Source organism: Roseimarinus sediminis, assembly GCF_050433125.1.
In the GTDB taxonomy this organism is placed as follows: domain Bacteria; phylum Bacteroidota; class Bacteroidia; order Bacteroidales; family Prolixibacteraceae; genus Roseimarinus; species Roseimarinus sediminis.
In genome coordinates, this window is record NZ_JBNPXV010000001.1 from 519,043 (window position 1) to 576,713 (window position 57,671).

At 45.7% G+C, this 57,671-nt stretch carries 38 protein-coding genes (2 of these 38 only partly in view); 20 read left to right on the forward strand and 18 right to left on the reverse strand.

Annotation, left to right across the window (positions count from 1 at the left end; translation table 11 throughout):
- A protein-coding gene (locus FHS86_RS02070) for an ATP-binding protein (protein WP_429410611.1) crosses the window boundary here: on the reverse strand, positions 1-653 show its 5' portion. 223 nt of this gene lie to the left of the window's left edge; 653 of the gene's 876 nt are visible here — the first part of the coding sequence; it begins with the start codon at positions 651-653; the stop codon falls past the left edge of the window.
- Positions 654-744: 91 nt separating this feature from the next.
- Between FHS86_RS02070 and FHS86_RS02075 the strand changes: the two genes are divergently transcribed.
- From FHS86_RS02075 to recO, 4 genes are read left to right on the forward strand one after another with little or no spacing between them, the layout of a single operon-like run.
- On the forward strand, positions 745-1,407 hold the full coding sequence (locus tag FHS86_RS02075) for a Crp/Fnr family transcriptional regulator (RefSeq protein ID WP_429410993.1): 663 nt from the start codon (positions 745-747) through the stop codon (positions 1,405-1,407).
- Positions 1,408-1,433: 26 nt separating this feature from the next.
- Positions 1,434-2,024, forward strand: a complete 591-nt coding sequence (locus FHS86_RS02080; RefSeq protein WP_429410613.1) for a non-canonical purine NTP diphosphatase — start codon at positions 1,434-1,436, stop codon at positions 2,022-2,024.
- A 51-nt stretch (positions 2,025-2,075) separates the two neighbouring features.
- Positions 2,076-4,397: a type IX secretion system anionic LPS delivery protein PorZ gene (gene porZ, locus FHS86_RS02085; protein WP_429410616.1), complete on the forward strand. Its 2,322-nt coding sequence runs from the start codon at positions 2,076-2,078 to the stop codon at positions 4,395-4,397.
- Positions 4,394-5,119 carry a DNA repair protein RecO gene (gene recO, locus FHS86_RS02090; protein ID WP_429410618.1) on the forward strand — a complete coding sequence of 242 codons (726 nt, stop codon included), beginning with the start codon at positions 4,394-4,396 and terminating at the stop codon, positions 5,117-5,119. Before porZ ends, recO begins: the two co-directional genes overlap by 4 nt.
- A 39-nt stretch (positions 5,120-5,158) precedes the next feature.
- Here recO and FHS86_RS02095 read toward each other — a convergent pair whose 3' ends face one another.
- Both FHS86_RS02095 and FHS86_RS02100 read right to left on the reverse strand, forming a co-directional pair.
- Positions 5,159-6,526, reverse strand: coding sequence for a hypothetical protein (locus FHS86_RS02095; RefSeq protein WP_429410620.1), 1,368 nt, complete (start codon positions 6,524-6,526; stop codon positions 5,159-5,161).
- A 5-nt stretch (positions 6,527-6,531) separates the two neighbouring features.
- On the reverse strand, positions 6,532-7,515 hold the full coding sequence (locus tag FHS86_RS02100; RefSeq protein ID WP_429410622.1) for an outer membrane beta-barrel protein: 984 nt from the start codon (positions 7,513-7,515) through the stop codon (positions 6,532-6,534).
- Positions 7,516-8,094: 579 nt separating this feature from the next.
- Between FHS86_RS02100 and FHS86_RS02105 the strand changes: the two genes are divergently transcribed.
- The 5 genes from FHS86_RS02105 to FHS86_RS02125 all read left to right on the forward strand — a co-directional run bounded on the left by FHS86_RS02105 (position 8,095) and on the right by FHS86_RS02125 (position 15,706).
- Positions 8,095-10,839 (forward strand): TonB-dependent receptor, encoded by a 2,745-nt coding sequence (locus FHS86_RS02105; RefSeq protein WP_429410624.1) that lies wholly within the window; start codon positions 8,095-8,097, stop codon positions 10,837-10,839.
- Between the two features lie 51 nt (positions 10,840-10,890).
- Complete coding sequence (locus FHS86_RS02110) at positions 10,891-12,816, forward strand: hypothetical protein (RefSeq protein WP_429410626.1); 1,926 nt, start codon at positions 10,891-10,893, stop codon at positions 12,814-12,816.
- 350 nt (positions 12,817-13,166) lie between these two features.
- Positions 13,167-13,628: a toxin-antitoxin system YwqK family antitoxin gene (locus FHS86_RS02115; RefSeq protein WP_429410628.1), complete on the forward strand. Its 462-nt coding sequence runs from the start codon at positions 13,167-13,169 to the stop codon at positions 13,626-13,628.
- Positions 13,629-13,790: 162 nt separating this feature from the next.
- Positions 13,791-14,699 (forward strand): ATP-binding cassette domain-containing protein, encoded by a 909-nt coding sequence (locus FHS86_RS02120; protein WP_429410630.1) that lies wholly within the window; start codon positions 13,791-13,793, stop codon positions 14,697-14,699.
- The gene (locus tag FHS86_RS02125; RefSeq protein WP_429410632.1) at positions 14,699-15,706 is read left to right on the forward strand and encodes a glycosyltransferase family 2 protein; all 1,008 of its coding nucleotides are present in this window, start codon (positions 14,699-14,701) and stop codon (positions 15,704-15,706) included. The genes FHS86_RS02120 and FHS86_RS02125 overlap by 1 nt, the downstream gene beginning before the upstream one ends.
- Here the strand turns inward: FHS86_RS02125 and FHS86_RS02130 are convergent.
- The 6 genes from FHS86_RS02130 to FHS86_RS02155 all read right to left on the reverse strand — a co-directional run bounded on the left by FHS86_RS02130 (position 15,696) and on the right by FHS86_RS02155 (position 23,463).
- On the reverse strand, positions 15,696-18,089 hold the full coding sequence (locus FHS86_RS02130; protein ID WP_429410634.1) for a GH36-type glycosyl hydrolase domain-containing protein: 2,394 nt from the start codon (positions 18,087-18,089) through the stop codon (positions 15,696-15,698). The two genes, FHS86_RS02125 and FHS86_RS02130, sit on opposite strands and share 11 nt — an antisense overlap.
- A gap of 93 nt (positions 18,090-18,182) precedes the next feature.
- Complete coding sequence (locus tag FHS86_RS02135; protein WP_429410636.1) at positions 18,183-19,175, reverse strand: glycoside hydrolase family 130 protein; 993 nt, start codon at positions 19,173-19,175, stop codon at positions 18,183-18,185.
- 32 nt (positions 19,176-19,207) lie between these two features.
- A complete protein-coding gene (locus FHS86_RS02140) occupies positions 19,208-20,608 on the reverse strand; it encodes an MFS transporter (protein ID WP_429410638.1) in 1,401 nt (466 codons plus the stop codon).
- Positions 20,609-20,858: 250 nt separating this feature from the next.
- Positions 20,859-21,092, reverse strand: coding sequence for a hypothetical protein (locus FHS86_RS02145; RefSeq protein ID WP_429410640.1), 234 nt, complete (start codon positions 21,090-21,092; stop codon positions 20,859-20,861).
- Positions 21,093-21,304: 212 nt separating this feature from the next.
- Positions 21,305-23,074, reverse strand: coding sequence for a M56 family metallopeptidase (locus tag FHS86_RS02150; RefSeq protein ID WP_429410642.1), 1,770 nt, complete (start codon positions 23,072-23,074; stop codon positions 21,305-21,307).
- Between the two features lie 11 nt (positions 23,075-23,085).
- Positions 23,086-23,463 (reverse strand): BlaI/MecI/CopY family transcriptional regulator, encoded by a 378-nt coding sequence (locus FHS86_RS02155; RefSeq protein WP_429410644.1) that lies wholly within the window; start codon positions 23,461-23,463, stop codon positions 23,086-23,088.
- 528 nt (positions 23,464-23,991) lie between these two features.
- On the opposite strand from FHS86_RS02155, the gene FHS86_RS02160 reads away from it, so the two are divergent.
- Positions 23,992-25,185: an ATP-binding protein gene (locus FHS86_RS02160; RefSeq protein WP_429410646.1), complete on the forward strand. Its 1,194-nt coding sequence runs from the start codon at positions 23,992-23,994 to the stop codon at positions 25,183-25,185.
- Between the two features lie 375 nt (positions 25,186-25,560).
- Positions 25,561-27,111, forward strand: coding sequence for a glycine--tRNA ligase (locus FHS86_RS02165; protein WP_429410648.1), 1,551 nt, complete (start codon positions 25,561-25,563; stop codon positions 27,109-27,111).
- A gap of 184 nt (positions 27,112-27,295) precedes the next feature.
- Here FHS86_RS02165 and sucD read toward each other — a convergent pair whose 3' ends face one another.
- The 3 genes from sucD to FHS86_RS02180 all read right to left on the reverse strand — a co-directional run bounded on the left by sucD (position 27,296) and on the right by FHS86_RS02180 (position 30,349).
- A complete protein-coding gene (sucD, locus tag FHS86_RS02170; protein ID WP_429410650.1) occupies positions 27,296-28,213 on the reverse strand; it encodes a succinate--CoA ligase subunit alpha in 918 nt (305 codons plus the stop codon).
- 9 nt (positions 28,214-28,222) lie between these two features.
- Entirely contained in the window at positions 28,223-29,383 is a 1,161-nt protein-coding gene (gene sucC, locus FHS86_RS02175; RefSeq protein ID WP_429410652.1) for an ADP-forming succinate--CoA ligase subunit beta, read from the reverse strand.
- A gap of 168 nt (positions 29,384-29,551) precedes the next feature.
- Positions 29,552-30,349, reverse strand: coding sequence for a M48 family metallopeptidase (locus FHS86_RS02180; RefSeq protein ID WP_429410654.1), 798 nt, complete (start codon positions 30,347-30,349; stop codon positions 29,552-29,554).
- A gap of 286 nt (positions 30,350-30,635) precedes the next feature.
- Here FHS86_RS02180 and FHS86_RS02185 point away from each other — a divergent pair, with 286 nt between their 5' ends.
- Positions 30,636-32,093, forward strand: a complete 1,458-nt coding sequence (locus FHS86_RS02185) for a glycoside hydrolase family 28 protein (RefSeq protein ID WP_429410656.1) — start codon at positions 30,636-30,638, stop codon at positions 32,091-32,093.
- Between the two features lie 55 nt (positions 32,094-32,148).
- On the opposite strand, the gene FHS86_RS02190 is transcribed toward FHS86_RS02185, so the two are convergent.
- Entirely contained in the window at positions 32,149-33,324 is a 1,176-nt protein-coding gene (locus tag FHS86_RS02190; RefSeq protein WP_429410658.1) for a DUF116 domain-containing protein, read from the reverse strand.
- Positions 33,325-33,574: 250 nt separating this feature from the next.
- Here FHS86_RS02190 and FHS86_RS02195 point away from each other — a divergent pair, with 250 nt between their 5' ends.
- The 3 genes from FHS86_RS02195 to corA are packed head-to-tail and all read left to right on the forward strand — an operon-like array spanning position 33,575 to position 38,493.
- Positions 33,575-35,101, forward strand: a complete 1,527-nt coding sequence (locus FHS86_RS02195) for a carbon-nitrogen hydrolase family protein (protein ID WP_429410660.1) — start codon at positions 33,575-33,577, stop codon at positions 35,099-35,101.
- 40 nt (positions 35,102-35,141) lie between these two features.
- Positions 35,142-37,382, forward strand: a complete 2,241-nt coding sequence (locus FHS86_RS02200) for an amino acid permease (protein WP_429410662.1) — start codon at positions 35,142-35,144, stop codon at positions 37,380-37,382.
- A 46-nt stretch (positions 37,383-37,428) separates the two neighbouring features.
- The gene (gene corA, locus FHS86_RS02205; RefSeq protein WP_429410664.1) at positions 37,429-38,493 is read left to right on the forward strand and encodes a magnesium/cobalt transporter CorA; all 1,065 of its coding nucleotides are present in this window, start codon (positions 37,429-37,431) and stop codon (positions 38,491-38,493) included.
- A gap of 88 nt (positions 38,494-38,581) precedes the next feature.
- On the opposite strand, the gene cobA is transcribed toward corA, so the two are convergent.
- From cobA to FHS86_RS02230, 5 genes are all read right to left on the reverse strand, one after another.
- Positions 38,582-39,391 (reverse strand): uroporphyrinogen-III C-methyltransferase, encoded by an 810-nt coding sequence (cobA, locus tag FHS86_RS02210; RefSeq protein ID WP_429410667.1) that lies wholly within the window; start codon positions 39,389-39,391, stop codon positions 38,582-38,584.
- Between the two features lie 120 nt (positions 39,392-39,511).
- Positions 39,512-40,351: an NAD(P)-binding domain-containing protein gene (locus FHS86_RS02215; protein ID WP_429410669.1), complete on the reverse strand. Its 840-nt coding sequence runs from the start codon at positions 40,349-40,351 to the stop codon at positions 39,512-39,514.
- 27 nt (positions 40,352-40,378) lie between these two features.
- Positions 40,379-42,076 carry an assimilatory sulfite reductase (NADPH) hemoprotein subunit gene (gene cysI, locus FHS86_RS02220; protein ID WP_429410671.1) on the reverse strand — a complete coding sequence of 566 codons (1,698 nt, stop codon included), beginning with the start codon at positions 42,074-42,076 and terminating at the stop codon, positions 40,379-40,381.
- A gap of 38 nt (positions 42,077-42,114) precedes the next feature.
- Positions 42,115-43,899: an assimilatory sulfite reductase (NADPH) flavoprotein subunit gene (locus FHS86_RS02225; RefSeq protein WP_429410673.1), complete on the reverse strand. Its 1,785-nt coding sequence runs from the start codon at positions 43,897-43,899 to the stop codon at positions 42,115-42,117.
- Positions 43,899-44,363, reverse strand: a complete 465-nt coding sequence (locus FHS86_RS02230; RefSeq protein ID WP_429410675.1) for a precorrin-2 dehydrogenase/sirohydrochlorin ferrochelatase family protein — start codon at positions 44,361-44,363, stop codon at positions 43,899-43,901. The genes FHS86_RS02225 and FHS86_RS02230 overlap by 1 nt, the downstream gene beginning before the upstream one ends.
- 482 nt (positions 44,364-44,845) lie before the next feature.
- On the opposite strand from FHS86_RS02230, the gene FHS86_RS02235 reads away from it, so the two are divergent.
- The 5 genes from FHS86_RS02235 to FHS86_RS02255 form a co-directional block, all read left to right on the forward strand.
- Entirely contained in the window at positions 44,846-48,964 is a 4,119-nt protein-coding gene (locus tag FHS86_RS02235; RefSeq protein WP_429410678.1) for a hybrid sensor histidine kinase/response regulator transcription factor, read from the forward strand.
- Positions 48,965-49,336: 372 nt separating this feature from the next.
- Complete coding sequence (locus tag FHS86_RS02240) at positions 49,337-52,165, forward strand: TIM-barrel domain-containing protein (protein WP_429410680.1); 2,829 nt, start codon at positions 49,337-49,339, stop codon at positions 52,163-52,165.
- Between the two features lie 42 nt (positions 52,166-52,207).
- Complete coding sequence (locus FHS86_RS02245; RefSeq protein WP_429410682.1) at positions 52,208-55,411, forward strand: SusC/RagA family TonB-linked outer membrane protein; 3,204 nt, start codon at positions 52,208-52,210, stop codon at positions 55,409-55,411.
- Between the two features lie 20 nt (positions 55,412-55,431).
- The gene (locus FHS86_RS02250; RefSeq protein WP_429410684.1) at positions 55,432-57,066 is read left to right on the forward strand and encodes a RagB/SusD family nutrient uptake outer membrane protein; all 1,635 of its coding nucleotides are present in this window, start codon (positions 55,432-55,434) and stop codon (positions 57,064-57,066) included.
- 18 nt (positions 57,067-57,084) lie between these two features.
- Positions 57,085-57,671, forward strand: the start of a protein-coding gene (locus tag FHS86_RS02255; RefSeq protein WP_429410686.1) for a hypothetical protein. It continues 1,330 nt past the right edge of the window; only the first 587 of its 1,917 coding nucleotides appear in the window; it begins with the start codon at positions 57,085-57,087; its stop codon lies beyond the right edge, outside the window.

Genomic DNA, 57,671 nt, shown 5'->3' on the forward strand with positions numbered 1-57,671 from the left:
CAGGCAATGACGAGGCTTTTGTCTTTGAGCCATTCCTGGTGGAAAGAGCCCATTGAAAATGCGGTACAATCGGCTGCAATCAGCAGGTCGCTTTTTTGGAAATAAGGTGCCATCGGGTTAATCAGGTGCAGTTGTACCGGCCATTGACGCAGTTGCGAAGGCTGGGCCTGCATGCCACCGGCCAGTTGCAGGTCGCTGGCTGCAAAGCTTACGGTTTTCGATCCGGGACATCCGCCGGTAGCACATTCAGCGGCCGCTTCGGGTTTGTTGTTGTGCACCTGATCGATTACCTCATTCAGATCAAAGCCAAGATGCTTTTCGTTGGCCTTCAAATAGGTCATTCCCTCTTTCAGAAATCCTGTTTCATTGTGATCTTTCAGATGTTTCAGATGAGCAATTACCGTATTTTTTCCTTTTCCTATCATCTCCTTCATTACCTCGGTTTCGTTGTACGCTTGTGCTTCGCGTTCTTCAATGGTAATGGCTCCTTCGGGGCAGTGACCCAGGCAGGCACCGAGCCCGTCGCACATCAGATCGCTGATCAGTCGTGCTTTTCCATCGATGATTTGCAGGGCGCCTTCGTGGCAGTTGGGGACACATAATCCGCAACCATTACATAATTCCTCGTCTATCTTAACAATCTCTCTGATCATGATTTCAATTTTATTTTCTGCCACAAAACTAAGTCCGCATCCATCAAAAAGTTGTCACAATTGTTACATTTGAAAAAAATATTTACCCGTGATGATCAATTTATCGTCGATCCCATTATTTAACGGTGTTGAAGCGCACGAAATCGATCAGCTATTTCAGCAAATCGTTTATCAGCGTAAAAGTTATCCGCGTGATGCCCTGGTGGTAAGCCAGGGAGAAATATGCAACCGGCTGATGATGCTTGTAGAAGGAAGTGTGAAAGGCGAAATGACCGGTCCCTCGGGTAAGAGCCTTAAGATTGAAGACATGGAAGCTCCTACGGTACTGGCACCTGCTTTTATTTTTGGACGTCGGAATTTTTTTCCGGTAAACATTATTGCTACCAGTGAAGTGGCTTTTATCATTGTTCCGGTACCTGAGCTGCTTCGCTTGTTTCATTTCGACGATCGGGTACTTCAGAATTTTTTGTCGATGATTTCGTCCAGAGCGCAGTTTCTTTCCGAAAAGCTTCGCTTTCATTCATTCAAGGCCCTGAAATCGAAAGTTGCTTTTTATCTGATGAATGAAGCGGCCGGGAACCAGCGTTTTAAGCTGAAGCATTCACAAAACGAGCTGGCCGAATTGTTTGGTGTTGCCCGCCCTTCGGTAGGCCGTGCTTTTCTTCAGTTACAAGAGGAAAACATTGTAGATATTCGGTACAAGCAGGTCGAAATAATCGATTTCAAGCGACTTGCCAATGCCTGTAATGAATAATATTGCCTTTAAAATTTAGTGAATAGATGATGAAACTTGTTTTTGCCACCAATAATCAACACAAGCTCGAAGAAGTACAAAAAATACTGGGTACGCATTTCGAGTTACTTAGTCTGGCCGACATTGGCTGTAATGAAGACATTCCTGAAACAGCGCCTACGCTCGAGGGAAATGCTTCTCAGAAGTCGCGCTATGTTTTTGAAAAATACGGCTTCGACTGCTTTGCCGATGATACCGGGCTTGAAGTGGAGGCACTGAACGGACAGCCGGGTGTTTACTCGGCCCGATACGCGGGTCCGCAACGCAGTTCGGCCGACAACATGAAATTACTGCTTTCGGAGATGGACAAAATAAAACAGCGCAATGCACGTTTTAGAACTGTTGTTTCACTGATAATAAGCGGTAAAGAAATTCTTTTTGAAGGAATAGTAAACGGACAAATACTAAGCACTCCGCAGGGAGATGAAGGATTTGGCTACGACCCGGTTTTTCAGCCCGATGGTTACGATGTTTCGTTTGCCCAAATGGCGATGGACCAGAAAAACAGCATCAGTCACCGTGGAAGAGCCATTGAAAAACTTACTGCCTACCTGAAACAGCAAGAACAGCAGCAGTAAATAAAAATGTGACATACAACTAAGGCGCCTGGCCAATTAAACTAATAATCAATGAAGCAGCTTTCCCTGACCCTGATTCTGATTCTGCTTTCAGCTTCACAATTAATTTTTGGAGCCGATCGTAAGTGGAACTTTCATTTGTCGAATGTGAAAACCTACGATGTTGTTAAGGGCGACAACAAGGTTTACTTTTTGTCCGACGGAGGCGTTTACTATTACAATGAAGAGGACAACAGTGTTACCACCATCACCAAAAAGGATCAACTTTCGGGTGCCAATTTTGGCGGGATCGAATACAGTATTGTTACCAATAAGCTGGTAATTTATTACGAAAACTCGGTGGTGGATGTTTGGGCCGATGATGAAGTGTACACTTTTAACGATATCAGCCGAAAAAGCATTTCGGGTAACAAGCTGATATACGGAGCTACCTGCTATGAAGATCTTTGTTATTTGGCTTGTGGTTTTGGCATTGTGGTATTAGACCTCGCCAATATGGAAATCAAGGACTCCTTCATCATTGGCGACCAGGGCGACTATCAGCCGGTGTACGATGTGGCCATTGCGCATAATAACATTTACGCCAGCACTCCCGAAGGAATTAAATTTGCCTCACTCGATGCTCCTAACCTGCTCGACTATACCTATTGGAGCTATGTCGATCATCCGCTGGTTGCAGGTCAGAGTTTTGAAGTGCTCGAAAGCGGGAATAATAAAGTGTGGGCGCTCAACAAGGGAGACGCTTCAGAAAGCAGTATGATTTATGTCGGTGGAAGCCCGGATGATTGGACACAGGCATTCGATCATCTGAAAAATGTGCGCAATATTCGGGTCAATAATGATAAAGTTGCCGTTTGTATTTATGGTACTTATGTATATAACGATGCCGGACAGCGCCTGCTTGCTGCCAATGATTATCCCTTCAAGACTGAAACCGTGGGTGTAAATGCCCATGCAGCGCTGCTTGATGATGAAGGTGCTCTTTGGATTGCCGATATGAACTTTGGTGGTATCAGAGTGAAAGAAGGGCAGTACGATTTGCTTACCCCTCAGGGGCCCTATAACAACAGTGCCTTTTCACTTGCCTACTCCAACAACAAGCTTTGGGTAGCGGGTGGCGGCTATGATGGCGCCTGGTCGAACCTGTGGCACGATGCCCTGGTGATGTCTTATGGCGGAGGAAAATGGACGCATTTTAACAAAGTTACTCACGAGGATTTAAGTCCCATTCGCGATGTGGTGCAGGTGCTTCCGTTTCCCGGCGATCCCAATCATGTTTTTATCGCCAGCTGGGGCGGCGGAATTATTGAAATGAATCAGGGGGAAATCATAAATATTTATAATGAAAGCAATTCAAGCTTAAAACAAATCTACGATGGCTATTCTACCCGGGTGGGAGGAATGGATTTTGACAAGGAAGGAAATCTGTGGCTTACCAACAGTGAGGTTGAAAATGTGCTGCATAAGAAAAAACCCGATAACAGCTGGACGGCCTACAGTTTGCCCGAGATTGCCAACAACTATAAAATTGGGGCACCCTTGATTACATCGCACGATCAGATTTGGATTACCGTACCCCGGGACGCCACCAGGGGCATTTATGTAATGAGCCTCGATGGTTCAAAGAAGAAACACCTCGATGTAACCAGTTATTTCTACAACGGAATTGATGAGGTGTTTACGAAAATGAACGACGTTTACGATATTGCTGAAGACCGCAACGGAGAAATTTGGGTGGGAACATCGAAGGGTTTGATTGTTTACAGCGACCCACAGAATGTATTTGATGAAAATCCGTATTATGCCAAACAACCCGGGCTAAATCAAAACGATGGTCTCTATCACCCGGTTTTGCGGAAGGAAATGGTTTCGGCCCTTGCCATCGATGGTGGAAACCGAAAATGGTGCGGCACGCTTAGCTCGGGTATTTACCTGATCTCGGCAGACGGAACGGAAGAGCTGGCGCATTTTACTGCTGAAAATTCGGAGCTGATTTCGAACGTCATCCTTGATCTGGAATACAATGGCGATAACGGTGAACTTTATATTGCCACCGATCTGGGGCTGATTTCATATGGTACCGAATCGAAAAATTCATTCAGGCAGTTTACCGATGTTTATGCCTATCCCAACCCGGTTCACAGCGGCTATGAAGGGAACATATACATCACCGGAATGATGGAAAACACCAATGTGAAGATTACCAACATCAGTGGCAGGCTGGTTTACGAAACCACTTCACTGGGCGGGCAGGCCATCTGGGACGGCCGTGATCTGGCAGGTAATCGTGTTCATACAGGAGTTTATCTGGTATTTTGCGCTTCAGAAGAGGGAGCGGAATCAACCGTAACTAAAATTGCTTTCATCCGATGATCCGAAAAACCAGCGCCATTGTTTTGCACCTGGTTAACTATTCCGAAAGCAGTGTGATTGCTACTTTATATACGGCTGCTTTTGGCCGTCAGGCATACATGATCAACGGGATCAGAAGTTCGCGCTCGAAACAGAAAAGCGCTTTATTGCAACCCCTTTCACTGCTCGATATCGAAGCCGATCACAAACCCGGCCGTGATATTCAAAGGATGAAAGAGTTCAGATTGAGCGAAGTATACCACAGCATTCCTTTCGATGTAGTGAAAAGTACCGTAGCGCTGTTTTTGGCTGAATTGCTTTCGAAAACCCTGCGTAGTGAGGAGCCTGACGAAGATTTGTTCGACTTTATTTTCAATGGTCTGCATTATTTTGACAGCCTGGAAAAGGGAAGTGCCAATTTTCATCTTTGGTTCATCATGAAACTTTTATCGTATCTGGGTTTTGGATTGCACAATAATCGCGATGCCATTAGCCCGTGGTTCGATATGAAAAGCGGCAGTTTTGTAGGTTTCCGACCGGTTTATCCCAATGCTCCCGATCGTGACGAGTCGGCCATGCTGGCTCAGCTCATCGATCTGCCAATCGAAAACATACAGCAACTTTCGATCAGCGGAGAGCGACGTACCCGCCTGCTCGAAGTGCTGCTTGAATATTATCATCTTCACATCGACAGCCTTGGGAGCATTAATTCGCTAAAGGTTTTGCAGGATATTTTTCACTGAGGCGGTAAAATGATTTGGATATTTTCAATTCTTCACTGCTTACCAGATCAATCCTTCCTGGTGCGAGAGCGTCCATTCGCCAACCCAGTTGTAATCGTCGAAAGCACCCCTGTAAGCCGCTTCTTCAAAAAAATCGTCGTTGGGCAGGGGAGCATACGATGAGCTCACCGCCTGCAAATCAGGGATGGGCGAGATGCCGCCATCATTTCTTTCAAAACCCGGATTCGCAATCAGGTTGTGTGCATCGAAAAAGTACTGATCGATTAATTGTTCCTCTTCACTTACCTCTTCGTCGTTTATGGGTACAATTGTTAACATCGAAGCTTCCTCATTATTATTGACATTGTGAAAAAGGCAGTATTCGATCTTAAGGCGTTCGTCCTGCCATTGGGTGAAACTGTTGTTACGCACCTGGCTGAATTCAATTTCAATTCCACTTCTCTGGTCAGTAAAAATCGAATTGGCTATTATCCCGGCGGCATTGTCGTTGAATGAAATAAGGCTGTTGTAGATGCCTGCTCCCCGACCGATCGCGGTAATGTTATACAGGATGGGTTCGGTATAAGGCTGGTTGGTTTTAAGTTCCTCGGCACCATCAATTTCAAGCAATTTGTCGCCATGTTCCTTGCTTTGAAGCAGGCACCAGAACTGTCCTTTTCCGCGATAGCCCAGGTCAATGTCGATGGCATCGTCGGAACAGTTGCTCACCACAATGCGTTTCAAATGAACGGTTCCTCCGAATATCTCGATACCATCGTCGGCATTGGCAATCACTTCGATGTTTTCGATGGTGGTGCCTGAGCCAACCCCTCCGAGTGTGAGTCCGTTGATTTCGTTGTCCTGTCCCAGATCGGTGCCTCCATGGCGGATCGATACGTAGCGCAGGATGCCCGAATTGTCTTCATCGTTACTGCCACCAAAAATTGCTCTTGGTTCGCTTGTTGAAATGCCCTCAACATGGGCTTCTCTATTGGGTGTATTAATGGTGGCATTGCCCAGAATGATGAGTCCGCCCCACAGGCCGCGCTCATCCAATGCTATTGAACCTTCCAGGTCGTCGCCTTCGCAGGTGAAAATAATGGGATCAACTGCACTTCCTTCAGCAATAATTTTCCCGCCACGCGCTACAATGAGTGCCGAGGCTGCTGAGCCTGTTCCTCTGCGTGCCCTGATTACCGTGCCGGGCTCGATGGTCAGTACCTGTCCGTCGTTTACAAATACCTTTCCTTCGATGAGGTATTCCTTATCGCTGGTCCAGGTCACGGTGCCGGTGCCCATGCCGTTGTCGTTGATCACCCGGTCGCGTTCTTCAATGATGTACTCACTTTTACGGCATCCGGCGACAACAATCAGCATGAGTAAGGCGATCGTTATCAGTTGTCTCAATTGGTCTTTCTTTGCGTACATGCCTGCTACAGTTTGAATTCAACATTTAAATAAACATAGGCCGAGTTTTCCAGATTGGCAGCTGTGGGATACCAGTCCTGATAGTTAAGCGACAATTTCAGTTGTTTGTTCACTTGTTTTTCAATTCCGGCAATCAGCGCAGTGCCATCTTTGGCAAGGTTCCAGGGAGTCGACTCCCCTTCGGACAGGTTCGACTTTAACAGGTCGTAACGGGCAAAAGCTTTCCAACTTTCCTTCAACTTATAGGTTGAATAAAAAGAAAAGCCATACTGGTTCCGGTTTTCGATGTAGCGGTAATTGTTCAGCAAGTTGTATTCGCCACCCAGTGAGAGTTTGGGAGACAGATGGTAGCCCAGAAAAGCAGCATATACCATCTTGGCTTTGTTTTCCGAAGGACCGAAGTTGGCAAATACACGCCCGGTCAGTTTCTCCGGGAGTTGAAAGGTAAGCCCCGCGGTGTATTCAAACTGGTTGTCCTGCTGCAGCTGACTGTAGCCTTCACCGTTTACAATGGCCGCATCGGCACTGAACAGGTCGTTGATTTTGTAGGAGGCAGCAATTCCAAGGTCGACCGACTGACCAAATTTGTACTGGTCGGCAAATGATTTTTTCAGATAACGATATCCCCAGAACGATTCCTGTACTTTAAAGTGGTTCATTCCTATAATACCAAAACTAAAGCTGAAGTCTCCCTGCTTATAGTTAATGTAGGCATTGCGGAAATAAGCATAGCGTTTTACCATGGCATAAACCGATTCATCGCCGGGACTGCCAATATCAACAACAACAGCGGCAGAGAGTGAAGAACTCATTTGGTAAGAGTAGCCTAATAAAGCCCTGTCGATTTCGAAAACTGAATTGTTATCGGCAGCTGTAAGTCCCGAATGGAAGTTCCCGAAAATTCGTGCCACCGGCTTACCCGAAGGCTCAAAGGCAAACACACTTCCGCAAAGCAAAGTCGCGGCAAGTAGCAGAAAACTTTTTTTCATCATAAAACTGTTAAATGGCAAGCATTTTCACTATGAAACGCATATTAATAAAAAACCTGCAACAAGAAGTTATCCGGTGAAGAATAATTACCAGTTATTTTCTCAGACATACTACTGTCGCACTTTTTTATAATCAAAAAATCGGGGCAAAAGTAAGCGGTATCGGGGTGGCTGGTTTTAAGTGAACGTTACGAAAGTTAAGCCGATGTTATGATATCCTTAAAAGCTTTTCGTTTGCGTTAAGCAATGAGACTTAGGTGTTAGCATTTTGCTGAATTTCATGTATGCTCTGCCTGAACACAGCCCCTGATTCCTGTTCGTATAAAAGCTCAAAGTGTCAATGAATCAGTATTGAAAGCACTGCTTCGTACTTCAAATATTAACAGAAGACCGTAAAATCGGAGGTATCTTCAAATCAAAGTTAACAAAGCATCAATGAATCAACCTTTATTTAAAATCATTTTAACCAGGCGGACCCGAAAGCTATGCATTTTTTAACACCTGCATAGCTTTCAGCTTAAATGGCCGGGATAACATTGCAGCGTTGAGTTAATACAAAAAATTGTTAAAGAATTAGGCATGAGAAGAAAAATTACGGGCCTGGTGTTGTTGCTTATAATTACCCTGGGTTCTTATGCACAAAAGGCCGTTCTGCGTGGAAATGTGAGTGATGAGCTTAGCGGCGAAACCATTGTGGGAGCTTCGGTAATATTAGATGGTACCACCATTGGGGCAATGACCGATTTTGACGGAAATTTTGAGATCAAAAATATTCCTCCCGGAACTTATACTATCAAAGCATCCTTCATTTCGTATGCTCCCGGAATCACTGAGGGGGTAAGTTTTACTCAAGATGAGGAAAAAGTGCTCGACTTTAAATTGGGAGAAGCCGTTGTTGAGGTTGAGGAAGTAAAGATTGTTGCACGTGCCAACCGTGAATCGGAGACCCTGCTTTTGATGGATCAGAAGGAGGCTGATGAGATTAAGGAAAGCATTGGTGCACAACGTTTGTCAAGCATGGGTGTGTCGGATGCAGCATCGGCCACCTCAAAAATAGCCGGGGTGACCCGAAACGAAGGCTCGGGCGATGTATTTATAAGGGGGCTGGGCGATCGTTATCTTTCGACCACCATGAATGGCCTGCCGGTTCCTTCGGATGATGTTGAAAAGAAGAACATCGATCTGAACCTGTTTTCAATCGACATTATTAAAAATGTGGGAATCTCGAAAACCTACACCGCCGAAAAATATGGCGATCAGTCATCGGGCTCGGTCGATATCAGTTCAAAAACTGCTGCTGAAAAACTGGCACTGGACCTGTCAACGGGGTCCAATATGAATGTTCTTTCCGGCGGAGTATGGAATACTTTTAAAACAAGCCGCAACATGGATGATCTGACGCTGGGCTTTTACCGGAACGATTTAACTCCTGAAACTGCCATAACAGATCAAAGCTGGAATACTGCTGAGCGGAAGCTTCCCATCGATCGGAGTCTGCAAATTGGCGGAGGTACAAAGTTGAAGCTTTTCAATAAGGATCTTACGCTTTTTGCTACCCTGGCGCACGAAAATGAGTCGGATTATCAGATCGGAATTTATAAAAAGTACCGGTCGAATGTGCTGGATAATTCGTTTAGCGATGCTGAAACATTCAGTACAAAAATCAATACGACAGCCTTACTGAACCTGAGCTACCAGTTGAAGCCCGGAACCCGGATCATCTATAACAGCCTGATGATATACCGCATCAACGATGTTTTGTACGAACAGGGCCGTAATGGCGAAGGCTATGTATTCGATCAGGATCCGCAGGAAAATGGTGCCTTTGTAAGAGATCAAAACCTGAAAGTAACCCGCTTATATGTCAACCAGCTTTTGGGGAGCCATCAGCTGAATGAAAAAGACCGGCTTACTTGGGCACTGGCCTACAACCATGTGAATGCGGGAGAACCCCTGCGCATACGTAATGAGGTAAACCTGATGGACGAAAATACGGTTCAGTTTGCCCATGTAGGCGATTTTCAGCAGCGAAAGTCATCGCAGGACATTGTTGATTATGAAAGCAACGGCTACCTGAAACATGAGAAATTTCTGCTGGGCAACGACGAAAAATCGTTGAAGCTCATTTATGGTATCAATGCCCGCTACAAGGAGCGCGATTTCACATCGACCTTCATCGGGGTACGTGCAAAAGGTGTTCAGGTGCAGTCGGTCGATAATCTGGATGAAGCCTTGCTCAATCAGGAGCTTTATCAAAGCAGGGAACTGATCATGCGCGACCGTAAGGCTGACGTTTACACTGCTTCGCTGGCTGTTTATGCAGCTTATGCCAATCTGGGTTTTAAAATGGAAAAGCTGAGTGGCTCTGCCGGACTTCGTTTTGAGCACGATGAAATCAATGTCGACTGGGACGTGGCCAACTATGTTGGTCGTAAGGGAAGTGTTTCCAAAAGTTATCCAAATGTTTTACCGGCACTGAACCTCCGATTCGATATCACTGAGAAAAGTGCGTTGCGACTGGCAGCTGGAAAAACAAATACCCTGCCCGAGTTTAAAGAATTAGCCCCCTTTGAGTACGTATCGCCAACAGGCCGTGTCACCAAAGGAAATCCCGATCTGAAAAAGTCGGTAAACTACCATCTTGATCTGAAGTATGAATTGTTTCCAGCTAATAAGGAACTGGTTTCTGTCACTGGTTTTTACAAACAGATTAATGACCCCATTAACCTGGCACAGGCACGGGGTTCATCAGGAAACTTTATTTATGAAAATACCGGTGATCGGGCGCAGGTTTACGGGCTTGAATTTGAAACCCGCCTGCAACTGATCAAAGCCACTACGACCAGTGAGCCCGGGCTGGGCCTTGTTCTGAATACAACCAAAATGTGGTTTAACCAGGATTTGCTTGAAGAGTTCCGCTATAACAACAAGGAAACTGCCGGTTTGCAGGGCGCTGCCGGGTTAATTGCCAATGTGGCCTTGAGCTACAGCAATAACAAGGAAAGGGAATTCTCGGCAACGTTGGCCGGAAATTATTCTTCCGACAAGGTGCTTGCATTGGGTGCCCCCGAAGACTATGAAAACAGTGCAACACTGTTTAACAGCGAAATCATCGAAAAGGGTTTTGCCTCGCTCGACCTGGTGTTGTCGTACCAGTTATCCGAACGCATATCGTTCAGGTTGTCGGGTAAAAACCTGCTAAATCCCGAAATCAGGCAAACTCAGGAAATCAAACCATTGTCGGGCGAAGCTTTTACCGATGTGGTGAGTTCGTATCGTAAAGGGATGGCCATAAATCTTGGACTAAAAATCAATTTGAATTAAAAATTATCAATGAGCTCAACTCTTAAAATTTATAGCAAAATGAAAAAAACAATGATGAAAGTATTAAGTATGGCCTTTATGGCTGCCGTTCTTCTCAGCAGTTGTAACGGTGACGATCCGATTCTTAAAGATGAGGTAATCGAAAATCTTGAAAAAGGGGTAATGGAAGGTGAACTTTCCGAAGACTACACCCTTGATGCAACAGTAACTTATCAGCTGACCGGTGCATTTATTGTGCCCGAAGACATTACCCTGATCATTCCGGCAGGAACCAATATTGAGGCCATCGACGGTGGGACCGATGTATATGTTGCCGTTTTAATGGGTGGAAAAATAAATATTGAAGGAACAGCATCCAGCCCGGTGGTGATGTCATCGGCCAATGCCAGCCCAGGAGACTGGGGCGGATTGACCATTTGTGGTAAGGCCACTACCACTGCCGGAGCAGGTGCCGAGGCCGAAGTAGGTGGTTTTATCTATGGCGGCAGCGAAGATGCCGATAATTCCGGCTCAATTGAGTACCTGGTGATCAGGGGAACTGGTGCCCAGATTAACTCTGAATCGCAATACAATGGAATTTCATTCTATGCCGTAGGCTCAGGAACAAAGGTTGAAAATGTGGCCGTGATCAATGGATCGGACGATGGTGTCGAATTTTTTGGAGGAACCGTTTCGGTAAGCAATCTTTTCCTTCAAAACAACGAAGATGATGCCATCGACTGGACCGAAGGTTGGAATGGTACGGTTAGCAATGCTTACGTTGAACACAGCATCGAAGGATTTTCAACAGTGGTTGAGGCCGATAAAACCAACAATAATCCTCAACTGATCAATCTTACAGCAGTTTCAACAACTGGTGGAACTGCCCTACAGTTTAAAAAGGAATCGGGAGCAACCATTACCGGCCTGTCGTTGAGTGGATACGCTGTAAGTGTTGACATGAAAGACGGAGGTCCGCTTGAAAATGTAATTATTGAAGGCGAAACAGCCGATCCGGCACGCAGCTACAATAATGAAGCAACAGTCGATCCGGGCTCGTGGACCTGGGTAGGTGCCGAACTGGCCGAGGTTGAAGTTTTATCGGGAAATGTGACAGATGATGTAACACTCGATGCTTCGAAAACCTACCGATTGACCGGTTCGTACATCGTACAGGATGGTGCTTCACTGACCATTCCGGCCGGCACTAAAATCCACGCCGATGCTGGTGGTACCGAAGTGTACCTTGCTGTGCTGATGGGTGGAAAGATTTTCATCAACGGAACGAACGACAACCCGGTGGTCATTGCATCCGATTTGAGTGCTCCTGGCGACTGGGGCGGTTTGACCATTTGTGGAAAAGCGACTACCACAGCAGGTACAGGTGCCGAGGCCGAAGTAGGTGGTTTTATCTATGGTGGAAGCCAGGATGACGATAACTCCGGATCGATCGAATACCTGGTGATTAAGGGAACCGGTGCCCAGATCAACTCCGAATCGCAATACAATGGCATCTCGTTGTACGCAGTCGGATCAGGAACTGTGATTGACAATGTGGCTGTTTTTGACGGATCGGACGATGGTGTTGAATTCTTTGGCGGAACAGTGAATGTAAACAATATCTATCTCGAAAATCTCGAAGACGATGCTGTTGACTGGACCGAAGGATGGAACGGAACGGTTGTGAATACCTATATTTCGCACACCATCGAAGGTTTCTCTACTGCCTTCGAGGGAGATAAGGTAAACAACAATCCTAAATTCGAAAATGTAACTGCCATTTCAACAGTTGGCGGTACAGCACTCCAGTTCAAAAAGGAATCAGGAGCTACCATCAACAACCTGTTCCTCGAAGGATACGAGAAGAACATCGATATGAAAGACAAGGGGCCGCTTGAAAATGTGATCATCGATGGTGCAACGGCTGATCCTGCGGCAACTTATACCGGTACCAAGGTCGACATTTCAGGATGGAACTGGATTGGTGTTGGGCTTTGATTTGTTTTGCAAACTAGCCCCGGTAAGGGGAGTTGAAAATACAATAGCAAAAAGATAGTTTTCGCTATCATTTTTGTATTGACTCAGCAGGCCGTTGCTCATGAGCAGCGGCTTTTTACTACTTTTAAAGCAGGATGCAATATTAAATCTCACCGCCTGAATAAAAGCTTAACGTTAAATATTTGTTAAGCAATAAGGTTTTTTGTTAAGTTTGCCTTAAGTGAAGAAACGCGATGAGGCGAATAAAAATAGGCCAGGCACTTAATATCAGACGGCTTTTTAAATTGTCCGGGTCGATTCTAAAAAGATTGATGAAAGATACATACTAGTAAAAGAAGAAGGAGGCAGATATGAAAAGTTTAGCAGCAATTGTGATTTTTATTTTCCTGATTGGGACTGTTGCTACAGCGCAATACATTAAGGAAATTGACGGTATTTACTATGCCGATTCAACACCCTGGTCGGGAACCTATAAGAGTTACTACGATAATTTTCAGCTTAAGGTGGAAATGAAACTGGATGAGGGCAAGAAAGACGGGATTACCAAACTTTATTTTGAAGACGGCAGTATAAAAGAAATACGTTCGTACAAAGACAATGTGATGGACGGACGCTGGGAAACCTATAATGAAAAGGGAATTAAAATTGCCGAAGCTCAATACGACGAGGGAAAAAAAGACGGAACATGGAAAATTTGGGATGAAAACGGCATTCTAAGAGTTGAAATGAACTATAAAAAAGGCGATAAGAAAGGCATTTGGAAACGTTTTAACGAACGTGGTGAACTCCTTGGAGAGATGAATTACAACTAATGCTTGTTGGCTGATTGATAAGATACAAGGGAAGTGCTGTTGGGTAGTTCCCTTTTTTCGATTTACAGGCCTTTACTGATATTGCTTGTTATAGATCATAATGGGATACAATGAAAATGGAAGTGATTCGTTGAATTCATTTTAACTGTTTAACTTTGTGCTATGTCGATTCAGGTTAAGAACATCAGTAAGCGCTACGGCTCCCAACTGGCGCTGGACCAGCTTAGTTTTGAAGTCAGGTCGGGTGAGGTGCTTGGTTTTCTTGGGCCCAATGGTGCAGGAAAATCAACCCTGATGAAAATACTGACCGGTTACCTGCCAGCCGATAGCGGACAGGCCTTGATCGATGGCCAGCAAGTAGATGGACAAAAGGCAGCTTTTCGTGCCCATATTGGCTATCTGCCCGAGCACAATCCGCTCTATCCCGAGATGTACATCAGGGAATACCTTCATCTGGCAGCTGGTTTTTACCGGCTGAAAAACAAGAAGCAACAGGTTGAAAGGGTGATTGAGATGACAGGCCTTGGGGCTGAAGCATCCAAAAAAATCGGTGCCCTTTCGAAAGGATACCGGCAGCGGGTCGGTTTGGCACAGGCGCTGATTCACGATCCCGGTGTACTGATTCTCGACGAAGCAACCACCGGCCTCGATCCCAATCAACTCGAAGAAATAAGGCAGCTGGTGAGAAACATCAGCAAGGAAAAAACAGTGATGCTCTCAACCCACATTATGCAGGAAGTGGAGGCGGTGTGTAACCGTGTAATCATTATTCACAAAGGGCAACTGGTGGCTGAAGGGCCAACATCTAAAATCAGATCCCTGTCAACAGCGACAGCGCAGCAGGTCAAACTGGCTGTTCTTGAAACGATAAATGCACAGCAGCTCGAAATGCTGCCTTTTGTTGCCACAGCCGAGGCTTTGCCTGATGGAGAATGGTTGATTCACTCAGATGTAGCCGACGACATACGCCCCCTGTTGTTCAGGGAAGCCGTAAAACGAAAATGGACCATCATTACCCTCAGTGAACAGGCACGAAGTGTAGAAAACGTATTCAGAGAACTGACCCGTTAATGTCTGGAAACAAACCCAAAGTATCGATTGTTCTTCCTTTTTACAATGCAGCGGCAACATTGGAGAGAGCCATTCGCAGCATCCTTCGGCAAAGTTATTCCAATTTCGAGTTAATACTGGTAAATAATAATTCGGATGATGGAAGTGAGCACATTGCCCGCAGCCTTCAGCGTGAAGATGAACGCATTATTTTACTTGATGAAGAGCGGCAAGGGGTTGCTTTTGCTGCCAATACAGGAAATAGTGTTGCCCGCGGTACCTATATCGGGCGCATGGATGCCGATGATTTTTCGCACCCCGACCGCTTAATGAGACAGCTTGACTTGCTTGAAAAAAATCCACACATCGGAGTTGCCTCCTGTCTGGTCAGGCATGTCGGACATCGTGAAGGTACAGAAGGGCTGAGCCGCTATGTTGAGTGGGTTAACAGTGTCCAAAGTCCAGGCCAGGTGAGAGAAAATTGTTTTATCGAAGCACCGGTAATTAACCCTACGGTGCTTTTTCGCCGCAAATTGCTCGACGAAGCAGGGGGCTATCGCCATGGCGATTTTCCCGAGGATTATGAAATGTATCTGCGATGGATTGCCGCCGGAGTGAATATTCAGAAAGTACCCGAAGTATTGTTCAGCTGGTACGACTCAGATCATCGGCTTACACGAAGCGACAGCAGGTACCGCAGCGAAGCATTTTATCGCATCAAAACAGATTATCTGAGCAGGTGGCTGCTTGAAAACGATCACCCTTATATCTGGGTTTGGGGAGCAGGACGGCTTTCGCGACAACGGGCCGGTATGTTAATGGAAAAGGGAATATGGATCGAAGGTTACATTGATGTAAAGGAACGGAAGCTTGTTGATGCCTGCTGTATTCATTTTAAAGCTTTTAACTGGGATGCTCCTGCCTTTATCCTTTCGTATGTGGGTAACTGGGGAGCCCGAGAAAAAATCAGGGCCTTCCTGATCAGTAAAGGAAAAACCGAAGGAAGAGATTTCCTCCTTATGGCATAAAAACTTCAACATGGTTCTGCTCGTCCATAATGCAGTCTGCAATCAGGTTACCTTCAATTTCGTTTCCATTCACTATCATTTTTTGAATGCCCTTCTGTGCTCCGTTTTCATTGTAAACAGTAATATCGAAAAATTTTCCACGGAATCGTCGTTTGGCACGAAAGCTTTTCCAATGAGAGGGAATGCAGGGATCAATACGCAGGCCGTTGTATTCAGGTTGAATGCCTAAAATGGCCGTGGCTGCCGCATAATAGCTCCAGGTGGCTGCTCCGGTAAGCCAGGGCAAACGCGAAGCACCTACGCGCGGACTGTAAATGCTGTGGGTAAACTGGCAGTTAACATAAGGTTCGATTTGCCTGATTTCGGCCTTGTTGTTGTAGGCCGCAGGCATAAAGGCACGCAGGTAGTTGTAGGCCCTGTTGCCATTCCCCGCAAGGGCTTCGGCCATAACGGCCCAGCCCTGGGTGTGCGAAAATATCGAAGCATTTTCTTTCATGCCGGGATTGAAAAGCGGTGCCTTTACAATTTTATGATCCGTTTCAACATAGGGAGGTGCACAAACCATGATGCCATAGTCACTTGCCAGCTGCTCGTGTACTGCCTGCATGGCGCTTAGTGCTTTTTGTTTGCTTGCATGGCCGCTCAATACCGACCAGCTTTGAGGGTTGAGCCATATACTGCCTTCCTTGTTCGACGAGGAACCATACACTGTACCGTCAAAGCGAAAAGCCCTTACGTACCATTGGCCGTCCCAGCAGTGTTGATCAATGTTTTTGTCGAGCTGAGTAAGTTGTTCTTCGGCCCAGCTTATCTCATTTTCATCACCTATCAGGCGATTGATTTCAATGTAGGTTCTTAGGGCAAAGCGGACTTGCATGGCCACAAAAACAGTTTCTCCGTTATGTCCCAGCTCAAGGCAGTCATTCCAGTCGGCCTGTAAGCCACAGGGCAAACCATGCGAGCCGCTGCGATTCAGATTGAATTCGATGGCACGGCGCAAATGTTCCAAAACACTGGCTGCTCCTTCATCGGCAAAGGGTAATACTTTGAAATAGAAATCGATGTTTCCGCTTTCTTTCACATAGGCAGGTACGGCATTAAAAAGCCAAAGTGCATCGTCTGATCGGTAGTCTTTTTCGTCGGGAGCCTTTTCATGTCCCGGTTGGTGCGAAAAGGTTTTCACTACAGGCAGGGCACCTCCGTTTGCACATTGCCCTGTAAGCATTAATTCGAGCCGTTTTCGTGCTTCATCAGGTATCGTATGCAAAACGCCCAGAATGTCCTGAACGGTATCCCGGTAACCCAATCCGTCGCGTTCGCCACTGTATACCAGGCTCGCAGCACGCGACCAGGCAAAGGTCATCAAACAATTAAAGGGGCTCCACATGTTGGTCATGCTGTTGAATTCGGGATCGGGGGTTTCAACCCATAATCCCTCGATCCGATCGTGCCAGCTTTTAACCAGCTGATCAAAGGCCTTGTTGACAGCTTTCATCGAGCTAAATTCGCGAAGAGCAGCTTTCCCTTCCCTTTCAGCTTTGCCAATTCCCATAATTACAGCCAGTTCTTTTGTTGCGCCGGCCTGTAATTCAACATCGACCTGTAGAACGCCACAGCCGTTGTCGCCGTATGCCAGTGAGTTGGAGCAGGTGCCTTTTTCTACGGCGAGTGGATTGTGATAGGAACGATAGGGGCCCAGAAACTGATCCCGGTCGGTATCGAATCCGCTGATCCCGGCTCCGCTGATTCCCAGAAAGGTATGGCGGTTTCCGTCGTGGTTTTCAAATTCGCCTCCATCATCGGGTAACGACACATTGATGCCGTGGTCGATGATGTTGGCTTCTACGTTCATTCGCAGAATATATTGGGTATATTGAAGGTTGAACTGATCCTGCAACTGATGCCAGTTATTGGCATATTCAACATAGGTAAACAGCCTTAGACTTCGCTTTTGCGTATCGTTGTTGGTAATTTTCAACTTCCATATTTCAAAGTTCCTACCCAGTGGAACAAAATAGCAGGCTTCGCTTTTGATCAGGTCATATTCCGATTCAATAATGGTGTAAGCCGTGCCGTGCCGGCAAACCGACCTATACTGGTCGAGTGGTTTTCCGACCGGTTGCCACGATGTCGACCAGTAGTCTTTTTTATCCCTGTCGTGCAGATAAAAATAACGGCCGGGCTGATCCATGGGTACCCCATTGAAGCGGAGCCGCATAAAGCGACCACGTGCTGCCGACTTATAAAAACTATAACCTCCGGCATTGTTGGTAATGATGGCTCCATATTCGGTCGATCCCAGATAGTTGCTCCACGATTTGGGCGTGTCGGGCCGGTCGATTACATATTCCTTTTTCAGATCGTCGAAGTGTCCGTATTGCATCTTGTAGTCATTAAGACATTGGGAAATAGTCACTAAGTCATTAGATGTGTTCTTTCACTAATGGCTTAGTGACCAATGACTGTTTCCCTGAGTTTAAAAAACTTCTGAATTATTTTTCATGTAAGCAAGCAGTTCATCTACCTGGCAGAAGGCGATGGCTGTATAGGTGTCGGCTGCCCCGTAGTAGATGGCAATTCGTCCGCTTTGGGCATCGTATAAATTGGCACACGGGAAGGCAACGTTGGGAACAAAGCCCGTAGTTTCGTAGCTTACTTCGGGTGTGAGCAGGTAGTCGCGGGTGCGATACAGTACTTTGGCCGGATTGTCGATGTCGAGCAGTACGGCACCAAAGCTGTAAACAAAGCCGTTGCAGGTTCCCGAGACGCCGTGGTAGAACAAGAGCCAGCCTTCGGTCGTTTCGATGGGTACCGGGCCGGCACCAATTTTGGTACCCTGCCACCATCCCTGTCCGCCTTTGCTCATAACATGCTGGTGCCTGCCCCAATAAACGAGATCGGGGCTCTGGCTGACAAAAATATCTCCAAAAGGCGTGTGCCCGCTGTCGCTGGGCCGGCTTAGCAGCCAATAGTTTCCATTGATTTTTCGGGGGAATAGTACGCCGTTGCGGTTAAAGGGCATCAGTGGATTGGGCATGCGTACAAAGGTCTTAAAGTCGGTGGTTTTGCCCATGCCGATGGAAGCTCCGTGCAGGTCGTCGCACCAGGTAATGTAGAAAACACCGTCGAGCTCAAGTACACGTGGATCGTAGGCGTAACTGGTTGGAGCCGGCTGCCCGTTTTCATCTACCCAATCGATGGGATCGGGATGGAGATCAATGTGAATACCATCGTTGCTGCGCCCTGCAAAGAGCGTTGCGCGCCCGTTTCTTTGATCGGCCCTGAAAACACCTGCATAGCCTTTGCCGAAGGGAACAATGGCACTATTGTATACTCTGGCTGCTTTTGGTATTGGGTTCCATCCGATTACGGGATTGCCGCTGTATCGCCAGACTAGCTCGGTGCAGCCGGCTGGTTTTTCTTCCCAGGGAATGTTGGGAAGTGCTTTTCCAATAATTGTATTACTCATTGTTTTGTGAATTGTATGAACTGTTATATTGTTTATTCCTGACTCTCTCTGCGTGTTGCCAGTTCGTTTTCGATTTGCTGAACCCGTTTTTCGCTGAGTGGATAAAGTAAGGAAATGATAATTGACAATACGCCCATGGCTGCCGGAATGAGGCTAAAAAGCAGCAGCAAACCCCTTTGGCTTTCGGCATTCTGAGCCTGGTTGGGTTCGAAGCCTACCTGCGACATGAGGTTCAGTGCAACGAAAGCACCAAAGGCCCAGCCGAATTTTTGTGACATGGTTGATGCTGAGAAAACCAAGCCGGTTGCTCTTCGGCCCCTTTTCCATTCGCCATAATCGGCTGTATCGGCATACATAGCCCAAAGGAGAACACTTAGTGGACCTCCGGTTGCAGATCCTGTAATCTGAAAGAAGAAAATCCATCCCAGCTGGTCGGCAGTGAGGAAATAAAGTATGGCCGTGCTGAAAATGGAAATAACAAACAGGGTGATGAAGCTGCGTTTTTTTCCGATGCGCTTTGAAATAAAGGCAATAAGCAAAACGCCAATGAAGGAGGCGATTTGTCCTATGGTGTTATAGGCCGAGGTGAGGGTTTCAAAAGAATAAGTGCGTGTTGATAAAAAGGGTAAGGTGAGTTCCTGTTCTCCAATTACATATTTGAAGTAATGGACGGTTACACTGCTTCGCACTGCCACAAAGAGGATGAAGGTAATGGTGGTAGCCAGTAAAATCAGCCAGGGCCGGTTGGTTACCAGTTCTTTCAGGTCTTTTTTGATGGAGGCTTGCTGGTTCTTTGGAGGTTGAATTCTTTCTCTTGTGTTTCTAAAGGTGATCAGGAAGAAGATGATGGCAGCAATCCCGTAAATAACAAACGACAATTGCCAGCCTTTGGCATCGTTTCCGCCACCCAGTGTTTTGGTCATGGGCAGCAGCGTGGCCGATACAATGATGCCGGCTGCAAAGGCAAAGAGAAATTTAAACTGCGACAGGGAAGTGCGTTCCTGTGAGTTGGGTGTGATTACCCCGAGTAAAGCGGTGTAGGGAATGTTGATGGCCGTGTACAACATCATGATGAGCATGAAAGTAATGTAGGCATAGATGATTTTGCCCCTGAGCTCGAAGTCAGGTACCGAAAATGCCAGTACTCCTGCAACAGCAAAGGGAACACACAGCCAAAGCAAATAGGGACGAAACTTTCCCCATCTGGTTTTGGTTCGGTCGGCAATGATACCCATTAAAGGGTCATTAACTCCATCCCAAATACGGCTTACCAAAAACATGGTGGCTGCCACCGAAGCCGGAATCAGAAATATGTCGGTATAAAAATAGGTGAAATACAACATGAAGGTTTGCCAGTAAAGCACAGAGGCGAGATCGCCAAAACCATAGGAAAATTTTTCCCTGAAGGGTAGTTTTTGTTGATTTTGTTTCATGCAACAGAATATTGGTTGATGGTTAGGGTTGATAATAAATAAAACTGCGGTAAAACTATTGAAAGTGACAGCCTCTTTTGGGGGGCATTTTTTGCAGCTTTATCGTTATTTTGACCCTGTCAGGGGACTTCTATTACCTGTTGAAGGGGAGAAATATAATTTGCGGGGCTATTTCAAGTTCAGCAAAATGTACAGCAGCGATTGTGATAATGGCTGTTGTTTTATTGAAAGACAATAAGCGAATGGATACTTATTGATTCCGTTTTGAGAAAATATCAAGAAAGATGATTACGCTTAGTCCAAGAATAATTCCTGCAACAAGGTAAACCAGGTAGATATTGAGCTTAACTACATCTTCAAATAAAAGAAGAATAAATGAAGCTGCAATAAACAACACCAGTGCATAAACAACTTTCACCAGTTTTGATACTTTACCATCATTTTTGTCGACCATCAGATTATACTCCTCGTATGAATAGTTCATAGTGCTTTGATATAAATTCAGATGACAAAGGTAAATCATGTTCCACTAAATGAATAATTTTTTGATTGGATGGCCGGAAAAATTGAGTGAATGGTTCAATTTGGCATGTGAATGGTTTTCAGGGCAGGTGTAAATAGCCAGATAAGTTGGTGTCAAAAAAGAAAAAGCCGGGAAATTAGCCCGGCTTATTCTTAGGTGTTTTTTGCTTCTGCTTATTTGTTTTTAAGTTCTTTTTCCTTTTGTTTCAATTTTTCTTTTGCTTGTTTCAACTCCTTTTCCTTGTCCTCGAGTTGCGCTTTGAGCCGTTCGATGTCTTCTTCGCTCAGACTGTCGTTTTCGATACTCACTTCGTCCCAGTCGATTTCCTTCAAAGCATCAAAAGCGATGTCGACTCCGGTGAGTGCTGTTTCGATGATTTCTTCCAGAGGAATGTTTTCAAGTACTGTTTCAGCGATCTTCAGTCCGGCTTCGGCGGCATCGACCGATAAGCGGATTACTTCTTCGGGGACATTGTCGTTCTCCATTTCACGGCGCATTTCCTCGTGTATTTCGCGGCGGGCTGCTTCAATTTCGCGACGTGCCTCCCGCATTTCACGACGGATTTCCTCCTGGTCGATCTCGCTTTCAATTTCCTTCCTGATGGCTTCGTGGTCAATTTCTTCAAGGGCTCTCGATGCCTCTCTCATGGCTTCGTGTACTATGCCTTCAATGTCGAGTTCGGCCAGAACCTTGTTGATCTCTTCCATCATTTCGGCCGACAGGGCATCATCTTCTTCCGACCAGGCTACCTCAACTGCTTTTTCAAGATTCTCATCAAGTGTATGACGCACACTATCGACGGCAGGTGCAGTCCAGGTTTTAACAGGTGCAGGTTCGCTCATCTGATTCACTTCTACGGGAACCATCTGAGGGTGAATTTTGTTGCCCATGGTAAATGATACCAGGCTCAGACCAATTACCAGCACACCGGCTGCTATCAGTCCTTCGATAAAGTTTGTTTTCATAGCTACTTGTTTTTGTAAACGTTTAATGCGTTGTAGTACGCTTGTTTTGTGTGAGGCAAAAGCCATGGCTAAACGCTCCTGCTCCACGGTTGTTATTTGTATTTTGGCCAGCGCCTTAATATAGGCGGGTTTATCGCCTGTCAGTCCGATGGCGATGTTGTCGCAGCTGTTTTCCCTTTCGGCCTTGATTTGTGCTGAAATCATCCATACCGCAGGATGATAGAAAAAGAGAATTTCAACTGCTGATTGTATTATATTAAAGAAGTAGTCGTGACGAAGTACATGTGCCAGCTCGTGGGCAATGATGGCTTCAATGTCTTTAACGGCAAGGCCTGTAAAGGCAGCCACGGGGAAAAGAATGACCGGTTTGAAGGTCCCCAGCGTCATAGGGCCTTTGGCTAGGGGTGAAAAGAAGGCCTTGACTTTTCGTTGGATACCCAGTCTTTCTGAGTAATTGTTAACCACCTCGATCCAGTCGCTGCCCAGCGGGATGAGTTGATGATTTCGCAGTCGGCGGGCATAAAGCATGCCGCCAAGCATCCGTAAAACAAGAATTACCATGCCCAAAACCCAGAATAGAAAAACAAGGTGAAAATGACGTTGTAAAAAGCTGCGTACTTTCAACCATTCAAAATTAATTTTTGCATCGATGGTATGGGTTGTGGTTGCTCTATCGGAATTTTGATCGAGCAGAAGGGTCGAAATGTATTGCGGATTGGCTTCGATCAGGGCTTTTAATTCGGCCTTCTCATTGGCATAGCGGAAGGCATTGCTGAAGGTGAAAGCCGCCCATCCGGTGAGTATGAGGAGGGAAAAAAAAGCCAGCAGGTAACGTAGTTGTGCGCTGTTTCGTCGGAGCAAAAGCATTAAGATGGTTAATGCCAGGGCAATGAGTGCACCCTGCCATAAGGAGTGGATCAGTGTCCAGCCAATGGCTTCGACAAATACGGGTGATATGCTGAGTACGGAGAGGTTCATCTTTGTTTATGTTAATCGTTTTCCATTTGTTCGATTATTTTTTTGATCTCGTCAAGCTCCTTCCGGCTGGTTTTTTTATTGCCAAGCAATTGCATGACGAGCGATGAAGCAGAGCCTGAGAATGTTGAATCAAGAAAACGATCGAGCAGTTTGCTGCGCGTTTCTTCCTGTTTGTATACGGCTTCGTACAGGTGACTTTTGCCGTTGGGCTTCCGGCTTAGCAAACCCTTGGTATGCATGTTCTGCATGGTTTTCAGGGTGGTGGTGTAACCTACATCTTTTGTGGCACTCAGCTTTTCGTGAACGTCTTTAACTGTCAGTGGTTGTTGTTGCCACAGTAAGTTTAGTATTTCGAGCTCAGCCGCAGTAGGCGTTGTGTTTGCAGTCATGATGAAAGTTTGTTACGAAATTTATCGTACAAATATATACGACTCTTTTCGTAGATGCAAATTTTATTACGAAAATTTTCGTAATAAAAACGATTCCATGGACGGGAGATAACATCCAGGCGGGAAGTCGGATCTTATACAGTTGATAAATTGGCAGGTTATTTCTTATCAGCTAAAAGAAAGCGGGAGGAACCGGCATCAATCTTACTACGGCCAAGGTAAGGATCCATTGAGGATAGAATATCAGTAACAGAAACGCGCGGTGGCCGAGGATGTCATTCAGACTAAGGATAAATTATATGAAACAATTGTTGAAGGAGGATGTGATGGGATATTTTAATAGCTCCCGGGGTATCATTGAAATTAATTACTTCCTATTGCTTGAATTGTAAAGAAGCTAAAGCAGCAGTGTATTGATCAAAAAGAGAAAAAAACGATCAATGTATTGATGGGAAAGAAGATAAATCAATCAACGCATTAATCAATTATTGAATAAAAACTATCTTTGTGTTGATAAAAAACAAGACAATGGACGTTTTAATTCAACGATTTACCGAAAAGTATGCCCGTACTCAAATTAAAACGATGCGCGAGTTTGAACAGGATATTGACTGGGACAACCAGCTCATTGGAATTACCGGGGCGCGCGGTGTTGGCAAAACAACCCTGTTGTTGCAACACCTGAAAAAAGGCTATCTGCTGAACGATGCTGTGTTGTATACATCGCTCGATCACCTCTATTTTATTGACAACAAGTTGTACGACTTTGCGGAATCGTTTTACCAAAAAGGGGGCAAGCTGTTGGTGCTCGACGAAGTGCACCGTTATCCCAACTGGTCGGTTGAGTTGAAAAACATTTATGATGATTTTCCTGAATTAAAAGTCGTTTTTACCGGATCGTCGTTGCTCGAACTAAAGAAGGGAAAAGCCGATTTAAGCCGAAGGGCTGTGATGTATAAAATGGCCGGTCTGTCGTTCAGGGAATTCATAAAATTTGAAAGCGGAATAGATTTTCCCCGGATGGAACTGGTTGATCTATTGGAAAATCACCGGCTGATATCGGGCAATATTTGTTCTAAAATTAAACCACTCTCATATTTTACTTCTTACCTGAAATATGGTTACTATCCGTTTTATCTTGAAAATAAAAAATCATTTCTGTCAAAACTGGAACAGTCGATACAGCAGATACTCGACGTGGATATTCCTCAGTTTGAACAAATTCAAACATCGAACATCGTTTTGTTGAAACGATTATTGCAAATCATTGTGGGCTCGGTTACGTTCAAACCCAACTATACTGCAATTAGTCAGAAAAGCGGAATCAGCCTGAATACCATGAAGAATTATATCGGGTATTTGAGCGATGCCGAACTGTTGTTGCGCTTGTATCCAAAGTCGAAAGGCTTAAATAATTTGGGAAAGCCCGAGAAAATGTACCTGCAAAATACCAACCTGATTTATGCCTTAACCGGATCTCAGGCTGATGTTGGGTACTTGAGGGAGACCTTTTTCTACAATCAGCTAAGCCAGGTTCACCGCGTAAGCGCAGCACCTGAGTCGGATTTTATGGTCGATGGAAAGTACACCTTCGAGATTGGCGGAAAAAACAAAAAGAAAAGTCAGATTCAGGATGTTGATCGTGCTTTTTTGGTCATGGACGACATTGAAACCGGTTTTGACAACGTGTTGCCATTGTGGTTGTTTGGCTTTCTGTACTGAGCGACGGCCCGGGATTGGAGCAGCAGCCTGCCGTGGCGCCGGCCGATGTTGAACGGGAGCAAAAATGCGATTGAAATGAGCGCTTTTTGCGAGCAGTGAAACACGGGCTGCGCCGCGGCAGCTATAGCGAAAAGCCCGTGAGGCCGCCAAAGGATAGACATAAGACTATAGACAAAAGATGAAAGACAAAATGTACTTTCAGTTTGAAGATGGAGGCGGGAAAATGGAACCTGGAAGTGTGGAGACAGAAGGAGGAAGCAGGAGACCGCGCGGGTGTTGGATGATTACCTTTGTCTTAAATCGCACTGTTTATGTCGATTATCTGAAGAAAAATCCTATTTTTACGCCCTCAATTTCAAAAGATAGCAACACGTTATGGCTGAAGATGTTTTCAAAAAACTGGTGGCCCATTGCAAGGAATATGGGTATGTTTTTCAAAGTAGTGAAATTTACGATGGTTTGGGAGCTGTGTACGACTATGGTCAGAACGGCGTCGAGCTAAAAAATAACATCAAGAAATACTGGTGGGATTCGATGGTAATGCTGCATGAAAATGTGGTGGGAATCGATTCGGCTATTTTTATGCATCCTACCATTTGGAAGGCATCGGGACACGTAGATGCGTTTAACGATCCGCTGATCGACAACAAGGATTCGAAGAAACGCTACCGCGCCGATGTGCTTATTGAAGAAGCGTTGGCCAAGATTGAGGCCAAAATTGACAAGGAAGTAGAAAAGGCGAAAAAGCGCTTTGGCGATGCTTTCGACGAGGAACAGTTTAAAACGACGAACCCACGGGTTTTGGCAAATCAGGAAAAATGGAATGCACTGCATCAGCGCTTTTCAGATGCGCTGAACAACAACGACCTGCCTGAGTTAAAGCAGATCATTATTGACGAGGGGGTTGCCTGCCCGATTTCGGGTACGAAGAACTGGACCGATGTACGCCAGTTCAACCTGATGTTTGCCACCGAAATGGGCAGTACCGCCGACGGAGCCCAGAAAATATACCTGCGACCCGAAACAGCGCAGGGTATATTTGTGAATTATCTGAATGTACAGAAAACAGGGCGGATGAAACTGCCTTTTGGTATTGCACAAATTGGTAAAGCCTTTAGGAACGAGATTGTTGCCCGTCAGTTTATATTCCGCATGCGCGAATTTGAGCAGATGGAGATGCAGTTTTTTGTGAAGCCGGGAAGCGAGCTCGACTGGTTCGAAAAGTGGAAGGAAACGCGCATGAGCTGGCACCAGGCCCTTGGCTTTGGTGAAGAAAACTACCGTTTCCATGAGCATGAAAAACTGGCACACTATGCCAATGCTGCGGTGGATGTGGAATACAAATTCCCCTTTGGATTCAAGGAAGTGGAAGGCATTCACTCGCGAACCGATTTCGATTTAAGCCAGCATCAGGAGTATTCGGGTAAGAAAATTCAATATTACGACCCAGAAGAGGGCAAGTCGTATGTTCCTTATGTTGTGGAAACTTCGATTGGGGTTGATCGTATGTTTTTGCAGGTGGTAGCCGCCAGTTATTGCGAAGAAGAGGTTGCGACGGCCAATGGTGGTACCGATGTACGTGTGGTGATGAAACTGCCGGCCATTTTGGCTCCGGTAAAACTGGCCGTGATGCCGCTGGTGAAGAAAGACGGACTGCCAGAGAAGGCTCGTGAAATCATCGATGAACTGAAGTTCGACTTTAATTGTATGTACGACGAAAAGGACTCGATTGGCAAGCGCTACCGTCGCATGGATGCCATTGGAACTCCGTTCTGCGTTACAGTTGATCATCAAACGATTGAAGATGGAACGGTTACTTTGCGCCACCGCGACAGCATGGAGCAGGAACGGGTTGCCATCGAACAGTTGAGAGTGATGATTGGCGATGCCATTAGCATGAAAAAAGTTTTTGCAAAGCTGAAGTAGTGTCGGTTGCCGGATTCGGGATACCGGACACTGGAAAAAATAGTAAAGAGCTGTTCGTTAACTTACGGGCGGCTCTTTTTAGTTATAGAAAAGTGTGGCATTTGTACCGCCTGTTTTTTTACAAAAAAAAGAGCCGTCCGTTGGTGGTGGACAGCTCGTGTGTTATGGGTGATGCCTGTACAAATTAATATTTGCAATCTTCTTCTTTATTGCAGTGGCATTTTCCTGTTCTTTCGCGCAGGGCAAGGCACATTTGGTGGCCAATGTCGGCTGCCGTTTGAGCGACAAATACTCCGGCATTTTCGAGTGCTTTGATTTTACTGGCAGCAGTTCCTTTCGATCCGCTGATGATGGCACCGGCGTGTCCCATGCGTTTTCCCTTGGGAGCCGACGCTCCGGCAATAAAGGCAGCAACCGGTTTGCTAACGTTCGAGCGGATGTATTCGGCTGCTTCTTCCTCGTCGGTTCCACCAATTTCGCCAATAAGAATGATGCCTTCGGTTTCGGGATCGGCTTCAAACATTTTAATCACGTCGATGTGGTTGAGCCCGTGAACCGGGTCGCCACCAATTCCAACCGCCGTGGTTTGTCCCAGTCCGGTAAGGGTGGTTTGGTGAACAGCTTCGTAGGTAAGGGTGCCCGAGCGTGAAACGATGCCAATTTTACCTTTTTGGTGAATAAAACCGGGTGCGATTCCAACCTTGGCTACACCGGCAGTGGTAACTCCCGGGCAGTTGGGGCCGACCAGAATACTGTCTGAGTTCTTCAGATAATGATGTACATTCAGCATATCGCGAACGGGAATGCCTTCGGTAATGGCCACAATGAGTTCAATTCCGGCATCGGCTGCCTCGATGATGGCATCGGCAGCATAGGGTGCCGGGACAAAAATCATGGTGGTATTGGCACCGGTTTGGCTTACTGCATCTTTTACACTTCCAAATACAGGAAATCCTTCTACAGAAGTGCCTGCTTTCCGGGGATTAACACCGCCCACCACCCTGGTACCATATTGGTGGCACTGAAGGGTGTGAAACAGACCGGCTTTGCCGGTTATTCCCTGTGTTATGAGTTTGGTATTTTGATTGACAAGTATTGACATGGTTACGCACTATTTTTGGATTACTGAAACTGCTTTTTTTGCTGCATCATCAAGGTTATCGGCACTAATAATGTTCAGTCCCGAATTTTTGATGATTTCTTTTCCTAGCTCCACATTGGTGCCTTCGAGGCGAACTACCAGCGGGAGTTTGAGTCCTGTTTTCTGAACAGCGGCCACAATGCCGTTGGCAATGGTGTCGCATTGCATAATGCCACCAAAGATATTTACCAGAATGCACTCAACGGCCTTATCACTCGAAATGATTCCAAAAGCCTGGGTGACTGCCTCCTCGGTGGCCGACCCGCCCACATCGAGGAAGTTGGCTGGTTCTCCGCCGTTGTGCTTGATAGAGTCCATGGTGGCCATGGCCAGTCCGGCGCCATTGACCATGCAGCCAATGTTTCCGTCGAGGGTAATGTAACTCATGTCGTAGCGTGCTGCTTCCATTTCAGCTTCGGTTTTTTCGGCATTGGGATCAGCACCTGTATCGAGTTGGCGGTAGGCCGCATTGTCGTCGATGTCGAACTTGCAATCGAGCAGACTTATTTTTTGCTCAGGGGTAATTACCATTGGGTTGATCTCCACCAGCGTGGCATCGCGATCGAGATAAACCTGGTATAATTTAGGGAGTATGTCGGCAAATTGTTTTTCCAGATCGCCCTTTAAACCCAGGAATGCAGCAGCTTTTTCAATGAGTTGGCTGTCAAGTGGCTTACCGAATTCGGGATAAAGATTCAGGATTCTTTCGGGTGTTTTGGAAGCAACTTCTTCGATGTCCATGCCCCCGTCGGGCGAAACCATGATGACAGGGTTCACCTTGGCGCGATCGAGTAAGATGGCTACATAAAGTTCCTGCTCAATGTCGGTTTCTTCGGCAAGCATGGCAGAGTGTATTTTTACTCCCTCGGGGCCCGTTTGATGGGTGACCAGGGTCATCCCGATCATATCGCTGGCGTAAGAAACTGCTTCGTCAACCGAGTTAAAAAATTTAATTCCGCCTGCTTTTCCTCTTCCTCCTGTAAATGCCTGTGCTTTGATTACACCACTTTGCAGACCGAGTTTTTTTAGTCCTTCGGCCACTTCGTCAGGCGATTCAACATTAATTGCTCTGGGAACAGGAATGCCAGCGGCTTGTAGTAGTGCCTTCGACTGGAACTCGTGTAGCTTCATATTGGTTAGTTTTAAAGTTTAATTCCGATTATGAGTAAACATAATCTATTTAACAATCTATATTTTTTAATGTTCGTGAAAAATAAAGGTAAAAAACATGATTTCTCCACAAATGTCGTAGAACATAGATTGCTGTGTGACATAAGTCACAAACAGAGGTGGCCTGCTTTATTGCTGGCTTTCGATGTAAAACTCCATGGCTTTATCCATGGCCTTGTTCATATTGGCGATTCGGTTTTCAGGCTGGGGATGGGTTGACAGGAATTCGGGCACATTGCTGCTTCCGGCCTGAAGCATACGCTCCCAAAAAGCAGGAGCTTCTCGTGGATCGTATCCTGCCATGGCCATAAAATAAAGGCCGAGTTCATCCGCTTCCACCTCGTGTTTTCTGCTGTATGGCAGCATAATGCCTACCTGTGAGCCAAGTCCGAATGCAGCCATGGCCAGTTGTTGTGTCGTTTCCTTTTGTTGTGCCAGGGCTTCTGATAAAGCCATGCCACCCAATTGGAGGGCCAGTTGTTGCGACATGCGTTCGTTACCGTGTTGTGCCAGGGCATGTGAAATTTCATGGGCCATTACTACGGCAATGCCATTGTCATTAAGGCATACAGGCATAATTCCTTCGTAAAAAACGATTTTGCCACCTGGCATACACCATGCATTGAGCTGCTCGCCTTCGATGAGGTTAAATTCCCATGCATAACCGTCAAGCCGATCGGACAGGTTTTGAGACCTCATGTAGTGCTCAACCGCCTTGCTTATTCTAAGGCCAACTCTTTTAACCGCTTCACTTTGCTGGCTGTTTGACGATAGTTTACTTTCAGATAATACTTGTTGGTAGCTGTCATTGCTTAAAGCAATTATTTCATTTGAAGGGATGGCTGTTATTTGTTTTCTGCCTGTTAAAGGCACGGTGGCACATGCTCCTGCCACAAAAATCAACACAATTAAAAGAAGCTGTTTCATCCTTGTATAATTTAAAGTTTCAGACTAAAGGTTAATTTAAAGATGATATTACGAAAGAACAAGCAATTTACAATTAATCTTCAAGTATAAAATCAGTGGTAGTCTGCAGGCTTAATAACCATAATCATTCATCAGGGTTCAATATAGATCGGTTTTTAGGCCGCCAGTTGTGCAAGTCATATCTTAACAATTTGTGTAATGGGGTTGAAATTAAAAGAGAAAAAATCACTACTCTTCAAAAAATGCTATTTTTATTGCTTGTTGAAAGAATTTAAAATTGAAAGTGATGATTAAAAAAAGAAAAGATATGCTCAAGGTGTTAACTTTGTTTGTAGCTGTGTTTCTGTTTGCTGTTGCTTGTAACAGTGGTAAAGCTGAAATAGCCGGAGACCAATGGGAACGTCTGGATACCGTCCTTTCACAGATTGTTGAACCAGAATTTGCCGAAGCGGTTTATGTTATTACCGACTATGGAGCAATAGCCGACGGGAAAAGCAATAATACTGAAGCAATTAACAATGCAGTAAGAGCCTGTCATGAAAATGGAGGGGGAAAGGTGCTGGTTCCTGAAGGAACGTTCTACACCGGACCGGTTCATTTGCTTTCGAATGTCAATCTTCACTTACACGAAAAAGCAACGTTGTTGTTCTCTGTCGATCCGGCCGACTATTTGCCGCTGGTTTACACCCGGTGGGAAGGAATTGACTGCTATAACTATTCTCCCTTGATTTATGCCCGGAATCAGCAAAATATTGCTGTAACAGGAAAGGGAAAATTACAGGGAAATGCTTCTGAAGATGACTGGTGGATTTGGAAAGGCCGTAAGGAATATGGCTGGAAAGAAGGAGATCCCAGTCAGTTGCTCCCGCACGCACGCCCGGCTTTAAAAGAATACAATGCCAAAGGAATACCTGCAGAGGAGCGTCGCATGGGGGAAGGCTTTTATCTTCGTCCGCAATTCATCAATTTCATCGAATGCAAGAATGTGCTGATTGAAGAGCTGACCATCGAAAATGCCCCTTTCTGGGTAATTCATCCCGTGTTTTGTGAGAATCTCATCGTTCGCGGGGTGACCATTAACAGCCTGGGGCCCAACAACGATGGCTGTGATCCTGAATCATGCAAAAATGTGCTGATCGAAGATTGTTATTTCAACACCGGCGACGACTGTATTGCCATCAAATCGGGACGTAACCGCGATGGTATTGTGGCCGCCCGACCATCGGAAAACATTGTGGTACGCAACTGTTTTATGAAAAACGGGCATGGAGGTGTGGTAATTGGCAGTGAGATCTCGGGAGGTGCCCGCAATATTTTTGTCGAAAACTGTAAGATGGACAGTCCTGAGCTCGATCGCGCCATTCGTATAAAGACCAACTCCAACCGCAGTGGTATTATCGAAAACATTTACGTTCGTAAGATCGAAATTGGAGAGGTGAAAGAAGCCGTTTTGCGTATTAATTGTAACTACGATATTAAAAAGGAAGGAACAGACACGCTTTATCCGGTGGTGCGCCATGTTTATTTGTCGGAAATGAGCTGTACTTCATCGAAATACGGATTGCTCTTGCAGGGCATCGAAGGGCAGGAATGTATCTATGACATCCATCTTGACAACTCAGAATTCAAAGGAGTAAAGAAGGGAAACAGCATCAGTCATGCACAGAAAGTGAGTCTGAGGAATGTAACAATGAACGGGGAAAAAATTGCATACAACGAAATTGGTACTTCGGCAGGTGACTAAGTGTCGATGTCGGTGAATCAATGCTGATGGTGCAAGGCAAGATGATTAGACGGCATCAGGCACAAACCACTTTATTCAGTGTCGTTTTGCCCGCAATGTGTAGAATGCGAGCCAGGTCGATGTTGGTAGAAATTCCTTTCGGATTCCAGTGATTTCGACAAGCGCTGTAGTTGAGATAAACACATTGTGCAGGAATGTTGAGGCGTTTCATTTCGAGCCCGCCCATCAGTAAATTTAATACACAGGCCGAAGCGATAATGCCCGTGTGTTGTTGCCTGGCATATTTCTTCAAATCATCTTTGAAACCTGTTGTATGTCGTATCAGACAGGTGTTAATTCCCTCTTTGTCAAGTTTATCTGAGATTTGACGAACCCGGCATTCCGGTGTGCACTTGCTGCATGTGAGTCCGGTCTCATTCATTTTCGCCATGCAATGTTTACCCGATGCCATGCACGAAGGGAGCAATAAAATTTTTCGTTCTGTTTTCAGAAAATCCGGTCTCATGCCCTGGTTCATGATTTCGGCACCAATCATGTTCAGGTGATATTCTGCTTCCTGCCGGCCGGTAAAGAAATAATCTTCTCTCGAATAGTAGCGTGAATGATGGGTAGTCAGAAATGCATGAACGCCGCTGGTGTAGTTTCCCAGCTGGCTGCTGGCTGCTTCTCTGAACCAAAGGGCAAAGTCGACGATGTGCTTTAGTTGTTGCCTGGCAAGCGCAGGTGAAAGCGAATTGAAATAGTGCAGCCAGCTTTTGATTGGCTTTAATTCGCTTTCGAATTCATTGGTGGCAGAAAGCCAATGGCAGAGTTTTAGCAGGTTCTTTTGTGTAAGTTCTGCTTGGTGTTCACTCTTTTTCGTCAGCCAGCGCGAAGCGAGACGGCCTCTCCACTGGTCGGTCAATTTCTTGATGAGCGGGCTGGTGTTCCGAATGCGATACAAACCCTTTAAAACAGCAGCTTTAAGGTAGCGCTTGTTTTTTACATGTTGCTTGTAATCAAGCCAGAATACACCCATTACCAGCAAATCGACCAGCTGTTCATCCGAAAAGCCTGGCACAACTACTTTCGATCGGGAATGGAATGCATTAAAAGCTGTAATGATGCCACCCACTTGCTGCTTCCCTTTCTGAATCACTTCGTTGGCAAAAGCGGCGGTTTTGCTGTAAAAAGCATTGGCATTTCCATTGGCATCGGTCAACAAATAAGGCGGCCTGCCGTTTATTGACATGGAGGTGGATTGAATGTTGGCAGTGAAGGACATGAGTTGAATGATAAAGTTGTGTTTTCGGCTTTTGAGTGATTTTTAATTCACGGATCAAAAGTAGCATTATGAAAACCGTGTGCAGGAATTAAATCGATAAACAACAATTGTTTACCGGTAAATGGCAGTAATTTATGTTCAATTATATTTCGATTGAAATATTGGATAGCTTATTTACAAGTAGTACATTACCGCTTAAATTTTATAAGAAGATAATATGGAAGAAATAGGAAAAATTGAGTTGCGTCACCTTACGGCAAAAGACTATAACGGACTGAAAGAATCAATGGTTGCCGCTTATGAGAATTGGCGTGATTCGTACTGGAGCAGGGAGAGTATTGAGAAACTGGTCAGAATTTTTCCCGAAGGACAGTTGGCTGTTCTGGTCGACGATAAGATTGTGGGCATTGCCTTGTCGATCATTGTTAAATATGGCATGTTCGAAGACACGCACAATTACAATGAGGTGACTGCCAATGAAACCTTTAAGACCCATACGCCCAAAGGGGATGTACTGTATGGAATTGAGGTATTTATTAATCCCGAATACCGTGGCATGCGACTCGGCCGGAGGCTCTACGATGCACGCAAGGAATTGTGCGAACGCCTTAATTTAAAGGCCATCGTATTTGGAGGGCGCATTCCGAATTATCATAAATATGCAAAAGAACTTTCACCCAAGGAATATATTCAGAAAGTAAGACAGAAGGAAATTCATGATCCAACCCTCAATTTTCAACTTTCAAACGACTTTCATGTAAAAAAAGTGATCAAAAATTATCAGGAGGGTGACAAAGAATCGCAGGACTATGCTGTGTTATTGCAATGGGACAATATATATTACGAAAAGAAGCCCTCCGACATCACCATCAATAAGTCGATTGTTCGCCTGGGCTTGATACAGTGGCAAATGCGCCCCTATAAGGACATTGAAGAACTTTTTGATCAGGCTGAATTTTTTGTAGATGCAGTGGCCGGATACAAAAGTGATTTTGCACTTTTTCCCGAGTTTTTCAATGCTCCGCTTATGGCCAGATACAATCACCTGAACGAAGCCGATGCCATTAGGAAACTGGCGCAATACACCGATATTATCAGGGACAAATTTTTACAATTGGCAGTCACCTACAATGTGAACATTATTACCGGAAGTATGCCTTACATATCGGATGATAACCAACTTTACAATATCGGACATCTTTGTCATCGAAACGGAACATTCGATACCTATAAGAAAATCCACATTACACCCGATGAGAAGAAAGTTTGGGGGCTTCAGGGAGGCGATTATGTTGATGTTATTCAGACTGATTGCGGCCCGGTAGGAATCCTGATCTGCTACGATGTTGAATTTCCTGAGCTGTCGCGGATCATGGCCGATAAGGATATGCATATCTTGTTCGTTCCCTTCCTTACCGACACACAAAACGGTTATTCGCGGGTTCGCTACTGCGCCCGGGCAAGAGCCATCGAGAACGAGTGTTATGTTGCCATTGCCGGCAGTGTGGGCAACCTGCCCAAGGTGGAGAACATGGACATTCAGTATGCCCAGTCGGTGGTGTTCACTCCCTGCGATTTTTCCTTCCCTGCCAATGGAATTAAAGCTGAATCGACTCCCAATACCGAGATGATTCTGGTAGCCGATGTCGATATTGATTTGCTGCGCGAATTGCATACCTATGGTGCGGTAAGAAACCTGAAGGATCGTAGGGGTGACATTTACGAAGTGAAGTACTTAAAATAACACTGAATTGTATAAACAGGCTGTATGTTATCATTGATGAATGATTTCAATCAGCCAATATCAGCATGCTATGGACGGAAATAAAAAGTTTGGGACAGCACCGGTATTTTTCACCGCCATTTCTACCATACTGGGGGCCATTTTGTTTTTGCGTTTTGGTTTTGCCGTTGGGACGCTTGGTTTTTGGGGTGTTATTCTGATTATCCTGCTGGGGCACCTGGTTACCATTCCAACAGCCCTGGCTATTTCCGAACTGGCAACCAATAAACGAGTGCAGGGAGGAGGTGAGTATTTCATCATTTCGCGCTCATTCGGTTTAAATATTGGTTCGGCCATTGGCTTTACCCTGTTTTTGTCTCAGGCCATCAGTGTGGCTTTTTATGTTATAGCCTTTACCGAATCGTTTGAGTTTTTGTTTAACTGGGTGCTGAAACAATATGGAATGGAATTGCCACGACAGGTAATCAGCATTCCTGCCATGACCGTACTGGCAGTCATCATTCTTAAAAAGGGTGCCAGTCTGGGTGTAAAAATGCTTTACTTCGTGGTGGCCATCCTTTTCATTTCACTCGCCATGTTCTTTTTTGGTGAAGGTACCCTTGCTGCCGAAAGTCAGCTTTCTTTCACCAATCTTGAATTTCGTAATGGCAGTGACTTTTTTATGGTATTTGCCATCGTTTTTCCTGCTTTTACGGGTATGACAGCCGGGGTTGGACTTTCGGGCGATTTAAGGGATCCTTCAAAGTCAATTCCGAGAGGCACTACACTGGCCACCATTTCAGGAATGATCATTTACTTCTTTGTGGTTTATAAACTTGCCATTTCAGCATCACCACAGGAGATGGTCGAAAATCAGCTGGTAATGGCCAATATTGCCATCGCAGGGATTGCCATTATACCTTTAGGACTTGCTGCATCAACCATCTCGTCGGCACTCGGATCGGTCATGGTGGCTCCCCGCACCCTGCAGGCTTTGTCGAACGATCGTTCGTTTCCCGGAGCAAAACTAAACAACTGGTTGTCAGCCAATAAAAATGGAGAGCCGGTCAATGCGACCATTGTTACGATAATTATTGCCTATGTTTTCGTTTTTCTGGGCGATGTGAATGCAGTGGCCGAAGTAATATCGATGTTTTTTATGGTTACCTATGGAGCGATCTGTCTTATTTCTTTTCTGAACCATTTTGGTGCTTCTCCTTCGTACCGGCCTTCGTTCCGCTCGAAATGGTACATTTCGCTGGTGGGTTTTGTTGTTTCGGTATGGGTAATGTTCAAAATTAATACCCTGTACGCTTTTCTTGCCTTTGTTGTAATGACGGTACTCTACCTATATGTTACATATACAAACAAAGATCGTAAAGGATTTCAGGCTATTTTTGCCAACAGTGTTTTTCAGTTGAACCGAAAATTACACGTATTTGTGCAAAAACAGCGCAAGTCGGGCATATATGAAGAATGGCGGCCCAGTGCCATTTGCATCTCACAGGATACCTTCGAACGTCACGACATGATCAGACTGCTCAATTGGATTTCGTATCGCTACGGCTTTGGTACTTACCTGCATCTTATTCAGGGCTATTTCTCAAAATCGAGCCGCCTGCAGGCCGATGAGGAAATTGGCAGAATCAGCGAAATGTTTCAGGGGATTGAAGACTATGTGTACATCGATTCCATGATTTCACCTTCGTATACCTCGGCCATTGCCCAGGCCATTCAACTCCCCGGAATCAGTGGCATGGAAAACAACATGGTCATGCTCGACTTTGATAAAAAAACAGGAAAGAACCTGAACAACATCATTGATAATTTTGCACTGATCAGAGCCGGTAACTTTGATGTTTGCATTCTTGCTTCAAGCAATCTTCCAATCGATTTTAAAAAGGGCATACATGTCTGGATCAAATCGAGCGATTACGATAATGCCAACCTGATGATCCTGCTTAGTTTCATCATACTTGGACATCCCGACTGGCGAAAATCATCCATTAAGATTTTTGATATCTGTGAGCCGTGTCAGATAGAAAAGGTAAAAGAGGGCTTGGCAAACATGGTGGTTAGCGGTCGCTTACCGATCACCATTCAAAACATCAAAATAATTCCGGCACAGGATCATGTATCATCAAAAACCATTATTAACGAGCATTCGGCCAATGCCGCTTTAACCATCATTGGCTTTATGGAAGGTACCTTGAAACATGAAAAGTCGAACCTTTTTATGGGTTACGATCAACTGGGGACGATACTTTTTGTAAATTCACATGATCAAAAGGAAATAGAATAGCTTTTTAAGCATTTTAGCCAACACTACTAATTTGAAAACATAGACGATGGCACGCTTTCTAAAAAACAGAAAAGTATTAGTAGATAAATCACCCGGTTCGCTCACCTTCATAGGAAGGAAGAAGATGGAAGCAACACGGTTCAGGATGACCGTTTATGACGACAGCCACCTGGCCGAATATGAGGAGGCCGATCTGATGAAACTGCTTGCTCACGTCGATGAAAGCCGGATCAACTGGATCAATATCGACGGGCTGCACGATGCAGGCGTGATTTCAAAAATTGGAAAGCGCTTCAATATCTCTCCACTTGTACTTGATGACATCGTCAATACCGATCAGCGACCCAAGTTGGTTGATGATGGTGGAAACAAGGTAGTATTTTTGAAACAGCTTACTTTTAACGAGACTGAAAAGTCGGTGTCGGCTGAGCAGATTACCCTTGTGCTGGGATCTTTCTATGTAATTTCGTTTCAGGAAAAAGTCGGCGGGTTTTTCAATCCAATCAGGGAACGGCTTCGTCAGAACATAGGTAAACTAAGAGTAAGTAAGTCCGATTACCTGCTCTATAGGATCATCGACACCATCGTCGATAATTACCTCTTGTGTGTGAGTGCCATTGGTGAACTGGTCGAAGAAAACGAAGAACACATCATCACCAGCAACAGCAAGGAAACCATAGAGAAAATTTACAGACAGAAGATGGAAATTAGTTTCATACGCAAAGCCGTACGACCTGCTGTTGATATCTCAAAAAAGCTGAAGGTTTCCGATGGCGATCTGATTAAGGAAAGCTCAATGCCTTTCTTTGCCGATCTGGATGATTTGCTTACCCACACCCTTGAATCGGTCGAAGTATATCATGCAATGATCAGTGATCAGCTGAACATCTACAATACCCGGTTGAGCAACAGTGCCAACGATGTAATGAAGGTGCTGACCATTTTTGCTGCCATTTTTATTCCACTCACCTTTGTGGCCGGTGTATATGGCACCAACTTCGACTATGTACCGGAACTTCATTATCGTTACAGTTATTTCATCATGTGGGGCCTTATGATTGTCATGGCCCTTGTGATGCTGTACTTTTTCCGAAAAAAGAAATGGCTCTGAGTATGAATTTAGCGGAGTTTGTCAACCTTTTCAAAGCAGGAGATAAGCGATTTGTTCTTCTGCTTTTGCCGGATGAATGCATTAATTTTCAACAGCTAAGTCCTGTCTGTAAATGTAGCCGGGGTTGAATTGCTTGCTTCTCAGTACCCTTCCGGCTTTCCTCTTCACAAATTATTTCAGCATATTTTCCAATGAGTATCATGGCCGGGGTGGCGGGCCGGTGCAAAAGAATGAGCGAAGCAATGTTGGCCAGCGTTCCACAGAGTGATTCACTGCCTGGGTGTGAAACCTTCGAAAGGATATTCACGCGGGTGTTTGCCTCAACGCCGGCCTGAATAAGTGCGTCGGCCAGGGCGCCCAGGTTTTTCAGTCCCATGTAGAGCGAAACTGTTGAACTGGCTTTAAGTACTTCCACCACCGTGCCCAGCTGGTCGAAACGGCCGTTGGTACGGCTGCCGGTGTATAATAAAACCATGGAACTGTTGTTACGTTCGGTAAGCGGAATTTCAAACTCACAGGCGGCAGCCATGGCAGCGGTAATGCCCGGAATCACTTCATAGCGTAGTCGATTTTGTCTGCAAAATCGGATTTCTTCGGCTCCCCGTCCAAAAATCATCGGATCGCCTCCTTTGAGTCTTACCACCTTTTTTCCCTTTCGGGCCATGCGTAACAGTGTTTGATGAATAGCCTCCTGGCGAAGTTGTTGGTTTTGTCCGTCGTTGGCCAGCTTGCCTGCATAAATGAAGAGGGCTTCAGGGGGTGCCAGTCTGAGCAGGGCATCTCCCGGCAAGGCATCGTACAGCACAACATCGGCCTGTTCTAATCTTTTACGGGCCTTTACAGTGATGAGTTCAGGGTCGCCGGGACCGGCACCTGTGATCGAAATAAGATGTTTCATATCTAATAGTGGCTTTGGCTTGTTGGCAACGAAGTGCCGGAACCGAAAGCTCTTTTTAAGTTTGAATGAAATAAATGAATGGAAATAGTGAATAGTCACCCTAAAAAACAGGTCTTCGCTTTAAGAAGAAATGGCTGTTTCGTTGAGATAATTAATCGGATTGGGATACTTAAACTGGTAGCCCAGCTGATCGCTCAGTTTTTCACTGCTCACAATTTTGAATTTCAAAGCAGAAGCATGATCAAAAACCGGAGCCTCTACACCTGCCGCTTTAGCAGCCGCAGTGTAAAAATCCTTTCTGGTGGGGTGTTGCGGACAACAGGCATTAATGATTTCTCCCCCGATGTTTTCTTCAATTACATGCTGAATGATCCCAATACAGTCGTCAAGCACAATTAAATTGACAGGTTTGTCGCCTTCGGTGTTGACCGTCCCGGGACGCATAAAGCGGTGGGGATGTCGTCCGGGGCCAATGAGCCCGCCAAAGCGGATGACAGTGGTTTCAAAGTTTTGCTGCGAGTTGAGCACCTTTTCTGCTTCAAGACAGGCAATGCCACTGGCCTTTTCGGGCCGAAGTTCATCCGCTTCAGTGACCGTACCATTAATTTCGGGATATACCGAGGTGGACGACACAAATATTACTTCGGCAATGGCTGAATGATTGATGTAGGGAAGTAATTGCCGTAGTTGATTGGGATAGATGTTTTCAATGGCATCGACACGGGCAGGTGGAAAGTTAATGATTAGCACATCGGCATCAAAGAAGTCTTCATTGCTGATATCAATCGCATTCGAAAAAAGCTTTAAAACCGATACGTCCCATCCATCCTCTGACAGGCGGGCAGCTTTTTCCTCATTGCTAACAGAACCTCTTACCCGGTATCCTTTTTTTAGCAGGCTTTCAGCGAGTGGTAGGCCCAGCCAACCTAAACCCAATATGGCAATTGTTTTATTTATCATGTCGAATAATTATGCAATTTAAATCATTTAATGTTTAAAGTCACGTCCTTCTCTGATTTCATTAACAATTTTTTTTCGCAGAACGAAATCTCCGAAGCGCTCTCCTTGTTTTCTATCGCCGCTGTACGCTGCAATGATGGGGTTGAGCGCATCAAGAATTTCTGCTTCATTCAGATTTTCAGCATAAAGTGTATTAAGTCGCTGACCTGTAAAACTTCCTCCCAGGTATAGGTTGTAACGTCCGGGAGCTTTTCCTATCAGTCCGATTTCAGCCAGATAGGGTCGACCGCAACCATTTGGACAACCGGTCATTCTGATCACGATTTCATCGTCAAAGAGCCCGTGTTTTTCCAGTTGGGATTCAATTTGAGAGATCAGGTGAGGCAGATAACGTTCGGCTTCAGCAAAAGCCAGCGGGCAGGTGTTCAATGCTACGCACGAAATTGAGTTGCGTCGCAGCCCCGAAAGCAGTCCGTTTTTTATCTGGTACTTTTTTAGTAACTGATTGATTTTTTTCTTTGTTGGTGCCAAAGCGCCCGCTATAATCAGGTTTTGATTACCGGTAAGAATAAAACTACCGTCGTGAATTTTGGCCATTTCACGCAGGGCCGTTTTTAGCTTAAAGGCTTCCTGATCTTTTACACGTCCTCCTTCAACGAAAAGGGTGTAGCTCCATCGCCCGTCGGTTCCTTTTTTCCATCCATAACGGTCGCCATTCCGAATAAAGTGGAAAGGTCTGGCTTCCTGTAGGCGAAAGGCCAGTTGTTCGTAAACTAATTCGGTGAAATGTTCAAGCCCCAGCCGGTCGATGGTGTATTTCAACCGGGCCTGTTTACGGTCTTGCCGGTTGCCGTGTTCACGTTGTACAAGCACTATTTTCTCAGCCACATCGATCAATTGAGCGGGGGTACAAAAACCAATCACATTGCCCAGGCGTGGATAGGTTGCTCCGTTGCCAAAGGTCGATCCCAATCCTCCACCTACTGTTACATTGAAACCAATAATCTGTTCCTTCTCAACAATTGCAATGAAGCCGAGATCCTGTGAAAAAACGTCGCAATCGTTGTAGGGTGGTATTACCAGCCCGATTTTAAACTTTCGGGGCAGGTAGGTTTTCCCGTAAATGGGTTCATCATCTGTCTGACCTCCGGCTACCAATTGCTTGTCAAGCCATATTTCGTGGTAAGCCTTTGTTTTAGGACTAAGATGAAGCGACAGTTCATTGGCCAGCTTGATCAATTCGGCATGTGCCGCCGATTCGGCCGGATTAGGGTGACACATCACATTACGGTTCACGTCACCACAGGCTGCAATGGTGTCAAGCAGACTGTCGTTGATGCTGCTGATGGTTTCTTTCAGCTTCCATTTTAAAACTCCATGGAGCTGAAAGGCCTGGCGCGTAGTTAGTTTCAGTGTATGGTTGGCATATTGGTCAGCCAGCTGATCCATATGCAGCCACTGCGAGGGAGAGACCAGGCCTCCCGGCATTCTTAACCTGATTAAGAAGGACCAGGCCGGCTCGAGTTTCTGGTGTTTTCGCTCTTTTTCGACATCGCGGTCGTATTGCTGATAAATTCCGTGGAACTTGGAGAGCTGTCGGTCGTTAGCTGCTATGGCTCCGCTTATTGGGTCGGCAAGGCTCTCCTTTATTGTTCCACGTAAATAATTGCTGTCGTATTTTATTTTTTCAACCTCCGATAAGGTGGTCCAGTCGATTGTACTCATTTTTCTTATTTTTGATTGCTTAAACTGATTTGCTTCATTTAATAGACATCAAGCTGGTAACGCTTTTCGTGTTTTAACTGGTGCAGATAGGCTTCGGCCTTTTCATGGCTAATGCCTCCCTGGGTTTTGATGATCTCGAGTAAGGATGAATGAACATCGTTAAACATCTTTTTGCGGTCGCCACAAATGTATAAGTGGGCTCCCTTTTGCAGCCATCCGTAGATCTCGGATGATTTTTCCTGCAGTTTGTGCTGAACATAAACTTTTTGTTGCTGATCGCGTGAGAAGGCAAGGTCGATGTGGCCGAGTACGCCGTCGCTTACAAATTTTTGCCATTCTACCTGATACAGAAAATCGTTGCTGAAGGTGCGTTCACCAAAAATGAGCCAACTGTTGTTTTTACGGCCTCTGTTTTGAAGCTCCTGCATAAAAGCACGGTAGGGGGCAACACCGGTTCCGGCTCCGATCATGATGAGCGGTGTTTGTTCTCCCTGCGGTAATCTGAAATTGATGTTCTTCTCGATAAAAACCGGGATTTTTTCATTTTCGCGCAAACGCTCCGAAATATAACTTGAACATGCGCCCTTTCTTTTTCTGCTGTTTCGTTCAAAATCGACCTTGGCCACTGCAAAATGTACCTCGTCGGGGTTGGCTTCCAGGCTCGATGCAATGGAATAGAGCCGTGGCGGCAAATAGCGCAAAACAGAAATGAGTTGGGCTGGTTTGAGGCCGATCGGGAAGTCGCTGAGCAGGTCAAGCAGGTCGCTGCCATCGAGGTAGCTTTCGAGGGCTTCGGAATCTGACAGGAGTTGTTCCAGTTTTTTGTTTTCACCCAGTGCCAGATAGTCTTCAAGCACCTTGCGGTTGAGCACTGTTATTTCGAAATGATGATACAGCGCTTCATAAAGTGTAACATCGTCGTAGCGGGTGGTTACCGTACTGTTGGGGTTAAAGCCGGTGTGTTCAATCAGCTGATCGACCAATTCGGGCGGGTTGTTGGTGAAAACTCCGATGGCATCGCCGGGTTCGTAATGTAAACCGGAGCCTTCGAGTGATAGCTCAATGTGCCAAACTTCCTTGTCGGAGTTTCTCCCGGTAATTTTTCTGCGATCGAGTACTTCGGCATAGAAGGGATTGAGCTTTGAATACTTCGATACTGTATTTTTTTCGCTGTTTTCAGTTTGTTTTTCAGGCTGTTTCTGTTTTTGAGTTTCAATTTTTTCTAGCAACTGTTTGATCCACTTTGCGGCATCGGCTTCATAGTCGACATCGCATTTGAGCAAAGGCAGCAATGCTTTACCACCAAGCTCACCAAACGCAGTATTGAAATCGATGCCTGTTTTGCAGAAATACTGATAGCTGCGGTCGCCCAGAGCCAGTACGGCATACTTCAGGTTCGGAGCCTTGGCCTTTTTGCTGTGTACATAGTCATGAAGGGCCTCGGCCATTAAAGGCGGTTCGCCTTCTCCATGAGTACTTACAATGAGTGCCAGCTGTTCTTCCTTGTTCAGGTCGCGCACCTTGTAGTTGTCGAGGCTCGAAAGTTTTACTTTAATGCCTTGCTGTCGGGCTAAAGTGGCCAGTTGCCCGGCAATTTGTTCGCTGTGGCCGGTATGGGTACCGTAAAGTACGGTGAGCGTTTGTTGCTCAGAATCATTGTTTATGTGCGACCCGACAGTTTCGGAAATACGGCCGTTTAGCTTTTGCGAAAGCCCGCTAATGTAGCCGCTAAGCCACAATAACTGGCTGGAAGTAGCATTGTGCAGCAGTTCTTTCAGTTCTTGCTGTTGCTGCGCTGTAAAGGGTTGTAGTGAATTGCTCATCAATCGATAATTTTGTGGATGTTTTTATTTAAGTAGTCCTGAAGGTGATTTCTTAGTTTAATTGAATGAAATACGTTTTCTCCGTTGGAAGAAACGGCCACCGTAATATTTTCTTTCTGGTAAACAGCAGGTGAAATAAACTGACAAAGTGCCGGTTTATCGTGAATATTGACCAGGATTCCTTTCTCCCGGGCATCGGCCACAATACTGCGATCTATTACTTCGTCATCGATACAGGAATATACCATTAAACAGTTGTCAAGATCGGCCGCTTCATAATTTTTTACGGTGTATTTTACGCCCAGCTGCTGAAGCTCAGCACAAACCGATTGGGCAACTACCTCGATGTTGGCACCAAAGCGCTGTAAGATCTGAATCTTCGATACGGCATCCTTACCTCCTCCAAGTACCAGAATTTTTTCACCGGTGATGTCGATGCTTACCGGCAGATACTTTTTCTTCATTGTGGTGTTTTTGGCTCCTGTTGGTCTTTGTTTTGTCATGGCTTGTTTTATGGAATAAAAAAAGCCCCTCCGGAAATCCGGAAGGGCTGATTGCATATTAATTTACTATGTCTAAATCTAGCTATACACGAAACCCTTCCGTACCAAAAAAGCACAGCACATACACATCATCATCATGATGAAGGCATGGCTTTTTGTACTGTTTGAAGAGTTGAAATTCATACTGAATGTGACCTATATAACTGTTAATGTGTGTTTGAAATAGATTATCCGGAATTACTTCCGTAACTATACTACAAATATAGTAGGATAAAATTGAATAAAACAAGCGATTGGCTTATAAATTTGAATTAAAAAACATATTTTGCTTATAAATTAACATCTTGTCTTGGTGGTGTTGACAAAAGAGCAGGTAGTAGTAATCAAATACGCAGTTGATTTTTTATTGGAATCAATGAGATCGTGTTAATTTTACGCAAAGAATGAAAAACCTTATTTTGTATATCCTGCTGGTGTGCTCATTTGGGGCTGTTACAGCCCGGGAGCAGTCAATGCAGTTCAAGCACCTCGACATTACCAACGGCTTGCCAAGTAATCAGGTTGTGTCCTTATTTCAGGACAGTCGTGGCTTAATCTGGATTGGAACCGTGAATGGCCTTTGTTCATTCGATGGTTACAATACGATCGTTTATCAAAAGGTGAAGGGAGATACATCTTCGCTACCCGATAATATTGTCAATAATATTTATGAGGACCACAATGGTTGTTTATGGATTATGGGGCCAGACATTATTTCAATTTTCGATCCGCATACGGCCCGTTTTAGTTCCGATCATCCGCTTTTTCATCACGATATAGGGCTTCCACATAATAATTACATCGATTTGTTTACCGATGAACAAAATAATTTCTGGCTCGTTCATCGCGAGATGGGGATATACTGTTACCAGCCAGAACAAGACACACTGCTTCATGCAGCATGCGGCAGTGAATTAATGCCCTACGAAATCAACGATATTAGTATTGACTCTTCAGGGCGCTTTTGGATCATCAACAGGGCCAGGGCAGTTGAGGTTTTTGATCCTGACTTGTTCCGCGTTGTAAAGCGTTATGATTCGGTTTTAAATGAAATACCCGAATCGGAAAATGATTACAATTTGACCCTCGATCAAAACGATCACGCCTGGATTTTCGCCGTTCAGGATGAAAACGGAGTGTTTTCTTTTAATCCTGAATTACTGGAGGTAAAGCATTACAGCAGTCGATCGGAAAAATACCGACTAAGTCACGACAATATTGCCTGTATTAATATCGACCAGCAGGGACGTGTTTTGATTGGAACCGACCATGGGGGGCTGAATGTAATTGACCTGCAAACAGGTGATTTGTCGGTATATCAGTACGAACATGGCGATAAAAACAGCATTTCGCAAAACAGTGTTATTTCGCTTCTTGTTGATAAGCACAATATAATTTGGGTGGGTACTTATAAGAAAGGCCTGAATTACTTTCATCCCGATTTGTTTAAGTTTAGGACTTATACATTGAATCCTTCACGCGAAAACTGGCTGAGTAACGAGGATGTAAACACCTTTGCCGAGGATGAAAAAGGAAATTTGTGGATAGGTACCAATGGTGGCGGCTTGATTTATTTCAACCGCAAGGAGAATACCTTCAAAACCTACAGGCACGATCCGGCCAATGCCAACAGTCTAAGTAGTGATGTGATTGTCGATATGTGCATCGATCATCAGGGAGATCTGTGGCTGGGAACCTATCTGGGCGGACTGAATCATTTCGACGGCAGTCGTTTTACCCGCTATCAGCACAATCCGGCCAATGCCCGGTCGTTGCCCGGAAACAATGTTTGGACTGTTTACGAAGACAAGAGTCATAAACTGTGGATTGGAACACTGGGCGACGGAATAGCCGTTTTCGATCGCGAAACACAGAGCTTTAACCGCATTGAACCTTTTGAAGATCCTTTGCCGGGTGCAAATTTCATCATGTCGGTCACCGAAGATCCCGATCACAACATATGGTTTGCCACCGCCAATGGCGTCGATTTGTACGACAAACGCACGGGCCGGTTTATTCGCTTTATCAAAGATGATAAGTCACCCAATTCGATCAGCAGCAATTCGGTACTCGATATTTACAGCGACAGTCGTGGTTGGATATGGATGGCCACCCGCGAACGGTTGAATTTCTACGATCCGGCAACTCAGAAATTTGTAGACCTGGGTGAGGAAATTGGTATCCCCGATAACAACATTCTGACCTTGCTCGAAGCTCATGACGGCAACATGTGGATGGCAACACCCCAGGGGCTGACTAATTTGATTATTTATACTGACGAAGAGGGACAGCCTTCATTTAAAACCAAAAATTACGATGAAAAGGATGGCTTACACGGCATCGAATTCAACGAACATGCTGCCCTTAGAACCAACGATGGTTCCTTGATTTTTGGTGGTTCCGATGGTTTTAGCATTTTCCATCCAGAAAACTTGAACACATCGATGATTGATCCAAAAGTGCTTTTTACCGGATTGAAAGTGCAAAACAAAAAGGTGGAAGTGGGTCAGGAAATAAATGAAAGAATCTTATTGACCAAGGAACTTAATCATGTTGAAAACATCACCTTAAGGCACTTTGAAAAGACTTTTTCTGTTAGCTTTTCGGCCATTAATTACCTGAATCCAGAAAAAACAAATTTTCATTATTTGCTCGACGGATTTAATGAAGAGTGGATTACTACCACTCCCGCAGGCAGGGAGGTGACTTATACCAATCTTCATCCCGGCGATTATCAGCTACGGGTGTATGTGTCAGATCTTGAAAATGAAATGAAATCGGAAGAAATCAGTCTCTCCATAACAATTCTTCCTCCTTTTTGGAAAACCAAATGGGCTTATTCAATTTACCTGGTTGTTACACTGCTTTCCATTTTTTATGCCATTCAACTGATTATAAGCCGTGAGCGCAATCGTTTTCTGATTCAGAAAGAAAGGCTCGAGACGGCCAGGGTACATGAAATGGACCTGCTGAAACTCAAGTTCTTTACCAACATCAGTCATGAATTTCGTACGCCCTTAACCCTGATTCTTTCGCCGCTTGAGCAGATAATCTCAACAACACCCGATGGGAAGAACCGTGATCAGTTGCGCTTAATGCAACGCAATGCACGGCGTTTGCTCAACCTGATCAATCAGTTGCTCGATTTTAGAAGACTCGAAGTACAGGGCTTGAATCTCGAAGTAAGTGAAGGCGAACTGGTTGCCTTTTGTCGTGAGGCCACTGAGTCGTTCTCCGATCTGGCTGCCAGTCGTAACATTCAGCTGCAGTTTGAATCGAATGCTGAAACCTTGAAGGCCTCACTCGATTATGATAAGATTGAAAAAATTGTGTTTAACCTGCTTTCGAATGCCTTTAAGTTTACGCCCGAAAATGGAAAAATTTCGGTTTCGCTTTCTTTCATTGATGGGGAGCAGGGTGCTTTCCGTCTTGAAGTGAAAGATACAGGAATAGGAATTCCGAAGGACAAGCGGGAAATCATTTTTGAGCGTTTTGTGCAAAATACACACGAAGGCAATATGGTAAGCCGGGGCAGTGGAATAGGTCTTTCGCTTACCCGCGAATTTGTGCAAATGCACGAAGGAACCATTGCTGTGGAGAGTGTTCCGGGTGTGGGTAGTTCATTTGAAGTGCTTATTCCGCTTCAACGTGAATTCAAAATACAACGGGGCGAAAGCAAATGGCTCGATGAGCGCAGGGGCCCTCAGCCTAAGGTCGAAAAGCAGGAAGTTGAAAACATGAAAGGCGAAAAATGCAGGCTCTTACTGGTCGAGGACAATCCCGACATTCGGTTCTACCTGAAAGATAATTTGAAAGATATTTACGAGATCAAAGAAGCGGGCGATGGTATCTCGGCCTGGGAGCTGATCCCCGAATGGAACCCCGACCTGGTTGTGAGCGACATCATGATGCCCGGGATGGATGGTCTGGAATTGTGCCTTAAAATTAAAAACGATGCACGAACCTCGCACATTCCGGTAATACTGCTTACCGCCCGCACCACCGATCAGCACAAGTACGAAGGCCTGCAGATTGGTGCCGACGACTACATTACCAAACCCTTCAACTTCGAATTGCTGGCTTTACGCATTCGCATGCTCATTGAACGCCGTCAGCAGCAAAGGCAAAAATTCCAGAAGAACTTCGACATTCAACCGTCGGAAATCGAGATCACTTCACTCGACGAGAAATTCCTGAACAAGGTGAAGCAGCTTACCGAAAACTACATGCAGGAACCCGATTTTTCGGTCGAACGGCTCAGCTCGGAAGTCGGTATCAGTCGGGCGCATTTGTACAATAAGCTGCTGGCCTTAACCGGAAAAACACCCATCGAATACATTCGCATCATGCGCATTCGCAGAGCGGCACAGTTGCTGGCCAAAAGCCAGCTAACGGTCATGGAGGTGGCTTATAAAGTAGGCTTTAACGATCCAAGGTATTTTACCAAACACTTTAAGAGTGAGTATGGTATAACGCCTACCCAGTACATTAAGCAAACTTCCTCTACCGACGATAAAGCGTAGCCGGCGGGCATTTGTTCTTTTTAACAGTGCAAAATGTCTACTTAATATTCTTCATTTGTTGTATTGCCGTTTGATATTTTTTACACATCCGGCGACACTGCACTTCCTTTTTATTTCACACCCAATCATTGAATTTTAGCGGCTGGCAGGATGAATACTGTGTTTTTTATACGCATATTCCAAACCAATTCATAATCAATTGTAAGGCTGGTTGTGTGGATGCCTTTTAAAGACAAAAAAGCTAAGAATCACATACAATTGGTACCCCCTGATGTAGCCCTTCTTCTTTACTTTCGTCGTGTTAGAATTTTAAAGCGCAGTATGCATTGGTGCAAAACTGAAGGATTAGAAATTTTTTGAAAGCAAAAAGCGATGAGACAAGGAGTTATTTGGGGTTTATTTTTGATGATCATGCTTTCGTGTGGTCAGTCGGCTGTACAAACTACAGCGAACGGGGTAGTGGTAGCAGTGGAAGAAAGTGCTGAGAAAATCAGGCTTGAAGTATTCAGTGATGAAGTGATCAGGGTGAGCGTGGCCAAAGCAGGTCACGACTTTTCGACCGACACCAGCCTGATGGTTCTGGCGCAGCCCGCCGGGGACACCCGTTGGAATGTAAAGGAAAACGAAGAAGAAATCATCCTTAGCACCTCAAAGTTAAAGGTTCATGTAAACCGGAATACCGGGGCGGTATGCTTCAAAGATGCTTCAGGCAAAGTAATTCTGAAGAATGAAGAAAATGGTGGGCGTTATTACGGAACTCAAATCGATGATCAGCTTCCTGAAAGCGCTATGATGCAGGTGTTTGAGTCGCCTGCCGAGGAAGCCTTCTATGGTCTTGGTCAGCATCAGAACGGAGCATTGAATTACAAAGGGCTCGATGTGGAGCTGCAGCAAAACAACATTGTTGCAGTAGTTCCATTTCTGTATTCGAATAGAAATTATGGCATATTGTGGGACAACTACGCTATCAGTCGTTTTGGCGATCCACGTACCTACGAACCGGTTTCGTCGCTCAAACTATACGATGCCGAAGGAAACGAAGGCGGTTTAACTGCACTTTATTACGACCGGGGGGATCATTTGTACACTAGCCGCATCGAAAATACCATCGATTATACAACGCTCGAAGAGCAGGACAATTACCCTGCTGGTTTTGCCATGGACCACAACAGCACCATTGTATGGGATGGTTTTGTGGAGGCTAAGCAGGCCGGAACCCACAAATTCAAACTTTGGGCTGCAGGTTACTATAAGGTATGGGTCGATGGTGAATTGCTGTTCGATCGTTGGCGACAGTGCTGGAATCCGTGGTTTGTAACATTCCAAATCGACATGGAGCCTGGCCTTAAGCAGCACCTTAAAATTGAATGGAAACCCGATGCCGATGTATCGTACATTGGTTTGACCTGCCTCGACGGATCCTATGCCGACAAGCAGGAAAAACTGTCGCTATCAGCGGAAGACGGAAAACAGATCGATTATTATTTCATTTATGGAAGCAATGCCGATGAAGTGATTTCGGGCTATCGTGAACTTACCGGAAAAGCTCCCATTGTGCCTGCCTGGGCGCTGGGACTGTGGCAAAGCCGTGAGCGTTACAAAACACAGGACGAGCTGCTCGATGTGGTACGCGAATACCGTCGACGTGAAATCCCCCTCGACAACATCGTTCTCGACTGGAATTACTGGCCCCAGGACAAATGGGGTGATCACGATTTCGACCTGGATCGTTTTCCTGACGCCGAAGCCATGATCGATCAGGTGCATGATCTGAATGCCCGCATCATGATTTCAGTTTGGCCCAAATTTTATGTGGGAACCGACAATTATGAAAGGTTCGAAAAAAATGGCTGGCTCTTTACAAAGAATGTTGAACTGGGCAACCGCGACTGGATTGGCGAAGGTTACCTGTCGACTTTCTACGATTCCTATCATCCCGAAGCGCGCAAGGCTTTCTGGAAAGGGCTGAACGAAAAATTATTCAGCAAAGGCATCGATGCCTGGTGGCTCGATGCAACCGAACCCGATATTCACTCCAATGTTTCATTGCGCGAAAAGCAGGAAACCATGACTCCGAATCATCTTGGTTCAGGAAGGGAGTTTTTCAATGCCTATTCGCTGTTGCAGGCCAAAGGCGTGTATGATGGGCAACGTAACACCGATCCCGACAAACGGGTGTTCATCCTTACCCGCTCGATGTACGGAGGTCAGCAACATTATGGGGCGGCTACCTGGAGTGGCGATGTGGTTTCGCGCTGGAGCGACCTGCGCGATCAGTGGGCAGCCGGCATCAATGTGGGGCTTTCTGGCATTCCTTACTGGACGACCGACATTGGTGGTTTTGCCGTTGAAAAGCGCTATGAAAAACCGAATATTGCTGATCAGAAAGAATGGCGCGAGCTGAATACACGCTGGTTCCAGTTTGGAGCTTTCACCCCGCTTTTCCGTATTCACGGGCAATTTCCCTACCGCGAAATTTGGAACATTGCTCCCGAAGGCACTATCGAATACGAATCGATGGTTTATTATACCCAACTGCGTTACCGGCTGATGCCTTACATTTATTCGCTTGCCGGTAAGGCATATCACGATAATTCGACCATAATGCGCGGACTGGTGATGGATTTTGCCACCGATGAGCGCGTAAACAACATTGCCGATCAATACCTCTTTGGGCCTTCGCTCATGGTGTGTCCTGTTGGTGAATTCGGGCAACGCCAACGCGAAGTCTACCTTCCCGAAGGAAGTGCCTGGTACAATTTCTACAGCAATACCTTCTATGAAGGAGGACAAAACATCGCTGCCAATGCACCGCTCGGGCGTATTCCGCTTTTTGTAAAGGCCGGATCGATTGTGCCATTTGGCCCCGAGATTCAATATACTTCAGCACCCAACGACGGGACGCTCAAACTGATGGTGTATACCGGAGCCGATGCCAGCTTCAGCCTTTATGAAGACGAAGGAATCAACTACGATTACGAGCAGGGCGAATTTTCACTGATCGCGATCACTTATGATGAGGCAGCCGGAGCGCTCACCCTGGGCAATCGTCAGGGCGCTTTCGACGGCATGAAAACCGAACGGAAAATCGAGGTTTATTTCATTACTCCCGATGCAAGTACGGGCTTCGACCTGGATGTTCAACCCGCTAAAATAATTATATATGATGGATCGGAGATCACCTTGAGTGCACTGCGATAGCCATCACGACATCTAATTTTCCAATAACTAATCTAAGATTCTATGAAGTTTAAACAAAAAATCGGAGCCAGACTCCGAATGAGTGTACTCAGAATCATTCCCGGTATCGTGTTCGGGATGATCTTTTTGTTGTCTGCTTCTATTTCGCTGCCGGCACTGGCTGTCTCACAGCAAATGGAAGTAACAGGAAAAGTGGTTACAGCTGACGACCAGACGCCCATCATTGGAGCTACAGTTGTAATTAAAGGAACCACACGAGGTACGACTACCGACATCGATGGAAATTTTTCGATTGAGGCATCGGCCGGAGACCTGCTTTTGGTTTCGTTTATTGGCTATGCTCCCCGCGAGCTGGCTGCTGAAAGTTCAAACATGTTGATTGAACTTGAAGAAGAAGTGACCGGCCTCGACGAGGTGGTGGTCATCGGTTATGGTGTTCAGAAAAAGAAACTGAATACCGGCGCAACTACGCAGATGAAAGGCGACTATGTGCAGAAGCTGAGCACAACCAGCCCCCTGCAGGCCATGCAGGGCCAGGCACCGGGTATCAACATTTCGTCCACTTCGGGTCAACCCGGAGCCGATATGAAAGTGACCATTCGTGGTTTGGGAACCGTTGGTAATTCGGGCCCGCTTTACATTATCGATGGGATTGAAGGCGATATTACCAACCTGAATGCAAGCGATATTGAGTCGATCGACATTCTGAAAGATGCTGCTTCGGCCGCAATTTATGGTTCACAGGCTGCCAACGGCGTGGTGCTGGTCACAACCCGCAAGGGAAAAGCCGGTCAGGCCCGTGTAAGTTTCGATGCTTACTACGGACTTCAGAGCGTTGCCCGTACTACCGACATGCTGAATGCATCGGAATATCAGGTGATCATGAACGAACAGGCGCTCAACTCCGGTTCTGCCATGTTTCCCGATTCATTATTTTCAGGTGGTGATACCGATTGGGTAAAGCAGATGTTTTACGACAATGCGGTAAGCCAGAACTACACACTGGGTGTTAGCGGAGGATCGGAATCATCGGTTTATTCCATGTCGCTGAACTACCTCGGCCAGGAAGGAATTGTGGGTGGGCCCGATGTTTCAAATTACGAACGTTACGGTTTTCGTATTAATTCGGAACACCAACTTTACAATGGTGTGCTTACCTTTGGACAGCACCTCAATTTCAACTACAAGAAGAACAACGGTATTTCGGTGGGTAATCAGTACAACAACACCCTCAGGGGGGCTTTTACCACTTCGCCCATTGCTCCGGTGTTCAGCGATAACAACATTTACGACAGCCCGTATAACGACACATCCAATTCAAACTGGTACAAAGGCGATGGCAACCCTTATGGTTCCATGATGACCAATACCAATAACATGAACGATGCTCAAAACATGCTGGCTGACTTTTATGCCGAATTGAGGCCTTTAAAAGGACTTAGCCTGAAAACGCTGGCAGGAATCAACTACTATGCTTCCGATTATCGCAGCTATACTCCCTTGTATCAGTTTTCAATTTATTCGTACAACAACTCTCACACCACCGTGAATCAAAGTATGAGCAAGGGGCACACCCTTACCTGGACCAATACGGCCAACTACAGTTTTGATTTGAACGACGAACATCAGTTCGATGTACTGGGTGGAATGGAAGCCATTCGCTATCAGGGAATCGGCCTTTCGGCTTCGAACTGGAACCTATTGAGCCAATTCGATGATTTTGCCCATGCCTACATCGACAATACAACTGGTCAGGCCAAACTCGACAAGGATGACAATGGTGAAGTGGTAGGAGTGATTGAAACCAAAGGAGTAGGCGGAGGACCCGAAAATCAGACACGTCGCTTGTCATTTTTCGGACGTCTTGCCTACAACTATCAGGAGAAATACATGCTGAATGCCACGCTGCGTGCCGATGGTTCATCGAAGTTCGCTGCCGGCAGTCGCTGGGGTTATTTCCCTTCGGCTTCAGTTGGTTGGGTATTGACCAATGAAAATTTCATGGAAGATGCAGCCGAATGGCTGACATTTTTAAAAATACGTCTCAGCTGGGGTCAGGTGGGTAATCAAAACATCGACGATTTCCAATTTGCCTCGCCCATCAATACTTCAACCAGTTTCTCAGGTGATGATCCGGCGGCCAATTATATTTTCGGTACCACACTCGTAAATACCCCGGGGGCATATCCCAGTCGTTTGTCAAATACCTCACTAAAATGGGAAACCTCTGAACAGACCAACGTGGGTATTGATGCCTATTTCTTCGACAGTCGTCTGGCAGTAAATGGCGATTTCTACATTAAAACCACCAAGGACTGGCTGGTTCAGGCTCCTATTCTGGCAACAGCCGGTGCTGGCGCACCTTTCATCAACGGTGGTGATGTGAAAAATACCGGTGTTGAACTGGCGTTGAGCTGGAACAATTCAGTTGGAGACTTAAATTACAATGTGGGAATCAACGGTGCCTATAACCGCAACGAAGTGGGCAACATTCCCACCGAAGACGGAATCATTCACGGTTTAACCAACATGTTGTACGACAACTCGGAAGAATTTTACCGTGCCGAGAACGGTCATGAAATTGGTTACTTCTGGGGTTACGAAACCGATGGGATTTTCCAGAACGAAGCCGAAATTGCTGCCTGGCGCGAAGCCGGAAACGGCATTCTGCAGGCCAACGTGAAACCCGGCGACGTGCGTTATGTCGATCAGGGAAAAGATGGAAAAATTAATACCGACGACAAAGTAGATCTGGGCTCGGGTATTCCCGATTTTACCTATGGCTTTAATGTAGGCATCGAATACAAGGGCTTTGATTTCTCGATGAATGCCAATGGTGTTTACGGAAACAAGCTTGTTCAGTCGTACCGCAACCATGCCAACAAGCAGGCCAATTATTCTTCGGCCATATTGCAGCGTTGGACCGGCGAAGGAACTTCGGACCGGATTCCACGGGTTACCGAAACCAATGTAAACTGGCAATTTTCCGACCTGTACCTGCACGATGGAAGCTATTTGCGCATCCAGAACATCTCGCTTGGTTACGATTTCAGCCAGCTCGTGAAGTGGAATTACCTGAGTCAGTTCAGGGTGTATGCTTCGGTTCAGAATGCCTTTACCTTTACTACCTACAGTGGCATGGATCCTGAAATTGGTTACGGTACAAGTAGCTGGGTGTCGGGAATCGACCTGGGGTACTATCCCCGTCCGAGGACTTTCCTGCTGGGTGTAAATGTTAAATTTTAATGCTTTAAAATGTAATGAAGATGAATAAATTAAAACAATATATCCTGATTTTTGGAACGATGAGCCTGGGGCTTTTCTCCTGCTCAGAAAGCTTCCTTGATGTGGAACCGCAAACCTCGATTGTCGATCAGAACTTCTACAAAACAATCGACGATGCCGAGATGGCGCTCATTGGCTGTTACGATGGCTATCAGCGCACCAGCTCAAACGGCAACCAGGCTTTTTATGTAACTGCCGAAGTGCTGTCGGACAACTGTTTTGGCGGCACCGGAAATACCGATGGCCGCGGCTATCAGGCACTCGACCGTTTCGACATTGGTGAGTCGCCATCCGACAACAACCTGTTTAACGGAACCTGGAGCGATTACTACGCCGGCATTTTCCGTTGCAACACGCTTTTGCAGAAAATGAATCAGATTGAGTGGGAAGGTAACGATGAAACCCGTGCCCGCATTGAGGGCGAAACCCGCTTTTTGCGTGCCCTGCTGTACTTCGACCTTGTTAGGCTATTCAACGAAGTGCCACTTATACTTGAGCCTACCACCGACAATGTACCTCAGTCGCCTGCTTCGGATACTTACAGGGTAATTGCCGAAGACCTGAAATTTGCCGCTGAGAATATCACTTATCCTGCCTGGTCGGCCGATTGGGCTGCCAACAACGATGGCCGTGCTACTCAGTGGGCTGCCAAGGCCATCCTGGCAAGGGTTTATCTTTTTTATACCGGTTACTATCAGCAGTCCGATTTGGCGGGTGTTGTGAGCAAAGCCGAAGTGCTTCAGGGCCTCGAGGACGTGATTGCCAATGGTGGTTTTGCACTCATTCCTGAATACAAAAACCTGTGGGAAGCTGCTTCTTCAACTCCCAATTTTGAGACCAATACCCTCGAATCGACCTGGGCAGGTCGCGGCAACTCCGAAGCCGTTTTCACCCAGAAATTCAATTTCACCCAGGATTATAATGGCAACCTCGACGGCAACCGCTGGCTGGTGATGATGGGCATGCGTAATACCAACTTCGCACCTTATGGAAAAGGTTGGGGCGCCTGTACGGTGGTTCCGGAGCTGGTCGACGCTTTTGAAAGCGACGATGCCCGTAAAACGGCTTCGGTCATTGACCTTGCGGGGGAAGGCATCGAAGCTGAATTCGATATGAAGGATCAGCGTGAATACACCGGTTACACCAATAAAAAGTACACTCCCATGTGCCTTCCCGACGGAACTACCGCTGTTGATGGTCTGGGCAATGGTGACTTCCAGGTTTCTCAATACCAGGACTTCATTGTCGTGCGTTATGCCGATGTTCTGCTGATGGCCGCCGAACTGGGAAGTGCCAGTGCACAGACTTATTTCGACCAGGTGCGTCAGCGTGCCGGATTGGACCCAAAGCCGGTTTCGCAGGCAAACATCTTAGAGGAACGCCGTTTTGAATTTGCCTTTGAAGGATTGCGTTATTACGACCTGCTGCGTCAGGGCCTTGAAAATGCAGCCACTGAACTGGCCATGAGCAATGTGGCCGTTTTGAGTGGAAATGCTGCTGATTTTGTGAGCATAAGCAAGGACAACATACTGGTGACCAAAGGATTTATGCAAATTCCGAATACGCAGATTACCTTGTCGGATGGTGTGTTGAAACAAAACCCAGGATGGGAATAACCTAAAAATTACAGAACAATGAAGAATATATTCAAATACTTATCACTGCTGTTCATCCCGGTGTTGTTCATGTTTTCGTGTACACCCGAGGAATTCGAACTGGGCGAAATTGATGTGAGCTCCAGTCAGTTGGTTGAAGGAACAGCCTTTAGCATTGAGCACGATGGGGAAAACCCCAACATCATTTACCTAAAAAGTTTAATCGATGCAAAATACACGCCGCTTTGGAACCATCCACAGGGACGGAGCCAGGAACGGGTGGTGACCCTGAAAATTCCTTTTGCAGGAAGCTACGAAGTACAGTTTGGCGTTCAAACCCGCGGTGGTATTGTTTACGGAGACACCGTTACTTTTGAAGTCGAAGATTTTTATGCCGGTTTTATTGAAGATCCTTTATGGGCCTTGTTAACTGGTGGTGTCGGGGCACAAAAAACATGGCTGCTCGATTTGAATGCCGAAGGCGTGAGTAAGTTTTTTGCCGGACCGCTTTTTTTCTATGGAACCGATGATGGATGGGAAACTGTAACCGAAGGAAAAACGGTTGAAGGCGACGTGTGGAACTGGAGTCCCGACTGGAAAGGCAATCAGTGGCTGATGGATGCCGG

Bases quoted from the DNA above. Each gene is read 5' to 3' on its own strand.
- FHS86_RS02245 (WP_429410682.1), top strand. From the start codon at position 52,208: ATGAAGTTTAAACAAAAAATCGGAGCCAGACTCCGAATGAGTGTACTC.
- porZ (WP_429410616.1), top strand. From the start codon at position 2,076: ATGAAGCAGCTTTCCCTGACCCTGATTCTGATTCTGCTTTCAGCTTCA.
- FHS86_RS02160 (WP_429410646.1), top strand. From the start codon at position 23,992: ATGGACGTTTTAATTCAACGATTTACCGAAAAGTATGCCCGTACTCAA.
- FHS86_RS02130 (WP_429410634.1), bottom strand. From the start codon at position 18,089: ATGCAATACGGACACTTCGACGATCTGAAAAAGGAATATGTAATCGAC.
- FHS86_RS02110 (WP_429410626.1), top strand. From the start codon at position 10,891: ATGATGAAAGTATTAAGTATGGCCTTTATGGCTGCCGTTCTTCTCAGC.
- FHS86_RS02240 (WP_429410680.1), top strand. From the start codon at position 49,337: ATGAGACAAGGAGTTATTTGGGGTTTATTTTTGATGATCATGCTTTCG.
- FHS86_RS02190 (WP_429410658.1), bottom strand. From the start codon at position 33,324: ATGTCAATAAACGGCAGGCCGCCTTATTTGTTGACCGATGCCAATGGA.
- FHS86_RS02145 (WP_429410640.1), bottom strand. From the start codon at position 21,092: ATGAACTATTCATACGAGGAGTATAATCTGATGGTCGACAAAAATGAT.
- FHS86_RS02115 (WP_429410628.1), top strand. From the start codon at position 13,167: ATGAAAAGTTTAGCAGCAATTGTGATTTTTATTTTCCTGATTGGGACT.
- FHS86_RS02215 (WP_429410669.1), bottom strand. From the start codon at position 40,351: ATGATAAATAAAACAATTGCCATATTGGGTTTAGGTTGGCTGGGCCTA.
- sucC (WP_429410652.1), bottom strand. From the start codon at position 29,383: ATGAAGCTACACGAGTTCCAGTCGAAGGCACTACTACAAGCCGCTGGC.
- FHS86_RS02135 (WP_429410636.1), bottom strand. From the start codon at position 19,175: ATGAGTAATACAATTATTGGAAAAGCACTTCCCAACATTCCCTGGGAA.
- FHS86_RS02095 (WP_429410620.1), bottom strand. From the start codon at position 6,526: ATGTACGCAAAGAAAGACCAATTGAGACAACTGATAACGATCGCCTTA.
- FHS86_RS02100 (WP_429410622.1), bottom strand. From the start codon at position 7,515: ATGAAAAAAAGTTTTCTGCTACTTGCCGCGACTTTGCTTTGCGGAAGT.
- FHS86_RS02225 (WP_429410673.1), bottom strand. From the start codon at position 43,899: ATGAGCAATTCACTACAACCCTTTACAGCGCAGCAACAGCAAGAACTG.
- FHS86_RS02230 (WP_429410675.1), bottom strand. From the start codon at position 44,363: ATGAAGAAAAAGTATCTGCCGGTAAGCATCGACATCACCGGTGAAAAA.
- FHS86_RS02155 (WP_429410644.1), bottom strand. From the start codon at position 23,463: ATGACTGCAAACACAACGCCTACTGCGGCTGAGCTCGAAATACTAAAC.
- cobA (WP_429410667.1), bottom strand. From the start codon at position 39,391: ATGAAACATCTTATTTCGATCACAGGTGCCGGTCCCGGCGACCCTGAA.
- FHS86_RS02120 (WP_429410630.1), top strand. From the start codon at position 13,791: ATGTCGATTCAGGTTAAGAACATCAGTAAGCGCTACGGCTCCCAACTG.
- FHS86_RS02125 (WP_429410632.1), top strand. From the start codon at position 14,699: ATGTCTGGAAACAAACCCAAAGTATCGATTGTTCTTCCTTTTTACAAT.
- sucD (WP_429410650.1), bottom strand. From the start codon at position 28,213: ATGTCAATACTTGTCAATCAAAATACCAAACTCATAACACAGGGAATA.
- cysI (WP_429410671.1), bottom strand. From the start codon at position 42,076: ATGAGTACAATCGACTGGACCACCTTATCGGAGGTTGAAAAAATAAAA.
- FHS86_RS02200 (WP_429410662.1), top strand. From the start codon at position 35,142: ATGATTTCAATCAGCCAATATCAGCATGCTATGGACGGAAATAAAAAG.
- FHS86_RS02165 (WP_429410648.1), top strand. From the start codon at position 25,561: ATGGCTGAAGATGTTTTCAAAAAACTGGTGGCCCATTGCAAGGAATAT.
- FHS86_RS02150 (WP_429410642.1), bottom strand. From the start codon at position 23,074: ATGAACCTCTCCGTACTCAGCATATCACCCGTATTTGTCGAAGCCATT.
- FHS86_RS02080 (WP_429410613.1), top strand. From the start codon at position 1,434: ATGATGAAACTTGTTTTTGCCACCAATAATCAACACAAGCTCGAAGAA.
- FHS86_RS02140 (WP_429410638.1), bottom strand. From the start codon at position 20,608: ATGAAACAAAATCAACAAAAACTACCCTTCAGGGAAAAATTTTCCTAT.
- FHS86_RS02195 (WP_429410660.1), top strand. From the start codon at position 33,575: ATGGAAGAAATAGGAAAAATTGAGTTGCGTCACCTTACGGCAAAAGAC.
- FHS86_RS02235 (WP_429410678.1), top strand. From the start codon at position 44,846: ATGAAAAACCTTATTTTGTATATCCTGCTGGTGTGCTCATTTGGGGCT.
- recO (WP_429410618.1), top strand. From the start codon at position 4,394: ATGATCCGAAAAACCAGCGCCATTGTTTTGCACCTGGTTAACTATTCC.
- FHS86_RS02180 (WP_429410654.1), bottom strand. From the start codon at position 30,349: ATGAAACAGCTTCTTTTAATTGTGTTGATTTTTGTGGCAGGAGCATGT.
- FHS86_RS02075 (WP_429410993.1), top strand. From the start codon at position 745: ATGATCAATTTATCGTCGATCCCATTATTTAACGGTGTTGAAGCGCAC.
- FHS86_RS02250 (WP_429410684.1), top strand. From the start codon at position 55,432: ATGAATAAATTAAAACAATATATCCTGATTTTTGGAACGATGAGCCTG.
- FHS86_RS02185 (WP_429410656.1), top strand. From the start codon at position 30,636: ATGATTAAAAAAAGAAAAGATATGCTCAAGGTGTTAACTTTGTTTGTA.
- corA (WP_429410664.1), top strand. From the start codon at position 37,429: ATGGCACGCTTTCTAAAAAACAGAAAAGTATTAGTAGATAAATCACCC.
- FHS86_RS02105 (WP_429410624.1), top strand. From the start codon at position 8,095: ATGAGAAGAAAAATTACGGGCCTGGTGTTGTTGCTTATAATTACCCTG.